This is a genomic window from Pseudomonas shahriarae, from assembly GCF_014268455.2.
GTDB lineage: Bacteria > Pseudomonadota > Gammaproteobacteria > Pseudomonadales > Pseudomonadaceae > Aquipseudomonas > Aquipseudomonas shahriarae.
In genome coordinates this window covers 515078-572748 of record NZ_CP077085.1, presented here as the reverse complement: position 1 = coordinate 572748, position 57671 = coordinate 515078, and the positions used below count along the sequence as shown (strand labels likewise).

Annotated in this window: 49 protein-coding genes and 1 tRNA gene (2 of these 50 running past the window's edge); 17 read left to right on the top strand and 33 right to left on the bottom strand. The window is 61.5% G+C overall.

Annotated features, from left to right (window positions below):
- The 13 genes from HU773_RS02555 to hutC form a co-directional block, all read right to left on the bottom strand.
- Window positions 1-130, bottom strand: the beginning of a protein-coding gene (locus tag HU773_RS02555) for a hypothetical protein (protein ID WP_186625123.1). Its footprint begins 347 nt before the window's first position; only the first 130 of its 477 coding nucleotides appear in the window; it begins with the start codon at window positions 128-130; its stop codon lies off the left edge, out of view.
- 98 nt (window positions 131-228) lie between these two features.
- Complete coding sequence (hutG, locus tag HU773_RS02550) at window positions 229-1044, bottom strand: N-formylglutamate deformylase (RefSeq protein WP_057958054.1); 816 nt, start codon at window positions 1042-1044, stop codon at window positions 229-231.
- A 29-nt stretch (window positions 1045-1073) separates the two neighbouring features.
- Window positions 1074-2279 (bottom strand): imidazolonepropionase, encoded by a 1206-nt coding sequence (gene hutI / locus HU773_RS02545; RefSeq protein WP_186625121.1) that lies wholly within the window; start codon window positions 2277-2279, stop codon window positions 1074-1076.
- A gap of 15 nt (window positions 2280-2294) precedes the next feature.
- The gene (locus tag HU773_RS02540) at window positions 2295-3704 is read right to left on the bottom strand and encodes an amino acid permease (protein ID WP_169989255.1); all 1410 of its coding nucleotides are present in this window, start codon (window positions 3702-3704) and stop codon (window positions 2295-2297) included.
- Between the two features lie 92 nt (window positions 3705-3796).
- Entirely contained in the window at window positions 3797-5335 is a 1539-nt protein-coding gene (gene hutH / locus HU773_RS02535; RefSeq protein ID WP_115127187.1) for a histidine ammonia-lyase, read from the bottom strand.
- Window positions 5336-5354: 19 nt separating this feature from the next.
- The gene (locus HU773_RS02530) at window positions 5355-6878 is read right to left on the bottom strand and encodes an HAL/PAL/TAL family ammonia-lyase (RefSeq protein WP_057958073.1); all 1524 of its coding nucleotides are present in this window, start codon (window positions 6876-6878) and stop codon (window positions 5355-5357) included.
- A gap of 136 nt (window positions 6879-7014) precedes the next feature.
- The gene (locus tag HU773_RS02525; protein ID WP_115127186.1) at window positions 7015-7839 is read right to left on the bottom strand and encodes a quaternary amine ABC transporter ATP-binding protein; all 825 of its coding nucleotides are present in this window, start codon (window positions 7837-7839) and stop codon (window positions 7015-7017) included.
- Window positions 7836-8687 carry an ABC transporter permease gene (locus tag HU773_RS02520; RefSeq protein WP_057437170.1) on the bottom strand — a complete coding sequence of 284 codons (852 nt, stop codon included), beginning with the start codon at window positions 8685-8687 and terminating at the stop codon, window positions 7836-7838. Before HU773_RS02520 ends, HU773_RS02525 begins: the two co-directional genes overlap by 4 nt.
- Before the next feature lie 72 nt (window positions 8688-8759).
- The gene (locus tag HU773_RS02515) at window positions 8760-9728 is read right to left on the bottom strand and encodes an ABC transporter substrate-binding protein (protein ID WP_186625119.1); all 969 of its coding nucleotides are present in this window, start codon (window positions 9726-9728) and stop codon (window positions 8760-8762) included.
- 68 nt (window positions 9729-9796) lie between these two features.
- Window positions 9797-11266 carry a purine-cytosine permease family protein gene (locus tag HU773_RS02510; protein WP_186625118.1) on the bottom strand — a complete coding sequence of 490 codons (1470 nt, stop codon included), beginning with the start codon at window positions 11264-11266 and terminating at the stop codon, window positions 9797-9799.
- A 175-nt stretch (window positions 11267-11441) separates the two neighbouring features.
- Window positions 11442-13127 carry a urocanate hydratase gene (gene hutU / locus HU773_RS02505; protein WP_057437164.1) on the bottom strand — a complete coding sequence of 562 codons (1686 nt, stop codon included), beginning with the start codon at window positions 13125-13127 and terminating at the stop codon, window positions 11442-11444.
- Between the two features lie 391 nt (window positions 13128-13518).
- Window positions 13519-14079, bottom strand: a complete 561-nt coding sequence (locus HU773_RS02500; protein ID WP_186625117.1) for a HutD/Ves family protein — start codon at window positions 14077-14079, stop codon at window positions 13519-13521.
- Complete coding sequence (gene hutC / locus HU773_RS02495; protein WP_169959940.1) at window positions 14076-14855, bottom strand: histidine utilization transcriptional repressor HutC; 780 nt, start codon at window positions 14853-14855, stop codon at window positions 14076-14078. Before hutC ends, HU773_RS02500 begins: the two co-directional genes overlap by 4 nt.
- A gap of 78 nt (window positions 14856-14933) precedes the next feature.
- Between hutC and HU773_RS02490 the strand changes: the two genes are divergently transcribed.
- Together HU773_RS02490 and HU773_RS02485 are read left to right on the top strand one after the other, a co-directional pair.
- Window positions 14934-16298 (top strand): formimidoylglutamate deiminase, encoded by a 1365-nt coding sequence (locus HU773_RS02490; RefSeq protein WP_057958047.1) that lies wholly within the window; start codon window positions 14934-14936, stop codon window positions 16296-16298.
- A gap of 338 nt (window positions 16299-16636) precedes the next feature.
- Window positions 16637-16945, top strand: a complete 309-nt coding sequence (locus tag HU773_RS02485) for a DUF6124 family protein (protein WP_057958046.1) — start codon at window positions 16637-16639, stop codon at window positions 16943-16945.
- A 48-nt stretch (window positions 16946-16993) separates the two neighbouring features.
- On the opposite strand, the gene HU773_RS02480 is transcribed toward HU773_RS02485, so the two are convergent.
- The 6 genes from HU773_RS02480 to HU773_RS02455 form a co-directional block, all read right to left on the bottom strand.
- Window positions 16994-17563 (bottom strand): lipocalin family protein, encoded by a 570-nt coding sequence (locus HU773_RS02480; protein WP_032862264.1) that lies wholly within the window; start codon window positions 17561-17563, stop codon window positions 16994-16996.
- A gap of 30 nt (window positions 17564-17593) precedes the next feature.
- The gene (locus HU773_RS02475) at window positions 17594-17848 is read right to left on the bottom strand and encodes a lipoprotein (RefSeq protein WP_038445326.1); all 255 of its coding nucleotides are present in this window, start codon (window positions 17846-17848) and stop codon (window positions 17594-17596) included.
- A gap of 237 nt (window positions 17849-18085) precedes the next feature.
- Window positions 18086-19096 (bottom strand): class 1 fructose-bisphosphatase, encoded by a 1011-nt coding sequence (locus HU773_RS02470; RefSeq protein WP_186625116.1) that lies wholly within the window; start codon window positions 19094-19096, stop codon window positions 18086-18088.
- Between the two features lie 111 nt (window positions 19097-19207).
- Window positions 19208-20545 (bottom strand): DUF3999 domain-containing protein, encoded by a 1338-nt coding sequence (locus tag HU773_RS02465; RefSeq protein WP_128593036.1) that lies wholly within the window; start codon window positions 20543-20545, stop codon window positions 19208-19210.
- Window positions 20545-23616 (bottom strand): DUF2339 domain-containing protein, encoded by a 3072-nt coding sequence (locus tag HU773_RS02460; protein ID WP_186625115.1) that lies wholly within the window; start codon window positions 23614-23616, stop codon window positions 20545-20547. The genes HU773_RS02465 and HU773_RS02460 overlap by 1 nt, the downstream gene beginning before the upstream one ends.
- 156 nt (window positions 23617-23772) lie before the next feature.
- Window positions 23773-26223 (bottom strand): glycogen/starch/alpha-glucan phosphorylase, encoded by a 2451-nt coding sequence (locus HU773_RS02455; protein WP_115127180.1) that lies wholly within the window; start codon window positions 26221-26223, stop codon window positions 23773-23775.
- 240 nt (window positions 26224-26463) lie between these two features.
- On the opposite strand from HU773_RS02455, the gene HU773_RS02450 reads away from it, so the two are divergent.
- Entirely contained in the window at window positions 26464-26898 is a 435-nt protein-coding gene (locus HU773_RS02450; protein WP_032862271.1) for a YkgJ family cysteine cluster protein, read from the top strand.
- A gap of 206 nt (window positions 26899-27104) precedes the next feature.
- On the opposite strand, the gene typA is transcribed toward HU773_RS02450, so the two are convergent.
- Window positions 27105-28925: a translational GTPase TypA gene (gene typA, locus HU773_RS02445; protein ID WP_024072901.1), complete on the bottom strand. Its 1821-nt coding sequence runs from the start codon at window positions 28923-28925 to the stop codon at window positions 27105-27107.
- Window positions 28926-29064: 139 nt separating this feature from the next.
- On the bottom strand, window positions 29065-30519 hold the full coding sequence (thiI, locus tag HU773_RS02440; protein ID WP_186625114.1) for a tRNA uracil 4-sulfurtransferase ThiI: 1455 nt from the start codon (window positions 30517-30519) through the stop codon (window positions 29065-29067).
- A gap of 333 nt (window positions 30520-30852) precedes the next feature.
- On the opposite strand from thiI, the gene glnA reads away from it, so the two are divergent.
- The 3 genes from glnA (at window position 30853) to ntrC (ending at window position 35241) form a co-directional block, all read left to right on the top strand.
- Window positions 30853-32259: a glutamate--ammonia ligase gene (gene glnA / locus HU773_RS02435; RefSeq protein ID WP_057958042.1), complete on the top strand. Its 1407-nt coding sequence runs from the start codon at window positions 30853-30855 to the stop codon at window positions 32257-32259.
- A 463-nt stretch (window positions 32260-32722) separates the two neighbouring features.
- Entirely contained in the window at window positions 32723-33808 is a 1086-nt protein-coding gene (glnL, locus tag HU773_RS02430; RefSeq protein WP_057437145.1) for a nitrogen regulation protein NR(II), read from the top strand.
- Entirely contained in the window at window positions 33805-35241 is a 1437-nt protein-coding gene (ntrC, locus tag HU773_RS02425) for a nitrogen regulation protein NR(I) (RefSeq protein WP_057444610.1), read from the top strand. Before glnL ends, ntrC begins: the two co-directional genes overlap by 4 nt.
- Before the next feature lie 427 nt (window positions 35242-35668).
- Here the strand turns inward: ntrC and HU773_RS02420 are convergent, their stop codons facing one another.
- Window positions 35669-36109 carry a hypothetical protein gene (locus tag HU773_RS02420; RefSeq protein ID WP_186625113.1) on the bottom strand — a complete coding sequence of 147 codons (441 nt, stop codon included), beginning with the start codon at window positions 36107-36109 and terminating at the stop codon, window positions 35669-35671.
- Here HU773_RS02420 and HU773_RS02415 point away from each other — a divergent pair.
- Window positions 36108-36563, top strand: coding sequence for a tRNA (cytidine(34)-2'-O)-methyltransferase (locus HU773_RS02415; RefSeq protein ID WP_057437141.1), 456 nt, complete (start codon window positions 36108-36110; stop codon window positions 36561-36563). The two genes, HU773_RS02420 and HU773_RS02415, sit on opposite strands and share 2 nt — an antisense overlap.
- Before the next feature lie 157 nt (window positions 36564-36720).
- Here HU773_RS02415 and secB read toward each other — a convergent pair whose 3' ends face one another.
- From secB to HU773_RS02400, 3 genes are read right to left on the bottom strand one after another with little or no spacing between them, the layout of a single operon-like run.
- Window positions 36721-37206 (bottom strand): protein-export chaperone SecB, encoded by a 486-nt coding sequence (secB, locus tag HU773_RS02410; RefSeq protein WP_057437139.1) that lies wholly within the window; start codon window positions 37204-37206, stop codon window positions 36721-36723.
- Window positions 37207-37250: 44 nt separating this feature from the next.
- Entirely contained in the window at window positions 37251-37505 is a 255-nt protein-coding gene (gene grxC, locus HU773_RS02405; RefSeq protein WP_115127178.1) for a glutaredoxin 3, read from the bottom strand.
- Window position 37506: 1 nt separating this feature from the next.
- Entirely contained in the window at window positions 37507-37920 is a 414-nt protein-coding gene (locus HU773_RS02400; protein WP_029295907.1) for a rhodanese-like domain-containing protein, read from the bottom strand.
- Between the two features lie 151 nt (window positions 37921-38071).
- Between HU773_RS02400 and gpmI the strand changes: the two genes are divergently transcribed.
- From gpmI to HU773_RS02380, 4 genes are all read left to right on the top strand, one after another.
- Window positions 38072-39598, top strand: coding sequence for a 2,3-bisphosphoglycerate-independent phosphoglycerate mutase (gene gpmI / locus HU773_RS02395; protein ID WP_169989250.1), 1527 nt, complete (start codon window positions 38072-38074; stop codon window positions 39596-39598).
- A 258-nt stretch (window positions 39599-39856) separates the two neighbouring features.
- Window positions 39857-41143, top strand: a complete 1287-nt coding sequence (locus tag HU773_RS02390) for a murein hydrolase activator EnvC family protein (RefSeq protein ID WP_186625112.1) — start codon at window positions 39857-39859, stop codon at window positions 41141-41143.
- 29 nt (window positions 41144-41172) lie between these two features.
- Entirely contained in the window at window positions 41173-42480 is a 1308-nt protein-coding gene (locus HU773_RS02385; RefSeq protein ID WP_057958036.1) for a S41 family peptidase, read from the top strand.
- A 1-nt stretch (window position 42481) separates the two neighbouring features.
- Window positions 42482-43255, top strand: coding sequence for a divergent polysaccharide deacetylase family protein (locus HU773_RS02380; RefSeq protein ID WP_170059447.1), 774 nt, complete (start codon window positions 42482-42484; stop codon window positions 43253-43255).
- Window positions 43256-43258: 3 nt separating this feature from the next.
- On the opposite strand, the gene HU773_RS02375 is transcribed toward HU773_RS02380, so the two are convergent.
- The 7 genes from HU773_RS02375 to HU773_RS02345 form a co-directional block, all read right to left on the bottom strand.
- The gene (locus tag HU773_RS02375; protein WP_057444609.1) at window positions 43259-44014 is read right to left on the bottom strand and encodes a substrate-binding periplasmic protein; all 756 of its coding nucleotides are present in this window, start codon (window positions 44012-44014) and stop codon (window positions 43259-43261) included.
- Between the two features lie 66 nt (window positions 44015-44080).
- Window positions 44081-44851: an imidazole glycerol phosphate synthase subunit HisF gene (gene hisF, locus HU773_RS02370; RefSeq protein WP_003171107.1), complete on the bottom strand. Its 771-nt coding sequence runs from the start codon at window positions 44849-44851 to the stop codon at window positions 44081-44083.
- Between the two features lie 9 nt (window positions 44852-44860).
- Entirely contained in the window at window positions 44861-45598 is a 738-nt protein-coding gene (hisA, locus tag HU773_RS02365) for a 1-(5-phosphoribosyl)-5-[(5-phosphoribosylamino)methylideneamino]imidazole-4-carboxamide isomerase (protein WP_186625110.1), read from the bottom strand.
- 39 nt (window positions 45599-45637) lie between these two features.
- Window positions 45638-45895 carry a DUF2164 domain-containing protein gene (locus HU773_RS02360; protein ID WP_029295898.1) on the bottom strand — a complete coding sequence of 86 codons (258 nt, stop codon included), beginning with the start codon at window positions 45893-45895 and terminating at the stop codon, window positions 45638-45640.
- Entirely contained in the window at window positions 45895-46533 is a 639-nt protein-coding gene (gene hisH / locus HU773_RS02355) for an imidazole glycerol phosphate synthase subunit HisH (RefSeq protein WP_057437127.1), read from the bottom strand. The genes HU773_RS02360 and hisH overlap by 1 nt, the downstream gene beginning before the upstream one ends.
- Window positions 46533-47126 (bottom strand): imidazoleglycerol-phosphate dehydratase HisB, encoded by a 594-nt coding sequence (hisB, locus tag HU773_RS02350; RefSeq protein WP_003218037.1) that lies wholly within the window; start codon window positions 47124-47126, stop codon window positions 46533-46535. The genes hisH and hisB overlap by 1 nt, the downstream gene beginning before the upstream one ends.
- 254 nt (window positions 47127-47380) lie before the next feature.
- Entirely contained in the window at window positions 47381-49042 is a 1662-nt protein-coding gene (locus HU773_RS02345) for an OFA family MFS transporter (protein ID WP_057958034.1), read from the bottom strand.
- Between the two features lie 296 nt (window positions 49043-49338).
- Here HU773_RS02345 and HU773_RS02340 point away from each other — a divergent pair, with 296 nt between their 5' ends.
- The 6 genes from HU773_RS02340 to HU773_RS02315 all read left to right on the top strand — a co-directional run bounded on the left by HU773_RS02340 (window position 49339) and on the right by HU773_RS02315 (window position 56325).
- Entirely contained in the window at window positions 49339-51558 is a 2220-nt protein-coding gene (locus HU773_RS02340) for an AsmA family protein (protein WP_057958033.1), read from the top strand.
- Window positions 51555-52622, top strand: a complete 1068-nt coding sequence (mutY, locus tag HU773_RS02335; RefSeq protein ID WP_186625109.1) for an A/G-specific adenine glycosylase — start codon at window positions 51555-51557, stop codon at window positions 52620-52622. The genes HU773_RS02340 and mutY overlap by 4 nt, the downstream gene beginning before the upstream one ends.
- Window positions 52619-52891 (top strand): oxidative damage protection protein, encoded by a 273-nt coding sequence (locus tag HU773_RS02330; protein ID WP_038445278.1) that lies wholly within the window; start codon window positions 52619-52621, stop codon window positions 52889-52891. The genes mutY and HU773_RS02330 overlap by 4 nt, the downstream gene beginning before the upstream one ends.
- 103 nt (window positions 52892-52994) lie before the next feature.
- Window positions 52995-53070, top strand: a tRNA-Phe gene (locus HU773_RS02325).
- Between the two features lie 207 nt (window positions 53071-53277).
- Window positions 53278-53946, top strand: a complete 669-nt coding sequence (locus tag HU773_RS02320) for a YajG family lipoprotein (protein ID WP_057437122.1) — start codon at window positions 53278-53280, stop codon at window positions 53944-53946.
- 303 nt (window positions 53947-54249) lie between these two features.
- A complete protein-coding gene (locus HU773_RS02315) occupies window positions 54250-56325 on the top strand; it encodes a TonB-dependent siderophore receptor (RefSeq protein ID WP_057437686.1) in 2076 nt (691 codons plus the stop codon).
- 29 nt (window positions 56326-56354) lie between these two features.
- Here the strand turns inward: HU773_RS02315 and HU773_RS02310 are convergent, their stop codons facing one another.
- Window positions 56355-57671, bottom strand: partial view of an ArnT family glycosyltransferase gene (locus HU773_RS02310; protein ID WP_186625108.1) — the 3' portion only. Its footprint extends 324 nt past the window's final position; 1317 of the gene's 1641 nt are visible here — the last part of the coding sequence; the start codon falls outside the window, past its right edge; it ends in the stop codon at window positions 56355-56357.

The following is a 57671-nucleotide window of genomic DNA, read 5'->3' as shown; positions in this document are numbered from 1 at the left end:
CACCAACGACACGCAAACCGCCAAAAATTCGATTTGAGGCGATTTCAGCAGCGCTCAGGGATTGCTGTTCCAAAATCGCTGCCATCTGCGCATAACTTAAAACAACTCGAAATTCCTCTTCCTGAGACACCACCGTTGGCCCTTCCTGATCGCAGAGGCCCGCAGACTAACCAAACAACATAGATGTACTAAGGGTGGTAACCACATTAAGGAAATAACCTACTCAAGTTACGGAATAGGCCTTGAAGACAACTGCTTCTGGCCCCACGCCAAGAACCCTTCCAGCAACTGCCTCAACACCACCCGCGTCGGCTCGGCCAGATCCTGTCGATACCTGAACGGCTCAAACTCCTCCATATACGTGCACTGCCCCAACTCCAACTGCACCGCATGAATATCCTGCGCCGGGTTGCCGTAGTGCCGGGTGATATGCCCGCCCTTGAAACGCCCGTTCAGCACATGGCTGTAGTGCGGATGCGCCGCGCAGATGGCTTCCAACTGGCTGGCCAACTCGGGGTCGCAGGCGGCGCCATTGAAGGTGCCGAGGTTGAAGTCCGGCAGCTTGCCGTCGAACAGGTGTGGGATCACCGAGCGGATCGAGTGGGCGTCGAACAGCAGCGCGTAGCCGAATTCGGCCTTGAGCCGCGCCAGTTCCTGTTGCAGGGTCTGGTGATAAGGCGTCCAGATCTGCTCCAGATAGGTCGCCCGCTCCGCCTTCGACGGCTCCTTGCCTTCAATAAACAACGGCACGCCATCAAACAGCGTCGCGGGAAACAGGCCGGTGGTCGCCCCGGCATACAGCGGCTTGTCGTCCGACGGCCGGTTCAAGTCGATGACAAACCGCGAATACTCGGCCGCCAGGGTGCTGGCCCCCAGCTCTGCAGCAAAATCGTACAGCGTAGGGATATGCCAGTCGGTATCCGGCAGGCTTTGCGCCTCGGGGATCAGGCCCGCTGCAACCGCAGGCGTCAGGCGCAGGCCGGCGTGGGGCATGCTGATCAGCAGCGGTGTGCGGCCTTGTTTGAAGTTCAGAACCTTATCCACAGCAGTACTCCTTACTCACAAAGGCAACCTTACACATCGACGTCGACGCCATGGCGCACGACGCGTTTATCCAACTCGCCACCCAGCCAGTAGGCCAGGTCGGCGGGGCGGTCGATCTGCCAGGCGACAAAATCCGCGACCTTGCCCACTTCCAGCGAGCCATGGGTGTCGCCCATGCCCAACGCCGTGGCGGCATGCCGGGTAACACCGGCCAGGGTTTCTTCCGGGGTCATGCGGAACAAGGTGCAGGCCATGTTCAGCATCAGCCGCACGGACAAGGCCGGCGAGGTGCCGGGGTTGAGGTCGCTGGCAATGGCGATCTTCACCCCGTGCTTGCGCAAGGCGTCCATCGGCGGCAACTGGGTTTCGCGCAAAAAGTAAAACGCGCCCGGTAGCAACACGGCGACGGTGCCGGCGGCGGCCATGGCGATGGCGTCTTCTTCGGTCATGAACTCCAGGTGATCCGCCGACAGCGCCTGATACCGCGCCGCCAGGCTGGAGCCGTGCAGCGACGACAGTTGCTCGGCGTGCAACTTTACCGGCAACCCCAAGCGCTGCGCGACCTTGAACACGCGCTCTACCTGCTCGGTGGAAAACGCCAGGTATTCGCAGAACGCATCCACCGCATCCACCAACCCTTCTGCTGCCAGGGTCGGCAGCATCTCGTTGCAGATGTGCTCGATGTAGTCGTCGGCGCGATCCTTGTACTCCGGCGGCAACGCATGGGCCGCCAGGCACGTGGCGCGCACGCTGACGGGCAACTCCTGGCCCAGGCGCCGGGCCACCCGCAGCATCTTGCGCTCGTTGGCCAGATCCAGGCCGTAGCCGGACTTGATCTCCACCGTGGTCACGCCATCGCGCAGCAAACTGCGCAGGCGCTTGCGGCTGCTGTCGAACAGCTCGTCCTCGGTCGCCGCACGCGTGGCGCGTACGGTGCTGGCAATGCCGCCGCCGGCCGCCGCGATCTCGGCGTAGCTCACGCCTTGCAGGCGCTGCTCGAATTCGCCGCTGCGGTTGCCGCCAAATACCGTGTGGGTATGGCAGTCGATCAGCCCCGGCGTGACCCACGCCCCTTGCAAGTCATGGGTCTGCGCGTAGTCGCCAGGCGGCAGCTCGGCACGTGGGCCGATCCACTCGATCAGCGAACCGGCGGTGACCATGGCGCCATCCTCGATGATCGAGTACTCGCCCCGGGCCATGGTTGCGATGTGACAGTGTTGCCAAAGCGTTTTCATCAACGCCTCCCTAAGTTATCGGTGAGACAAAGCCGGGTCGTAATTGACCTTGGCCGCTTGCCCGGCTGCGGGCTTGACCCACAGCAGGTAGGCGAGGACCAGCAACACGATCCATACGGCGCCCACCAGCAGCGCGGCCTGGGTGTCCGGGAAGTAGCCCAGCACACCAAAAATAAACAGCATGAACACAATGGCCGCCGCCGGCGCATAGGGCCAGAACGGTACCGGGAATTTCAGTTCGGCGATCTGCGCCTTGGTCATCGAGCGGCGCATCGCCACCTGCGTGACCAGGATCATCAGCCACACCCACACGGTAGCGAAAGTGGCAATCGAGGCAATCACCAGGAACACGTTTTCCGGGATCAGGTAGTTCAACACCACGCCGCCCAGCAGCGCTGCGCCCATCACCACCACGGTCATCCACGGCACACCGTGGCGCGACAGTTGCGCAAAGCCCTTGGGCGCCTGCCCTTGCTGGGCCAGGCCGTACATCATGCGGCCGGCGCCGAAGATGTCACTGTTGATGGCCGAGACGGCCGCCGAAATCACCACGATATTGAGGATGGTCGCCGCCGAGCCAATCCCCAGGTTGCTGAAGATCTGCACGAATGGGCTGCCCTGGCTGCCGATCTGCGGCCACGGGTAGATGGCCATCAACACGAACAGGGTCAGCACGTAGAACAGCAGGATGCGCAGCGGTACCGCGTTGATCGCCTTGGGGATCACCCGTTGCGGGTCCTTGGCTTCACCGGCAGTGATGCCGATGATCTCGATGCCGCCAAAGGCAAACATCACCACCGCAAACGAGGCGATCAGGCCGCCCAGGCCATTGGGCATGAAGCCACCGTGGGCCCACAGGTTGCTCAACCCGCTGGCCGGTGCGTCAGCCGACGAATGCACGCCAAACAGCATGATGCCGAACCCGCCAAGGATCATCGCGACAATCGCGCCGACCTTGAGCAACGACAGCCAGAACTCCATTTCGCCGAACACCTTGACGTTGCACAGGTTCAGCCCGCCGATCAGTAGGACGATGCCGAGCACCCAGACCCAGCGTGCGACCTCGGGAAACCAGAAGCCCATGTAGATGCCGAAGGCGGTGACGTCCGCCAGGCAGACGATGATCATTTCAAAAGCGTAGGTCCAACCGAGGATAAAACCGGCCATCGGGCCCAGGTAAGTGCTGGCGTATTGGCCGAACGAGCCGGACACTGGATTGTGCACGGCCATTTCGCCGAGGGCGCGCATCACCATAAACACGGCGGCGCCGCCGATCAGGTAGGCCAGCAACACCGCCGGGCCGGCCATTTGGATCGCCGAGGCAGAACCGTAGAACAGCCCGGTGCCGATCGCCGACCCCAGTGCCATGAAGCGAATATGGCGGGCGGTCAGTCCGCGTTTGAGACCTTGTGCTTGCTGGTGCATTTCTCGTCCCTAATTATTGTTATCCAGAGAGAATCCGAACCTATGGGCGACCCCATGCGGGAGTCAGCTCCCACACAGGATCGGTGTGCGGCTTACAGGCTCGGCAGCAGCTTGGCTGGCACCAACTCGTTCAGGCAGCGGCTGGCCAACAGTTCGCTGGCGGCGTTGATATCCGGGGCGAAGAAGCGGTCCTTGTCATAGAAGCCCACTTTGGCGCGCAGGATCCCACGGGCCTTTTCCAGCTTGGGCGAGGTTTTCAGGCCATCGCGCAGGTCGAGGCCCTGGCAGGCGGCCAGCCATTCCACTGCGAGCACCCCACGGGTATTTTCAGCCATTTCCCACAGGCGCTTGCCGGCAGCCGGCGCCATCGACACGTGGTCTTCCTGGTTGGCCGACGTCGGCAGGCTGTCGACGCTATGGGGATGGGACAACGCCTTGTTCTCGCTGGCCAACGCCGCTGCCGTCACCTGGGCAATCATGAAACCGGAGTTGACCCCGCCATTGCCCACCAGGAACGGCGGCAATTGCGACATGTGCTTGTCCATCATCAACGAGATACGGCGCTCGCTCAGGGAGCCGATTTCAGCGATGGCCAGGGCCATGTTGTCGGCGGCCATCGCCACCGGTTCGGCGTGAAAGTTACCGCCGGAGATCACATCGCCTTCGGCGGCGAATACCAGCGGGTTATCCGATACCGCGTTGGCTTCGACCACCAACACTTCGGCCGCCTGGCGGAACTGGGTCAGGCAGGCGCCCATGACTTGCGGCTGGCAGCGCAGGGAGTACGGGTCTTGCACTTTGTCGCAGTTCTGGTGGGACTGGGACACCTGGCTGCTTTCACCGAGCAGGTCGCGATAGGCGGCGGCCGAGTCGATCTGCCCACGCTGGCCACGGGCCGCATGGATGCGCGCGTCGAACGGCGAGCGCGAGCCCAGCACCGCTTCCACGGTCAGGCCGCCACAGGCGATGGCGGCGGCGAACAGGTCTTCGCCTTCGAACAAGCCGCGCAGGGCGTAGGCCGTGGAGACCTGGGTGCCGTTGAGCAGCGCCAGGCCTTCCTTGGCAGCCAGGGTCAGCGGCGTGAGACCGGCGACTTTCAGCGCTTCGGTCGCCTCCAGCCACTCACCTTTGTAACGGGCCTTGCCTTCGCCCAGCAGTACCAGGGACATATGGGCCAGCGGCGCCAAGTCACCGGACGCGCCCACCGAGCCCTTGAGTGGGATATGCGGGTAGACCTCGGCGTTGATCAGGGCGATCAGCGCGTCGATCACCTGGCGGCGAATCCCGGAGAAACCGCGGCTCAGGCTGTTGACCTTGAGCACCATCACCAAACGCACCAGCGCATCGCTGATCGGCTCGCCGACGCCGGCCGCGTGGGACAACACCAGGGAACGCTGGAGGTTTTCCAGGTCTTCGCTGGCGATACGGGTCGAGGCCAGCAGGCCGAAACCGGTGTTGATGCCATAGGCGGTGCGGTTCTCGGCGAGAATCTGCTCGACACAGGCCACGCTGGCTTCGATCTGCGCCGAGGCGCTGTCATCCAGGCTGAGGGTTACCGGCTGCTGGTAGATGGCCCGCAGTTGGGCAAGGGTCAGTTGGCCTGGAATCAGATTTAGCGCAGTCACATTCATGCTCCTTTTGAAATAGGGTTCAGTGCAAATTCGGTAAAGCGTGGTTCAACAAATCGGTGTTCTTGAGCAGCGCCGCCGTGGTCGCGATGTCCGGCGCCAACCAACGGTCCTGTTCATAGGCCGGGACGTGCTCGCGCAGCAGGCGCCAGGCGGTGTGGGTGCCGGCGCCGAAGCCTTGTGCCTTGAGGAACTCAAAGGCCTGGGCCGCCAGCAGGTATTCGATGGCGAGGATCTGGGTGAGGTTTGCCAACACTGAGTGCAGCTTGAGCGCGGCGTTGGTGCCCATGCTCAGGTGATCTTCCTGCAGGCCCGAGGTGACGAAGTTATCGAGCACTGCCGGCTGCGCCAGTTGGCGATTCTGCCCACAGAGGGAAGCGGCGACGTACTGCACGATCATCATCCCCGAGTTGACCCCCGGGTTGCTCACCAGGAATGCCGGCAAGCCGCTAACGTGGGGGTTGATCAGGCGGTCCAGACGGCGCTCGGCGATGGAGCCGATTTCCGCCATGGCGATGGCCAGCATATCCGCCGCCAGCGCCACGGACTGGCCGTGGGGGTTGGCCTGGGACACCACGCGGTAGTTGTCCGGCGTGCCCAGCAGCAGTGGGTTGTCGGTGGCACCGTTGAGTTCGGTTTCGATCTGCCGGGTCGCGTGCTCCAGCTGATCGCGGGCGGCGCCGTGGACCTGGGGGATCGAACGGATGCTCAGCGCGTCCTGGGTACGAATGCCACGGCTGGCGGCAATCACCTCGCTGCCCTCGAGCAAGGCCCGCAGGTTACTGCCGACCTGCTGCATGCCGGGGTGTGGCTTGAGGGCGATGATCTGCTCATCGAAGGCATCGATCTGCCCGCGTTGTGCTTCAAAACTCATGGCGCCGATCACATCGGCCCATTGCAGCAAGTGGTGGGCATCGGCCAGGGCCAGGCAGCTCAGGCCACTCATGCATGGTGTGCCATTGACCAGGCACAGGCCGTCCTTGGCGCCGAGCACCACCGGCTGCAAGCCTTCGGCGGCCAGCGCCGCCTCGGCCGTCACAATCTGGCCGCGATAGCTGACATTTCCCACTCCCAGCAGGGCAATGCCGATATGGGCCATGTGGGTCAGGTAGCCCACCGAGCCCTGGGACGGCACGTGCGGGGTGATGCCATGGTTGAGCAGCGCCAGCAGCGAATGCACCACCTGCGGATGCAGGCCGGACTTGCCCTGGCTGAAGTTGATGATGGCCGCGCAGATGATCGCGCGGGTCTGTTCATCACTCAGCGGCGCTCCCACACCACAGGCGTGGCTGAGCAAGGTGTTGCGCGACAGTTGACTCAGTTGCTCGCCCTTGAGCGACACATTGCACAAGGCGCCCAGGCCGGTGTTGACGCCATAGGCCCGCTCGCCGCTGGTGACGATGCGTTGCACGATGGCCTGGGCATTGTCGATCCGCGCCCAGGCCGGGCCCGACAGCTCCAGCTCGGCGCCGAAGCGCGCGACGGCAACCACGTCCTGCCAGTGCAGGGGGGTGTCGGCGATGACGATTTTTTTAGCCTGGGACATCTTCATACCTTCTTCAATTCTTTTGCAGCCTTGCCGGCCTCTTCGCGAGCAAGCCCGCTCCCACACTTGGAATGCGTTCCCCTGTGGGAGCGGGCTTGCTCGCGAAGAGGCCAGCCGACTCACCACAAACCCCGGCTCAGACCACCGCCGCCCGCCGCTGAACAAACCGGTCCACATACTCATCCGCCGGCGAATGCAAGATCTCCCGCGGCGTGCCGACCTGGATCAGCTTGCCGTCCTTGAGGATCGCGATGCGGTTACCGATGCGCACGGCCTCATCCAGGTCGTGGGTGATAAACACGATGGTCTTGTGCAGGGTCTTTTGCAGCTCCAGCAACTGGTCCTGCATCTCGGCGCGGATCAGTGGGTCAAGGGCGCTGAACGCCTCGTCCATCAGGATGATGTCGGTGTCGGCCGCCAGGGCCCGGGCCAGGCCCACGCGCTGGCGCATGCCGCCCGACAACTGGTGCGGGTATTTGCTTTCGTAGCCCTTCAGGCCCACGGTTTCGATCCAGTGCAATGCACGCTCGGTGCACACTTGCTTGGTTTCACCGCGCACTTTCAGGCCATAGGCGACGTTGTCCAGCACGCTCTTGTGGGGCAGCAGGCCGAAGCTCTGGAACACCATGCTGATCTTGTGCCGGCGGAACTGGCGCAGGGCTTCCATATCCAGTTGCAGGATGTCTTCGCCGTCCACCAGGATCGCGCCGCTGGTGGGGTCGATCAGGCGGTTGAAATGGCGCACCAGGGTGGACTTGCCGGAGCCCGACAGGCCCATGATCACAAAGATCTCGCCGGTGCCGATGCTCAGGGACAGGTCATTCACGCCCACCACACAACCGGTCTGTGCCAGCACCTGGTCCTTGGTCTGGCCTTGGCCAATAAGCGCCAGGGCTTCCTGCTCACGCGCACCGAAAATCTTGAATACGTTTTTCACTTCGATCTTGCTGACAGTAGTCATTTGCTCGCCTCATGCCGTGGACGACCATAGGCCTGGGTAATGCGGTCGATGACCACTGCGAGAATCACAATCGCCAGGCCAGCCTCCAGGCCGCGCCCGACGTTAAGGGTCTGGATGCCCACCAATACATCTTCACCCAAGCCACGGGCGCCGATCATCGAGGCGATCACCACCATTGACAGGGCCATCATGGTGGTCTGGTTGATCCCGGCCATGATGCTCGGCAGGGCCAGCGGCAGTTGCACGCCAAACAGTTGCTGCCAGCGGTTGGCGCCGAAGGCATTGATGGCTTCCATCACTTCCCGGTCCACCTGGCGAATGCCCAGGTCGGTCAGGCGAATCAGTGGCGGCGCGGCGTAGATCACCGTGGCGAAAATCGCCGGCACCTTGCCCAGGCCAAACAGCATCAATACCGGGATCAGGTACACGAAGCTGGGCATGGTCTGCATGATGTCCAGCAGCGGCATCAACACCGAGCGCAGGCGATTGCTGCGCGCCGAGAGAATGCCCAGGGGAATGCCGATCAGCACCGAGATCACCGTGGCCACCATCATCAGCGCCAGGGTCTGCATCAGCTTGTCCCACAGGCCGACCGCACCCACCAGGAACAACAGGCCGACGATCACCGCCGTGGTCAGCACCTTGCGGGTGGCGTGCCAGGCAACGCCGCCGACTATCGCCAGCATCAGCCACCAGGGTGCCGCGCGTAGCAGGCCCTCCAGGTTGACGATGGCCCACAGCAAGGTGTCGGAGATCTGCCGGAACACATCGCCGTAATTGGTCACCAGTGCATCGACCCAACCGTTGACCCAGTCGGCGATGGAAAACGTAAAACTCTCAGGAAACATAACGTGCTCTCGATCCAGTGGAGTGTGGCCGGGTGCCCGGCTGCCTGTTCAGGGTAGCCGGGGGCACTGGGCCTACAAGGCCGCGTCGATTTTCTTGGCTGCGTCTTCACTGACCCAGGCGTGCCATACCTGCGGGTGCTCCTTGAGGAAGAGCTTCGCCAGCTTCGCCGAGTCAATGCGCTCTTTGCTCATGCGCGCCAGGTTCTGGTTGAGCAGGTCTATGGGCAGGTTGACCTTCTCCAGCACCGCCACCAGTTCCGGGGCCTGCTCGTAGAAAGTCTTGGACAGGCCGACCTTGATGGTCACGCGTTTATCCACACCGGGTTTTTCGTCGAGTTTGACCAGGTCCACCTGGCCCATCAGCGGCGTCGGCGACCAGTAGTAGAACAGGATCGGCTCGCCACGCTTGTAGCTCGACAGCACCGCCGCATCCAGCGCCGGGCCGGTGCCAGGGCGGAAGTTGGTGTAGGAACTTTCCAGGCCATAGCTCTTGAGCATTTCGCTGTTGTCCAGCTCGCAGGTCCAGCCGGCCGGGCAGTTGTAGAAGCGGCCTTTGGCGGGCTCTTCCTGGTCCTTGAACACCGCAGAATACTTGGCCAGGTCGGCGATGTTTTTCAGGTCCGGGGCCTTGGCTTCGAGCTTGCGCTTGGCATCGCCTTCGATCACATAGCGCGGCACGTACCAGCCTTCAACCGCACCGACCACAGGGGCACCGACACCCACGACCTTGCCGGCCTTCTCGGCCTTGTTCCACACTTCGCTACGGCCAACCCACTCTTCGGCGAAGATCTGGATATCGTTGCTGCCCAGGGCGTTTTCCATGGTGATGGAATTGCCCGGCAGGCTATCGGTTTTGCAGTCGTAGCCTTTTTCCAGGACCACTTGCAGGACGTCGGTCAGCAACATGCCGCTTTCCCAGTTCAGGCCGGCGAACTTCACCGGTTTGCCCGACTCGCACCAACCGGCCGCCTGGGTGGCGCCAGCACTGGCCAACAGGCCGGCGGCGAGCAATGGGGTCAGCAGGATCTTATGCATTCTCATTATGTGACGCTCCCAATCATGAAATGGATTACGGCAGTCAAAAGGCATCCTGCCTTGTCCACGTCCCATCAGGCTTGTGTAATCAGCCCGTTGTTTTTAGGGGTAGCTATAGCTGTAGCGCCCTGCTCTATCGGCAAAATCAGTCGTTCAGGCATTGCGCCGTGCCATTTTTTTGCACACACGTAATACAGGGCGGCGGGCAGTACCAGGCCGATGATCCAGGAAATATCCACCCCGCCCAGGCTGGCCACCAGGGGGCCGGTGTAGAACTTGGTGGCGATGAACGGCAACTGCACCAGCACCCCGAACACGTAGACGCTGATACCCAGCAGGTTCCAGCGGCCGTAGCGACCGTTCGGATCGGCCAGTGCCGGCACGTCATAGCGGTCGCGGGTGATGCAGTAGTAGTCCACCAGGTTGATCGCGCTCCAGGGTGTAAAGAACGCCAGCAAAAACAGGATGAAGGACTTGAACGCACTGAGGAACGAGTGCTGGCCGAGCAACGCGATCAGGGTCGCCGCACCGACGATCAGCAGCACGAAAACCAGGCGCTGCAGGCGCGTGACCTCCATGCGCCCACGAAAGCCGCTGACGATGGTCGCAATGCACATAAAGCTGCCGTAGGAGTTCAGCGTGGAGATGGTGACCTTGCCGAATGCGATGCTGAAGTACAGCAATGCCGCCGTGGCCCCCGTGCCGCCCAGACCTACGATGTAGGCCACTTCGTTACCGGCAAATTTCCCATTGGACATCGCAGCGGCAAACACGCCGAGGATCATCGCCACCTGGGCGCCAATGACCGAACCTGCGCCTGCGGCCAGAAAGGTTTTCACCGAGGATGTGTTGCGCGGCAGGTAGCGGGAATAGTCAGCCACATAAGGCCCAAAGGCGATTTGCCAGGAGGCCGCGAGCGACACCGCGAGCAGGAAGCTGCTCCAGCTGAAGTGACGGATTTTCAGGAGCGCGCCAACGTCGGTCTGGCTCATCAGACGGCTGAACAGGTAGACAAAGGCAATCACCCCAATGACGCTGGCGACACGGCCGATGAAATGGATCACCCGGTAACCGAGCACCGTGACCAGCACGATGACACTGGCGAAAATCAGAATGCCAACGCTGTCGCTGACCCCAAACAACTGGCCCAGCGCCTGGCCGGACAGCACGGTCCCGGTGGCGGTGAAACCGAGGTACATCAAACACACCAGCACAATCGGGATGGCTGCGCCATACACACCGAACTGCACCCGGCTGGAAATCATCTGCGGCAGGCCAAGCCTGGGCCCTTGCGCCGCATGCAACGCCATCACGCCGCCGCCCAGCAGTTGACCGATCAACAGACCGATCAACGACCAGAACACATCACCGCCCAGCACCACGGCCAGGGCCCCGGTGACAATCGCGGTGATTTGCAGGTTGGCGCCCATCCACAGGGTGAACTGGCTCAATAGACGACCGTGTCTTTCCGCTTCCGGGATGTAGTCGATCGAACGCCTTTCGATCAACGGGGTGGAGCTTGCACGCGCGTCTTTTGCAGCCATGGGTGTTCAACCTCTAATGGATTGTTTTCGGTGGTGCGGCTCAAACATGTTTCAAATACACAGCAGGTCAAATGTGGGAGCTGGCTTGCCTGCGATTGCATCACTGTGGTCTGCCTGACAGACCCAGTCGCCCGCATCGCAGGCAAGCCAGCTCCCACAGGAACCGAGCCAGGCGTTACTTGATCATTGGCAGGTTCAGGCCCTGCTCCTTGGCGCAATCAATCGCGATCTGATAACCCGCATCAGCATGACGCATCACCCCGGTGGCCGGGTCGTTGTGCAGCACGCGGGCAATACGCTCGGCGGCTTCGTCGGTGCCGTCGCAGACGATGACCATGCCGGAGTGCTGGGAGAAGCCCATGCCCACGCCACCACCGTGGTGCAGCGAAACCCAGGTCGCGCCGCTGGCGGTGTTGAGCAGGGCGTTGAGCAGCGGCCAGTCGGACACGGCATCAGAACCGTCCTGCATGGATTCGGTTTCGCGGTTGGGGCTGGCCACCGAGCCGGAGTCCAGGTGGTCGCGGCCGATCACCACCGGCGCCGACAGTTCGCCGCTGCGTACCATTTCGTTGAATGCCAGGCCGAGCTTGGCGCGTTGGCCCAGGCCAACCCAGCAGATGCGCGCCGGCAGGCCCTGGAAGCTGATGCGCTCGCGGGCCATGTCCAGCCAGTTGTGCAGGTGGGCGTCGTCGGGGATCAGCTCTTTGACCTTGGCGTCGGTCTTGTAGATGTCCTGCGGGTCGCCCGACAGTGCCGCCCAACGGAACGGGCCTATGCCACGGCAGAACAGCGGGCGGATGTAGGCCGGTACAAAGCCTGGGAAGTCGAAGGCATTTTCCACGCCTTCTTCCTGCGCCATCTGACGGATGTTGTTGCCGTAGTCGAAGGTCGGTACGCCCATCTTCTGGAAGTCCAGCATCGCCTTGACGTGTACGGCCATCGACTGTTTGGCGGCCTTGATCACGGCAGCCGGCTCGGTCTTGGCACGGGCGCGGTACTGCTCCCAGGTCCAGCCGGCAGGCAGGTAACCATTGAGTGGGTCGTGGGCGCTGGTCTGGTCGGTGACCATGTCCGGGCGCACGCCGCGCTTGACCAGTTCCGGGAGGATTTCGGCAGCGTTGCCCAGCAGGGCGATGGAGATGGCCTTGCCTTCCTTGGTGTACTTGGCGATGCGCGCCAGGGCGTCGTCGAGGTCGCTGGCTTGTTCGTCGACATAACGGCTGTTCAAGCGGAAGTCGATACTGACCTGCTGGCATTCAATGTTCAGCGAGCACGCGCCGGCCAGGGTCGCGGCCAGCGGTTGGGCGCCGCCCATGCCGCCGAGGCCGGCAGTGAGCACCCAACGGCCTTTGAGGTTGCTGTCGTAATGTTGGCGACCGGCCTCAACGAAGGTTTCGTAGGTGCCCTGGACGATGCCCTGGCTGCCGATGTAGATCCAGCTGCCGGCAGTCATCTGGCCGTACATGGCCAGGCCCTTGGCATCCAGTTCGTTGAAATGCTCCCAACTGGCCCAGTGCGGCACCAGGTTGGAGTTGGCGATCAGCACACGCGGGGCATTGCTGTGGGTCTTGAACACGCCGACCGGCTTGCCGGATTGCACCAGCAGGGTTTCGTCGTCGTTCAGGTTGGTCAGGCTTTCGACGATCTGGTCGTAGCATTCCCAGTTACGCGCCGCACGGCCGATACCGCCGTACACCACCAACTCTTTCGGGTTCTCGGCCACTTGCGGGTCGAGGTTGTTCATCAGCATGCGCAGCGGCGCTTCAGTCAGCCAGCTTTTGGCGGTGAGCGTGTTGCCACGGGCGGCGCGGATTTCAACGTCGCGGTACTTGGTAGGCTTGTTCTGGGAAAAGTCAGTCACAAAAAACTCCTCAGCAATCGATGCGCGAACACGATGGTGCGAAGAGGATGTTTAGCGACTCTTATGCACACACCTTTACTTGTACATACAAGCATATGCAATCTGACTGCCAACTTGGGAAGTCCGTGATGAAGATTTATTGCCGAGGCGCATGCAAGCCTTGGAAATAAAGGCTTAAAGGCTTTATGAAATTTCTGAAAGGGGTGACTTGAACCGCTGGAGGATTGCTACAAAGGCAGGGCATTGCGCCATGCTGGGGCATTCGGTAACAACTTGGTGCGGGCCTGGAAACAGATTGTGCAGCCTCTACATATCCATGTGGGAGCTGGCTTGCCTGCGATAGCCACTTGTCTGACACACCGCAATCGCAGGCAAGCCAGCTCCCACAGGTTTAATCGCATGCGGTCAGTTCGATCAGGCAGCAGCGGCCTGTCACGTTGATATCCAGCAAGCCACTGTTACCGTCCACCTGCAAACAATCATGATGGCCCAGCACTTCGCCCAGCACCTTCACCTCATCAGCCACACTGAACACCAGCACAGTGTTCGCGGAACTGAAAAACTGCTGCACCCCATCCACCCACTGCAAACGTGCGTGGTAACGCTGGGGCGCGTAGATCAGGTTGAAGTCGCGAATCGGCCCGGTGATCAGGCGGCACACCACCTGGCTTTCACCTTTGAAGGCAAACGGTTGCAGCGGTAACAACCCGCGCTGCTCTTCACCGTCCACGGTCAGCACCATGCCCGCACCCTGGATCACGGTGATGACCCGTTGATACCCGGCAAACGTGGAAAAGCCGCCCGACTCACCGATATCGGCAATCGACAGGCGCCAGCCAAAACCTTCCAGGCCGTGGCCGGCATCACGGGTGATTTCTTCGGTGCTGCCGCCGCCGTTTTTCCACGGCATGCGTACGTAATCGGCAGCACGCCAGACCTTGACTGCACTCATTTGCTGAAACGTCCTTCGAGGCTATGGCGGGAACCGGGGTGGATCAGGCGTGCGGCAGTCACCGGCTGGCGCCCGGACCAGGTACGCCGGCGAATCAGCAAGCACGGCTCGCCGGTCTCGATCTGCAGCAGCTTGCATTCCTGCGGGTCGGCCAGGATCGCTTCCACCACATGCTCGCCCTCGGTCAGCGGCGCCACCTGGTTGAGATAGGCGTAAGGGGTTTGCTGGGTGAAATCCTGTTGCAGGTATTCCGGTGCCACCAACGCGTTGACGAAACGGTCTTCGATTTGCACCGGGATATCGTTTTCGTAGTGCACGATCAGCGAGTGGAACACCCGCCCGCCTTCACGCATTTCCAGGGCCACGGCGCGCTCGGAACCGGCGGCTTCTTCGCCCAGGGTAATCACCTTGCAGGTGTGGCGATGGCCACGGGAGGCGATCTCATCGGCGATGTTATGCACCTCGAACAGCGCCGACTGGCTCTTGGGCTCGGCGACAAAAGTGCCGACGCCTTGCATGCGCACCAGCAGACCTTCGGCGGTCAGCTCCCGCAGGGCCCGGTTGATGGTCATGCGGCTAAAGCCCAGTTGGTTGACCAACTCGCTTTCCGACGGCACGCGATAGTGCGGCGGCCAGTTGCCGTTGAGAATCTGCTGGCTGATCATCTGCTTGACGCGGGCATACAAGGGCGCCGGACTTTCGTCCATGTGGGCAGCCAGCGGGGACTTGGCGGGCGGAGTCGGCACGGGGAATCCTTGCAGGGGGAAAAGATGCATAGATTGCCGGAGTTTACCGAGCAGGCAAACGTCTGTATATGTATATACAAATAAACACACGACCGGGGTGCCTTGATCATGTCCGCTTTCTTTGCCGAACGCGCGCTGCTGCCTAATGGATGGGCCACTGATGTACGGCTTGAAGTCAGCGCCGATGGCCTGCTGACCAACGTGACGGCCAATGCCAGTGCAGACGGCGCCGAGCGGCTGAGAGGCCCGTTGTTACCGGGCATGCCGAACCTGCATTCCCACGCGTTTCAACGGGCCATGGCGGGGCTGGCGGAGGTCGCCGGCAACCCCAATGACAGTTTCTGGACCTGGCGCGACCTGATGTACCGCATGGTCGGCCAGATCAGCCCCGAGCAATTGCAGGTCATCGCCCGCCAGCTGTATATCGAGATGCTCAAGGCCGGCTACACCTCGGTCGCCGAGTTCCACTATGTGCATCACGACATCAGCGGCCAGCCTTACGCCGACCCCACCGAACTGTCGCGCCAGATCAGCCAGGCGGCAGCCAGCAGCGGGATCGGCCTGACCTTGCTGCCAGTGCTCTACAGCCACTCGGGCTTTGGCGGCCAGGCGCCGAACGACGGCCAGCGCCGCTTTATCAACAGCACCGATAACTACCTGAACCTGCAAGCGCGCCTGCAACCGATCCTGGCCGCGCAACCGGCGCAGCAACTGGGCCTGTGTTTCCACTCATTGCGCGCAGTCACTCCGCAACAGATCAGCGCGGTATTGGCCGCCAGCGATAAGAGCTGCCCGGTGCATATCCACATCGCCGAACAGCAAAAGGAAGTCGATGACTGCCTGGCCTGGAGCGGCAAACGCCCGCTGCAATGGCTGTATGACCATGTGAACGTCGACCAGCGCTGGTGCCTGGTGCACGCCACCCACGCCAACTCCGACGAAGTGACATTGATGGCCAACAGCCGGGCGATTGCCGGGCTGTGCCTGACCACTGAGGCCAACCTGGGCGACGGGATTTTCCCAGCGGTGGATTTCCTGGCCCAGGGCGGGCGCATGGGGATTGGTTCGGACAGCCATGTGTCATTGAGCGTGGTTGAAGAACTGCGCTGGCTGGAATACGGCCAGCGCCTGCGCGACCAGCGGCGCAACCGCCTGTATCGCAGCGATCAACCGATGGTCGGCCGCACCCTGTATGACGCAGCCCTCGACGGCGGCGCCCAGGCGCTGGGGCAACCGATTGGCCGCCTGGAAGTCGGCAAGCGTGCGGACTGGCTGGTGCTGGACGGCAATGATCCGTACCTGGCGACGGCCAGTGCAGACGGGATTCTCAACCGCTGGCTGTTTGCCGGGGGTGATCGGCAGGTGCGTGATGTGCTGGTCAACGGCCAGTGGGTGGTGCGCGATGGGCATCATGCGGGCGAGGAAGAGAGCAGCCGGGCCTTCGCGCAAGTCCTGAGAGACTTGTTGTCTTAAGAACAACCCATAACCCCTGTGGGAGTGTTGGTCATGGTTTGTAAAGGGCCAGCAAGGCGTGTCCCTTTAAATTGCAGGACGTTTCCGAGACAATCCCTGCCGCCTTGTGCCTGTTGGATTCGATGGCTAGCCTGCGGTCCGTCACTGCTCATCAGTGATCGGGTTTAGTCGCCCGGCACATCACAAGGCGCATGGTCACATGAAGTTTTATGGCGGCTGTGCGCAGGGCACCCTCGGGTGCGCCGGATTCCTTGTGGCCGGTCGACTAACCTGCGTACAGCCGCCACCCTTCGTTTAGTCGCGACGGACCGGCTCCGATTCTCACAAGGAGCTTCACCATGCATAAAATTGTCCCCGACCCACCCAGCGACCCCGCCAAAGACCGCGCCGCCTTCAACCGCGCCATCGACCACTACCTGCCGACCCAAGATGCTCACAGTGCCCGCGACGATTTGAGCTTCGAAGACGCCCTGCTCTACACCGCCAGCCTGCTGGACAGTGCGTCAGCGACGGCGCTCGATTGTGGAGAGATGCTGCAAAGCCCCGAACGGGCAAAGGTGTTGGCGGTGTGGCATTTACTGGAGATCGCCAAGACCACGGTTGATCGATCCATTGCACACCTGCACCCCGCCACGGCCAGAACCTGAGGGCAAAAAAAGGGCGGGTTTATTAAAAAACCCGCCCTTTGTTTCGCATTACTGCGAGGTCTTGGCCATCTGCTTGTCCGACGTACGCCAGATCAAACGTGTGGTGTCGTAACCCTGCTGGCGCGCCCTGCTCAGCAAGTCTTCGCGGGTGTCGGCACTGACGGTCGGCGTGCGTGACAACAGCCACATATAGCGCCGGCTCGGGCTGCCGACGATGGCGGTCTTGTAGTCATCGCTGACGTACAACACCCAGTAATCGCCCTTGGCCACGCCCGGTAGCAACGCGGTGAACCAGTTATTGAATTCGACCCACAACTTGTCGGTCTTGCCCGGGACCTGCGGCGTGGCCGTGCCCTTGGCTTCTTCCCACTTCCACTCGGTGGTCAGGCAGCGATTGAACACTGACATGTCGCCATCGGGCAGCAGGGAGTAACGGGCCTCGGATTGCGCGCAGTTGCGCTGGAAGTACATGGGCAGGCGGGCCAGTTCGTACCAGGTGCCCTGGTAACGCTTGAGGTTGACGCTGCCGACAGTCTTGGGTTGCAGATCATCGCCAGAATGGCTGGCGCAGCCTGCCAAAAACAGGCTGGCGCAAAGGTATAAAACAAAACGCATCATTCTTCTTCTCCCGCAGGCTTGCGCCCCGGTTTACTTCAGGCCTTGCCCGGAAAACATCAGAACTTTGTCACCGGCGTACTGCACGCTGATAAAGCTGTTTTTGTCGCCCCAGGTGCAACTGGACATGCCCAGTGCGCCAGAACAATCGGTGGGCTTACCCAACAGCGACTCCACCTCGGCCTTGGCCATGCCAGCCGAGAGCTTCTGGTAATTTTCCTGGGTGACCTTGCTGCAAGCGGCCAACAGCACGCAAAAGCACAAGAGGGCGAGACGGCGTAACGACATGGTAGAGCTCCTGGAGGGACACGCAGCAGTGGGGGTCTGCCAGAAGCTTAGAAGGGAAAAGGGGGGTCTGGTTCCCGCAAGGCAAAAACAAAAAAAGCCCCGAATCGCTGAAACGTTTCGGGGCCTTGGTCTGGCGCATGATTCATTGTAAAGGCGAACTGGCTCGCGAAAAACATCCAGCCAACGCAGCGCTGCGCCGGGAATACTTCGCGAGCAAGCCTGCTCCTACAGAAGGCCTTAGGCCTTGTGGTAACCCGTCACACGCGCCACTTCTTCCTTGGACCCCAGGAACACCGCCACACGCTGGTGCAGGCCTTCAGGCTGGATGTCGAGGATGCGCTGGTGGCCGTCAGTCGACGCACCGCCCGCCTGCTCAACCAGGAACGACATCGGGTTGGCTTCGTACATCAGGCGCAGTTTGCCCGGCTTGGACGGCTCGCGGCTGTCGCGTGGGTACATGAACAGACCGCCACGGGTCAGGATGCGGTGTACGTCGGCAACCATCGCGGCCACCCAGCGCATGTTGAAGTTTTTCTTCAGCGGGCCTTCTTCGCCTTCCATCAACTCGTTGACGTAGCGCTTGACCGGTTCTTCCCAGTGGCGCTGGTTGGACATGTTGATCGCGAATTCCTGGGTCGAGGCAGGAATGGAGATGTCTTCGTGAGTCAGCACAAAGCTGCCCATTTCACGGTCCAGGGTAAAGCCCTTGACGCCATCACCCAGGGTCAGCACCAGCATGGTCTGTGGGCCGTAGATCGCATAGCCGGCAGCAACCTGCTCGGTGCCTGGCTGCAGGAAGGCGTTTTCGTTCAGCGCTTCGTTCTGGCTCAGGTATTCGTTAGGGCAACGCAGTACCGAGAAGATGGTGCCGACTGGCGCGTTGATGTCGATGTTCGACGAGCCGTCCAGCGGGTCGAATACCAACAGGTACGCGCCTTTAGGGTATTTGCCCGGGATCTGGTAGGCATTGTCCATTTCTTCGGACGCCATGCCGGCCAGGTGACCGCCCCATTCGTTGGCTTCGAGCAGGATTTCGTTGGAAATCACGTCGAGTTTCTTCTGCACTTCGCCTTGCACGTTTTCAGTGCCCATGCTGCCCAGGACGCCGCCCAGCGCGCCTTTGGACACGGCGTGGCTGATTTCCTTGCAAGCACGCGCCACCACTTCGATCAGGAAGCGCAGATCGGCAGGGGTGTTGTTGCTGCGGGTCTGCTCAATCAAATAGCGACTCAGGGTAACGCGGGACATGGACGGCTCCGGAGAATGGGGGGCTAAAAACCCGCGCAGTTTAGCGCGAGTCGGGGCGCATTTCCTCCTATCAGACGAGATAACCCTGACAGAGTTCATGTAGGCCCCGGCTCAGGGCCTGGTAGGCGGCTTGCGCAACAGGTTGTAGGCCATCGCCCCAAGTGCCGCTACGCCCAGCAGCAATACGGCCCACAGGCCGATTGTCTGCCAGTTGATACCTGCGACATTTGGCGCGGCTGGCGGGTTGGCGTGCCATTCGCCATCGACCCGAGCCTGGCCCAGAGCCGCAAGGCGCTGGGGTTGGTAGTCGGGAATCAGGGTCGTCAACGGCAGGTTCGCAGCCTTGGCCGACGGGTTGCCCAGCGCCAGGGTAAACGGCTGTTCGCCCCGCGCCAGGAACACCACTTGCGTGGCCCGCACAGCAAAACTCAACGCCGGCGCCTGCGCGCCCAGGCCACCGCCCCGCTCGTCTACGTCCAGCTTGAGTTGCCGCACCGGGTAACCCGGCAACTGCAATTGATCCTGGGTGACTTCTTGCCCGCCCTGCGTCAACCGATAGAGCAAACCACGGCTCAATGGCTGCCATGCCTGCTTGCTGTCCTGCCGCCCTTGCAGACCCACCGGCGCCAGGCTGTTGGGCTGGCGCAACTCAACGCGCACCCGCTCGACACTTAACACGCCAGGCAACTGCCAGCTGTACTGCCCAGGCTCCAGGGTGCTGCCGGCCAATGGCTCGGACCACACCAGCGACAACGGCAGGCTGCTGGTGCTCTGCACTTCAATGGAGGTCAACTCGGGCGCGGCCTGGCCTTGCCATAGCAGGCGCAGGTAGCGCGCCGGCTGCCCTGGCAAGGCGACTTCACGCTGCTCCACCCGTTCATCGGCAAATGCCAGGCGCGCCACCTGCCCGCCGCCCCAGGAGCGCCAGTGCTGCAAATCGTCACTGGCTTCGATACTGAAACGCTGGAAGCCATCATGCTCGGCAGCCCAATCGAGGATCAGCTTTTGCAACGGCGCCTTGATTGCACTGGCATCCAGCAGCCAGCCGCGTCGCACCTGCGCGCCGGCCGGCGCCTCGCTGGACGGCTGCACCTGCACCAGGGTTCCCGTGGCGCTGGATTGCACGCGCACGCTGGGCACACTGTCGCTGGCGTTGTCGGCGGCATACAGCGGGAAGCCCTTCAGCCGGGCCAGGTTGTTTGCGCTTGCGGGCGACTGCCGCACTAATGCATATGCCTGGGGCTCGCCCGCCGCGTTGAACACCCGCAGGTCACTGAGATCGGCCTGACGGGCGCTCAATTGCACCGCCAGCGGCAACTCCAGGCGATACCAGGGGCCTTCGCCGCTGACCGTCAGCGGCACTTTGGCGGTGAAGTCTGCGGGGCCTTCTGCGGCCGACGCCGATAACGCGGCGCACAGGCCCACCAGTGCAATGCTCAGTTTGCCGATCAAGAGGACGCTCCTTGGGTTTGAATCTCAGGTTCGCTGCGTTTGGGCGGCAGCGGAGCGAAATAACCCACCACCAGCAACAGCCCGCCCACGCCGATAAACGACACGATCCGCTCCAGCCCGCCACGGTTGCTCAGCTCGACGAGGAACAACTTGGCGACCACCACGCCGATCAGCACCGCGCCGACCAGCCACACTTCCCGGCGATTGCGCAGGTGCCCGCCGATCATCAGGCCCAGGGCAATCAGGGTCCAGACAATCGACAGCCCGGCCTGCACCAGCATCGAGTCAAGCAACGCATCCAGATCAAACGGCACGCCGCCCCAATGGTGCGCCGCGCGCATCACCAGTGCGGTGAAGAAGGCAAACAGCGAGACCCCGGCAACGCCCTGGGCAATCCACGGGGTGCGGCCGCCCAGTTGCGGCGCCGCGCTGCGCGCCCACAGGTACACGCCCAGCAGCGCAAACAGCAGGCCAAGATCCAAGGGGTTGAGCAACGGCACATACGGCAATGGCCTGGCCGTGCCGTCGCTGAACATATTCGCCAACCAGAACCACACCAGCATCAGCGCGGCCAACGGCAGCGCGGCCAGCAGGCGATATTCGCGTGGATAAGCCGATAGCGGCCACGGCCACTGGCGCGGCGCAGCAATGGCTATCAGGTACAGGCTTGGGAAAATCGCCCAGCCCAGCCAGCGCCAGGCGTTGTATTGCACCGAAAGCACCAACAGGCCGTAGCGCAATTCCAGGGCCAGCATGCCGATCAGCATCCAGCAGCCCAGCACGTGGGCGACGCTCAAGGCTTTTGCCGCCGCCAGGTCGGCCAAATAACGCAGCGCGATGAAATGCACGGCGAACACCGCAAGCCAGGCCAGCCAGCCCCATTCGGCCGCCGGGTGGTAATAGCGATGCAGCGACACCAATACCACCAGCGCCACCGCCGGCATCAGCAACAGGCAGAGGGTGCCCAGCGCAGCCCAGCGCAAGCGCAACGCCAACAACATCCACAGCGCTGCACTGGCCGCTGCCGCCGCCAACAGGAAGGTGGCTTGCAGCTCTGGCGGGGTGAAGCGCAGCACTTCGTGGTTCAGCGCCAATACCCACCACGCCGCGCCCCAGGCCAGCAGGCCGTTGGAAAGATGGGGCAACTTGAGTCGTCGATCACTGCCCCGCAAGCGCCAGGCGCCGACAAATGCGGCCAACCCGACCAGCATCGGCGCCCAGAAACCGATATGCCGGAACGCCGGCAGTTCTTCGCCACCCCAGGATGTCAGCGTAACCAAAGCCCCCGCCAGCACCTGCACGCCGAGCGCGCAGAACAGGAAGGTGCGCGAAGCGATAGACACGCCGACAAACACCGTCACCAGTCCCGCCAGCGCCCAACTGATCGCGGTGCCCTGCTCGGCCACCAGCAACGGCGCCAGCAGGTACACAAAACCCAGGCCAAGGCCGGCCAGGACCGGCAAGCCCTGGCGCTCCCACTTCGAGGTCTGCTCCAGCGCGGCCGTGCGCAGTTGCTGGAAGCTGAACAGCAACGCCACGCCGAGCAACAAGGCGCCCAGCGCCGCGCCGTCCAGCAGCGTGTGTTCGCCCACGTCCAGTTCGCTGAGAAACGCCAGCGCCGAGCCCAACTGCAACAGCAGGCCAAACGCCCGCGCCAACGAGCGTTGCTGACGCAGACCGAGCCAAAGGATGCCGGCGCCTTCCACCGCCCAGGCCGCCGCGGTCCAGCGCGCGTCCAGGCCCAGCGGGATCGCCAGGCTGGCGAAGATCACACCCAGGGCCAGGCAGGTTTCTGCCAGCAACACGGTGCGCCCACCGCTAAGCACCCGCGCCAGGACCATATAGATGATGCCCAATGCCAACGCACTGAAGGCCGGGGCGAAGGCCAGGTGCTGCACCAGGGTGAACTGCAAGCCAAATGCCACAAGCGGCGGGCCGAACAGCAGGCCGCCATCCACATAATCGCCCTTGGCCGCCGACCAGCGCAGCAGCGCGGCACGGCTGTCATCGGCCGGGGCGTCGGCCGTTTCCAGGAGTTTGCGTCGCGCAAACAGCAAGCCGATGGCCAGGTACATCAGGAAAAACAGAATCAGGAACGGCTCGGTACTCCACAGCAGTTCCGGTGTGTAAGAGCGAATACCCCAGGCAAACCCGATACCGAAGGTGCCGGCAAAGCCAATCACATTGAGCAAGCGCCAGGCCTTGAACCAGGCGATGGCGAGGATCCCGGCGTTGAGCAGGGCGAAGTAGCTGAACAACGCCACATGGTTGCCCTCGCCGGTGGACGCGAGGATTGGCGCGGCAAACCCGCCGAGCGCGGCGGCGCAGGCCAGGCCGATGGCGTCCTGGGTAATCGCCAGGATCGCCGAAAACACCGTCACCGCCACCAACAGGCCCAGTGCCGCGCTCGGATCGAGCAATGGGTGCAGGCGCATGGCGGCGAACACCGTCAGGTACAACACGGCGATGCCCGCGCCTTGCAGGATCAGCGCATAACTGCCCCGGCGCAGGCGCAGCCACCACCCCAGGCCCAGCAAGCCCAGGGCACAGGCAGCGACACCGGCGTAGCGCAGTTCGATGGGCACCACCATGCCTTCGGTGGCATAACGCAGCAAAAATGCCAGGCCGAGGAACAACAGCACCACGCCGACCCGCAGCACGGTATTGCCGCCCAGCAGCCAGTTGCGAGCGGCGCCGATGGCACGTTCGATCAGGGTGGGGCTACGGGGGATTTCGGGTTCAGCTTCGCGGGCAACGGCGGCCGGTTTCCACAGATCGTCCGGCAGCGGCGGGCTCGGTTCGGGAGCCGGGGTGGATTGCAGTTCGGCGGGCAACTCCCAGACCAGCTCCGGGGCGGGCGCGGGTTCGGCCATGGACGGTTCGACCTGAGGCGGCTTTTCCAGCAGCGCGAGGCGTTGCTCCAGCGCCTTCAGGGCACTGCCGAGGTGCGACAGGCGAATGGCCTGGCCAATCCCCAAACCCAGCAGTGCACCGAAGCCTGCATCACTGAACGATTCATCCAGCGCCCAGCCGAGCACCAGGCCAATCAGCATGAACATCCATTGCATGGTCCAAATCCCTAAGCAAACCGAGACCCAGTATATAGACGCATAACCCATGTGGGAGCGGGCTTGCTCGCGATAGCGGTGCATCAGTCACCTATTTGCTAACTGACGTACCGCTATCGCGGGCAAGCCCGCTCCCCCATTTTGCTCCTGTGGCGTTTAGTCCAGGGCTTTCCAGATCTCGGTCGCATATTCCCGGATGGTGCGGTCCGACGAGAACCACCCCGTACGCGCGGTGTTGAGCACCGCCGAACGCCACCATTCCTTGGAGTCATGCCAATGGGCTTCGACCCGCGCCTGGGCGTCCCAGTAGGAATCAAAATCGGCGCACACCAGGAAGCGGTCGTAGTCGATCAACGAATCAATCAGCCCCACATAGCGCCCTGGATCATCCGGCGAGAACACCCCGCCACGAATCGCCTGCAGCACATCGTTCAGGCGATGGGAGGCGGCGATTTCGGGAGCGGCGCTGAACTCACCGGCCTGTTTACGCGCTTCCACCTGTTCGGCACTCAGGCCGAAGATAAACATATGCTCGCCGCCGATGCGCTCGTGCATCTCCACATTGGCGCCGTCCATGGTGCCGATGGTCAATGCGCCATTGAGGCCGAACTTCATATTGCTGGTGCCCGAGGCCTCGAAGCCGGCGGTGGAGATCTGCTCCGACAGGTCAGCGGCCGGGATGATGTTTTCCGCGAGGCTGACGTTGTAGTTAGGCAGGAACACGACCTTGAGCAAACCACGCACGGTCGGGTCGTTGTTCACCGTACGGGCGATGTCGTTGGTCAACTTGATGATCAGCTTGGCCTGGTGATAGCTGGCCGCCGCCTTGCCGGCGAAGATCTTCACCCGCGGCACCCAATCCACCTCGGGCTCGGCACGAATCGCCTGGTACAGGGCGACGGTGTGCAACAGGTTCAGCAACTGGCGCTTGTACTCGTGGATGCGTTTGACCTGCACGTCGAACATCGCCGCCGGGTTGACCGCGATCCCCAGGCGTTCATGGATGATATCGGCCAGCACGCGCTTGCTGTGCAGGCGTTGCTCGGCAAAGGCTTTGCGAAATGCCTGTTTCTCGGCAAAGGTTTCCAGCTCCACCAGGCGCTGTTCCATATTGTCGAGAATATCCGGGCCCAGGGCTTCCACCAGCATCGCGGTGAGCTTGGGGTTGGCCTGGAACAGCCAGCGGCGGAAGGTAATGCCGTTGGTCTTGTTGTTGATACGCTCGGGGTAGAGCTTGTGCAGTTCGGAGAACACCGTGCTGCGCATCAACTGCGTGTGCAACCCGGACACGCCGTTGACGCTATGGGAGCCGAGGAACGCCAGGTTGCCCATGCGCACACGCCGGCCGTTGTCCTCTTCGATCAGCGAAACGGCGCGCAGCACATCGAAATCGTGGATGCCCTTGGCCCGCAGCGAATCAATGTGCTGGGCGTTGATCAGGTAGATGATCTGCATGTGCCGGGGCAGCATGCGTTCCATCAGGCCCACCGGCCAGGTCTCCAGGGCTTCGGGGAGCAGGGTGTGGTTGGTGTAGGACAGCGTCTCCACCGTGACCTGCCAGGCCGCCTCCCAGGCAATATCGTGCAAGTCGACCAACTGGCGCATCAACTCGGCCACGGCGATGGACGGGTGGGTGTCGTTGAGCTGGATGGCCGCGTGCTCGCCCAGGCTCAGGACCGACCCGTGCATGTTTTTGTGGCGCCGCAGCAGGTCTTGCAGGGAGGCCGAGACGAAGAAGTATTCCTGGCGCAGGCGCAGTTCCTGCCCCGCTTCGGTGCTGTCGGCTGGGTAAAGCACCCTGGAGATGCTTTCGGCACGGGCCACTTCGGCGACGGCGCCCAAATGGTCGCCGGCATTGAAACGCTCCAGGTGCAGGTCTTCCACGGCCCGCGCGCGCCACAGGCGCAAGGTGTTCACACTGGCACCGCGCCAGCCGACCACCGGGGTGTCGTAGGCCACCGCGCGCACGGTTTCATTGGGCGACCAGACCTGGATCGACTTGCCGGACGCATCCAGCACGGTCTCGACACTGCCGCCAAAACCGATCGGGTAGATCACCTCGGCGCGCTCGAACTCCCAGGGGTTGCCGAAATCCAGCCAGCGCTCGGTCTGTTCCTGCTGCCAGCCATCGACAATCGCCTGGCGAAACAGCCCGTGCTCGTAGCGAATGCCATAACCATGGCCGGCAATGCCCAGGGTCGACATGCTTTCCATAAAGCACGCGGCCAGGCGCCCCAGGCCACCGTTGCCCAGGGCCGCATCGGGCTCCAGCAGGCGAATGCGCTCCAGGTCCACACCCAACTCGCCGACAGCTTCGCGCGCCACCTCCCACAGGCCGAGGTTGCTCAGGCTGTCAAACAGCAGACGGCCGATCAGGAACTCCAGGGACAGGTAATACACCCGCTTCTGCCCGCTGCGGTAGATACGCCGGGTGTGGTCCATCCAGTGCTCGACCATATGGTCGCGCGCCGCCAGGGCAATGGCTTCGAACCAGTCGTGGTCGAAGGCGTGATCGGGGTCCTTGCCCACCGCATAAGTGAGTTTGGTCAAGACAGCATCGCGAAACGCGGCTACCTCTGCTTCTCGTGCAAGCGGTTCCTGAGACATCGGTGCGACCTCGGGCGAGATAGAAGAAGGGAAATCCTAGAGCCTAGACGGTCTGACCCATGGCATGGCTGACGGTTCGGCAGTTTTTTCACTCATTCACGCATACCGGTTTTAGATGCAGGGGCCGTGCCCGTTTGTGCGTCGGACCGGCCTTTGAGCCGAAACCCGCAAAATATTGTTCAAAAAATCACCAATCCCGGTATCATCGCGCGCCCGGACAAAGCCCCTCTTGGAAACCTGATGAAGCCTCAACTGATCGCCGCCGCGGAACTCGACCGTCTCGAAACGTGGCAGAAATACTCCAGCCACATGTGCGGCGGCTGCACATCCAACTGCTGCACCCTGCCGGTTGAGGTGAAGATCAAGGATTTGATCCGCATTGGTATCGTCGACGAGTTCGAGCGTGGCGACCCGCCGAAGAACATCGCCAAGCGCTTGCAGAAGGAAGGCATCGTCGAGCGGTTCAACTCCAAGTCCGAGATCTTTACTCTGCAGCGCATGAGCAACAACGATTGCCTGTACCTGGATCGTAAGACGCGCTTCTGCACTATTTATGACAAACGCCCGGATACCTGCCGCAATCACCCGAAAATCGGGCCACGGCCGGGGTATTGCGCGTACAAGCCCAAGGAAGTGGTGCGCGAGACCAAGTTGCGTACGCTCGACAAGTTCTAACCGATGATCGTTCCCACGCTCCGCGTGGGAATGCCTCCTGGGGCGCTCTGCGCCCCGCTGCCAAGGGCAAACGCAGAGCGTTCAGGGCTGCATTCCCACGCGGAGCGTGGGAACGATCACAGGCCAGACACCACACAATCTGCAGGCATAAAAAAACGCCCCCGGCCTTTCGACCGGGGGCGTTTTTTTTCAGCTGGAACTAAGTATCAGTTCTTGGCCTTTTTGGCAGCGCGGGTACGCTCGCCTTCGTCCAGGATCTTCTTACGAAGACGGATGGACTTCGGCGTTACTTCGCACAGCTCGTCGTCCTGGATGAATTCCAGAGCCTGTTCCAGGGTGAAGCGAACAGGTGGAACCAGGGCGATGGTTTCGTCTTTACCCGAAGCACGCATGTTGTCGAGCTTCTTGCCTTTGGTTGGGTTGACGCCCATGTCGTTGTCACGGCTGTTCAGACCAACGATCTGGCCGTTGTAGATCTCTTGACCGTGTTCAACGAACAGCTTGCCACGCGCCTGGAGGGTTTCCAGGGAGTAGGTCAGCGCCTTGCCGGTTTCTACCGATACCAGAACACCGTTCTGACGGCCGGACATGTCGCCGGACTTCATGGTGTCGTAGCGATCGAAGATCGAGGTCAGGATGCCAGCACCGTTGGTCAGGGTCAGGAACTGGTTACGGAAACCGATCAGACCACGAGCAGGGATGTTGTATTCCAGACGCACACGGCCTTTGCCATCCGGCACCATGTTGGTCAGGTCGCCCTTACGCAGGCCCATCTCTTCCATGACCTTGCCCTGGGATTCTTCAGGGGTGTCGATGGTGACGTTTTCGAACGGTTCCTGCTTCACGCCGTCAACGGTACGGATGATCACTTCAGGACGACCAACGCCCATTTCGAAGCCTTCGCGACGCATGGTTTCGATCAGTACCGAGAGGTGCAGCTCACCACGGCCGGAAACCTTGAACTTGTCAGCCGAGTCGCCTTCTTCAACGCGCAGTGCAACGTTGTACAGCAGCTCTTTGTCCAGACGTTCCTTGATGTTACGGGAAGTCACGAACTTGCCTTCTTTACCGCAGAAAGGCGAGTCGTTTACCTGGAAGGTCATGGAAACGGTTGGCTCGTCAACGGTCAGAGGCTTCATCGCCTCGACAGTGTCCGGCTGGCACAGGGTGTCGGAGATGAACAGCGAGTCCATACCGCTTACGCACACGATGTCGCCGGCGAAAGCTTCTTCAACGTCGATACGGTGCAGACCGTGGTGACCCATCAGCTTCAGGATACGACCGTTACGCTTCTTGCCGTCGGCGCCGATAGCCACAACCGGGGTGTTCGGCTTGACGCTACCACGAGCGATACGGCCAACGCCGATAACACCCAGGAAGCTGTTGTAGTCCAGTGCCGAGATTTGCATCTGGAACGGACCGTCACGGTCAACCTTCGGAGGTGGCACGTGGTCAACGATCGCCTGGTACAGCGGGGTCATGTCTTCCGCCATGGCGGTGTGTTCCAGACCGGCAATACCGTTCAGGGCAGAGGCGTAGATCACTTGGAAATCAAGTTGCTCTTCGGTAGCACCCAGGTTGTCGAACAGGTCGAAGATCTGGTCCAGAACCCAGTCCGGACGCGCGCCTGGACGGTCAACCTTGTTGATGCACACGATCGGACGCAGGCCGGCTTCGAAAGCCTTCTTGGTCACGAAACGGGTTTGCGGCATAGGGCCGTCTTGGGCATCAACCAGCAGCAGAACGGAGTCAACCATCGACATTACGCGTTCTACTTCGCCGCCGAAGTCGGCGTGGCCCGGGGTGTCCACGATGTTGATGTGGTAGCCGTTCCAGTTGATAGCGGTGTTTTTTGCCAGGATGGTAATACCGCGCTCTTTTTCCTGGTCGTTGGAGTCCATCACGCGCTCGTCGTTGAGCTCGTTGCGCTCCAGGGTGCCGGATTGACGCAGGAGTTTGTCTACCAGGGTGGTTTTACCATGGTCAACGTGGGCAATGATGGCGATGTTACGTAGATTTTCGATCACTTGTGTATCTCGATCAGAGGATTCGGTGTGCTGACAGGTCGTGGCAGCGATTAACAGTAGAGTCAGGCCTTGCCGTTACAGCTTGACGGCAGAGTCGGGGGGCCGGTGACGCAGGCCACAGGCAAACAGCCCCGGGCTCTTAGCTCGGTCGATAAACGCGCACATTGGCATATCCCTCACTGAGCAAATGGTGGGCATGCAGGCGACTCATCACGCCTTTGTCGCAATACAGCAGGTACTGACGGCTGTTATCCAGTTCCTTGAAACGCGCGTTCAGTGCATAGAACGGCAGCGTTTGCACGTCGATGCCAGCGATTTCCAGTGGCTCATCTTCAGCGGCATCCGGGTGACGGATGTCGATGACGATCTGGCCGGCCAGGGCTTCGCTGACTTCTTCGATCTGCACATCCTGGCCCAATTCATCGATTACCCGATCAATCGGCACCAGTTTGGCGTTCTCGAGCGCTCGCTCCAGAATCGCCATGTCGAATTCTTTCTCTTCATGCTCCACGCGGTAGCGCTTGGCATGGGTCTTGGGGTTCACCGAGATGACCCCGCAGTACTCTGGCATGTGCTTGGCGAAATCAGCGGTGCCGATTTCGTTGGCCAGGTCGATGATGTCTTGCTTGTGGCTGGCGATCAGCGGGCGCAAAACCAGCTTGTCGGTCACACAGTCGATCACGGACAGGTTCGGCAGGGTCTGGCTGGAGACCTGGGAAATCGCCTCGCCGGTAACCAGCGCTTCGATTTGCAGGCGGTCGGCGATTTTCGACGCTGCGCGCAACATCATACGCTTCAATACGACGCCCATATGACCGTTATCGACTTTTCCGAGAATTTCTCCCAGGACTTCCTCGAACGGTACGCTGACAAACAGCACGCGCTGGGAGCTGCCGTACTTCTTCCAGATATAGTGCGCGACTTCCATCACGCCCAATTCATGTGCACGCCCGCCCAGGTTAAAGAAGCAGAAGTGGCTCATCAGGCCGCGGCGCATGATCTGGTAGGCCGCCACGGTGGAGTCGAAACCGCCGGACATCAGTACCAGGGTCTGCTCCAGCGCGCCCAGCGGATAGCCGCCGATGCTGTTGTGCTGGTTGTGGATCACAAACAACCGTTGGTCGCGAATTTCGATGCGCACTTCGATTTGCGGCTCTTTAAGCGAAATTCCAGCGGCGCCGCACTCGCGACGCAGCTTGCTGCCGACGTATTTCTCGACATCCATGGAGCTGAACGGGTGCTTGCCGGCACGCTTGCAACGCACTGAAAAAATCTTGCCTTCAAGGCTGTTGCCGAAGTGCAGTTTGCATTTTTCAGTGATGTCGTCGAAATCGCCCAGCGGGTACTCGTCGACCTGCAGGAAGTGCGCGATGCCCGGCATGCAGCTCAGGCGCTCGGTCATGTCTTTCAAGGCTTTGGCGTCAGTAATGCGGGTTTCCAGCTCGAGATTGTCCCACACACCGTTCACCACCACAGCCGGGTCCAGGTCACGGAGCACGGCGCGGATATTCTTGGCCAATTGACGGATGAAACGCATCCGTACCGGTCGGCTCTTGATGGTGATTTCGGGGAAGACTTTAACGATTAATTTCATGGAAACAGCGCGCGCAGGGCCAGCCGAAAAAGGGGGGCGCGGATTATAGCGGAAATCGCTCAAGGTTTGACCAGTTAATATACAAACGGCACACCATGCACCAAACAGGTGCATTTACAGGCAGTTGCGCTACATTGCAGTGCGCAATTTTTGCCGTTTTTTCGATTTGCACCTTTATAGGGGCGATTTTGAGGCAAAAAACCCATGTCGGGGCACTGGCATGCAATTTGCTCTCTTGTGAGGCAGGTTGCCATGGCGGACTATCCGCGCCGGCATCACCCACATTCTAAGGGCTACTCCACTACCCAAGCCCGAAGCCACCCGGAGGACACTATGTCGAAGTCGGTTCAACTCATCAAAGATCATGACGTTAAATGGATTGATCTGCGCTTCACGGACACCAAAGGCACTCAGCACCACGTGACCATGCCGGCTCGCGATGCGCTGGATGACGCCTTCTTCGAAGAAGGCAAAATGTTCGACGGCTCCTCCATTGCTGGCTGGAAAGGCATCGAAGCCTCCGACATGATCCTGATGCCGGACGACTCCACCGCCGTACTCGATCCGTTCACCGAAGAGCCGACCCTGATCATCGTCTGCGACGTGATCGAGCCTTCGACCATGCAAGGCTACGACCGCGACCCACGTGCGATCGCCAAGCGTGCCGAGGAATACCTGAAGTCCACCGGTATCGGTGACACCGTATTCGTGGGCCCGGAACCAGAATTCTTCATCTTCGACCAAGTAAAGTTCAAGTCCGACATCTCCGGCTCGATGTTCAAGATCTACTCCGAACAAGGTTCGTGGATGTCCGACCAGGACGTGGAAGGCGGCAACCATGGCCACCGTCCAGGTATCAAAGGTGGTTACTTCCCGGTTCCGCCGTTCGACCACGACCACGAAATCCGTACCTCCATGTGCAACGCCATGGAAGACATGGGCCTGGTCATCGAAGTGCACCACCACGAAGTGGCCACTGCCGGCCAGAACGAAATCGGTGTGAAGTTCAACACCCTGGTGGCCAAGGCTGACGAAGTCCAGACCCTGAAGTACTGCGTACACAACACTGCCGTTGCCTATGGCCGTACCGCTACCTTCATGCCTAAGCCACTGTACGGCGATAACGGTTCGGGTATGCACGTTCACCTGTCCATCGCCAAAGATGGCAAGAACACCTTCGCTGGCGAAGGTTATGCCGGCCTGTCCGACACTGCCCTGTACTTCATCGGCGGTATCATCAAGCACGGTAAGGCCCTGAACGGCTTCACCAACCCGTCGACCAACTCCTACAAGCGTCTGGTCCCAGGTTTCGAAGCACCGGTAATGCTGGCCTACTCGGCTCGCAACCGTTCCGCGTCGATCCGTATTCCTTACGTGTCCAGCCCTCGCGCTCGCCGTATCGAAGCACGCTTCCCGGATCCAGCAGCCAACCCGTACCTGGGCTTTGCTGCACTGCTGATGGCTGGCCTGGACGGCATCCAGAACAAGATCCACCCAGGCGACGCCGCCGACAAGAACTTGTACGACCTGCCGCCTGAAGAGGCCAAAGAGATCCCACAAGTGTGCGGCAGCCTGAAAGAAGCCCTGGAAGAGCTGGATAAGGGCCGTGCGTTCCTGACCAAAGGCGGCGTGTTCAGCGACGACTTTATCGACGCCTACATCGCCCTGAAAAGCGAAGAAGAAATCAAGGTCCGCACCTTCGTACACCCACTGGAATACGAGCTGTACTACAGCTGCTGATCCGGTAGCGCTGCTTAACGTGGCGTGACAAAAAAGACCTCCTTCGGGAGGTCTTTTTTTTGCCTGAAACAATGACTATCCACCTTTGCAAACCCCATCAGAACTGTAGGAGCTGGCTTGCCTGCGATAGCGGTGTATCTGTCACATCACGACTGACTGAACCACCGCTATCGCAGGCAAGCCAGCTCCTACAGTTTGACTGGGGTTTTTCAGGAAATATTTGATCGCTGAACAGAATGTGGGAATTCGCACTATATTGGTGCGATAGGTTGCACCCTTGCCCACCCATCAACCCATTTTGGGTCGAAATCTCCCGAGAGAGCTGGCCGAACGCCATAGTTTCGCGCCTAAAGCCCCCATTTCAGGGCTTTTACGCTTCTTTTCGGAGCCTTGGTTTGGTTTTTGCATTTTCCTGGTATCAGCGTGTGCCTCAAGCCCACGCCTTGCTCCAAAAGAGGTCCTAATGACCATCAGCGACGCACTGCACCGCTTGCTACTCGACAACCTGACCACCGCGACCATTCTGCTCAATGACGAACTGCGCCTTGAGTACATGAACCCCGCGGCGGAGATGCTCCTGGCCATCAGCGGTCAGCGCAGCCATGGGCAATTTATCAGCGAGCTGTTCACCGAGTCCGCCGAGGCCTTGAGTTCCTTGCGCCAGGCCGTGGAGCAGGCCCACCCGTTTACCAAGCGTGAAGCGATGCTCACGGCCCTCACCGGCCAGACCCTGACCGTCGACTACGCGGTAACGCCGATCCTGAGCCACGGCGCCACCTTGCTGCTGCTGGAAGTGCATCCCCGGGATCGCCTGCTGCGCATCACCAAGGAAGAAGCCCAGCTGTCCAAGCAGGAAACCAGCAAGATGCTGGTGCGCGGCCTGGCCCATGAGATCAAGAACCCGTTGGGCGGGATTCGCGGCGCCGCACAGTTGCTGGCCCGCGAGCTGCCGGATGAGAACCTCAAGGACTACACCAACGTCATCATCGAAGAAGCCGACCGCCTGCGTAACCTGGTGGACCGCATGCTCGGCTCCAACAAGCTGCCGTCGCTGGCGATGACCAATATCCATGAGGTACTGGAGCGCGTCTGCCAGTTGGTGGAGGCCGAAAGCCAGGGCTGCATCACCCTGGTGCGCGACTATGACCCGAGCATTCCCGATGTCCTGATCGACCGCGAGCAGATGATCCAGGCGGTGCTCAATATCGTGCGCAACGCCATGCAAGCCATCAGCAGCCAGAACGAGTTGCGCCTGGGGCGCATCAGCCTGCGCACCCGCGCCTTGCGCCAGTTCACCATCGGCCATGTGCGCCATCGCCTGGTAACCAAGGTCGAGATCATCGACAACGGCCCGGGTATCCCGGCCGAACTGCAGGAAACCATTTTCTTCCCAATGGTCAGCGGCCGCCCGGACGGTACCGGGCTGGGCCTGGCCATTACCCAGAACATCATCAGCCAGCACCAGGGCCTGATCGAATGTGAAAGCCATCCCGGCCACACGACCTTTTCGATCTTTCTGCCACTGGAACAAGGAGCCCCATCGACATGAGCCGTAGTGAAACTGTCTGGATCGTCGATGACGACCGTTCCATCCGCTGGGTCCTGGAGAAAGCCTTGCAACAGGAAGGCATGACCACCCAGAGCTTCGACAGCGCTGATGGGGTGATGAGCCGCCTGGCGCGCCAGCAGCCCGACGTGATCATCTCCGATATCCGCATGCCCGGCGCCAGTGGCCTGGACTTGCTGGCGCGGATTCGCGAGCAGCACCCGCGCTTGCCGGTGATCATCATGACCGCGCACTCGGATCTGGACAGCGCTGTCGCGTCCTATCAGGGCGGCGCCTTCGAGTACCTGCCCAAGCCATTCGACGTCGATGAGGCGGTGGCGCTGGTCAAGCGCGCCAACCAGCACGCCCAGGAACAGCAAGGCCAGGCCGTGGTACCGACCCTGACCCGCACCCCCGAGATCATCGGTGAAGCACCGGCGATGCAGGAAGTGTTTCGCGCCATCGGGCGCCTGAGCCACTCCAACATCACCGTGTTGATCAACGGTGAGTCCGGGACCGGTAAAGAGCTGGTGGCCCATGCCCTGCACCGTCACAGCCCGCGGGCGGCCTCGCCGTTTATCGCGCTGAACATGGCAGCAATCCCCAAGGACTTGATGGAGTCCGAGCTGTTCGGCCACGAAAAAGGCGCGTTTACCGGCGCGGCCAACCTGCGTCGCGGGCGTTTTGAACAGGCGGACGGCGGCACGCTGTTCCTCGATGAAATCGGCGACATGCCGGCCGACACCCAGACCCGGCTGCTGCGGGTACTGGCCGACGGTGAGTTCTATCGTGTCGGCGGCCATACGCCGGTCAAGGTCGACGTGCGCATCATCGCCGCGACCCACCAGAACCTGGAAACCCTGGTGCACGCCGGCAAGTTTCGCGAGGACTTGTTCCACCGCCTGAACGTGATCCGCATCCATATCCCACGCATGTCGGACCGTCGCGAAGATATCCCGACCCTGGCCCGTCACTTCCTCAGCCGCGCCGCCCAGGAGCTGGCGGTGGAGCCCAAGCTGCTGAAGACGGAGACCGAGGAATACCTGAAGAACCTGCCATGGCCGGGCAACGTGCGCCAACTGGAGAACACTTGCCGCTGGATCACGGTGATGGCGTCCGGGCGCGAAGTGCATATCAGCGACCTGCCACCAGAGCTGTTGAGCCTGCCCCAGGATTCAGCGCCGGTGACCAACTGGGAACAGGCCCTGCGCCAATGGGCCGACCAGGCCCTGGCCCGTGGCCAGTCAAGCCTGCTGGACAGCGCCGTACCGACCTTTGAGCGGATCATGATCGAAACCGCCCTCAAGCACACCGCAGGCCGGCGTCGTGATGCCGCAGTGCTGCTGGGCTGGGGCCGCAACACCTTGACCCGCAAGATCAAGGAATTGGGGATGAAGGTCGATGGCGGGGATGATGATGAGGGCGAAGAGGCCTGAGTACAGCCCTCCAGCACATGAATGACCTAATGTGGATGAGGGCTTATGTGGGAGCTGGCTTGCCTGCGATTGCATCACCTCGGTATCTCTGAAAGGCCGAAGTGCCCGCATCGCAGGCAAGCCTGCTCCCACATTTGTGTGGTGTGCACCGCTTCAACGCACCATGAACCGCTATCGCGCACAAAACCCAGGCCACTTTCAAATAAATCCTGAGCCCTGAAAACACCAAAGCCCCGTAATCCGGGGCTTTGCGCTTTATAAAAGAAAACTCTCAGACAATCTCGCCACTCTGGCACGCCCCCTGCAATAACCCTGGTACTACCCAGTTTCGGGGACCTTGGTACAGGCAGGCCGAGAATCCCCTCTTTAATTCGAGCGTCAAACCGTTTTGGGAGCCCTGGTACAGGCAGGCCGGGAACTCCCTCTTTTATTGCTCCAGGAGATGGATCTCCAGTCGCCAGCGGTCATCGACCGCCTTGCCCGACCATTCCCCCCGCAGCGGCCGCGCCGCCACCAGGTTCAGCAGCAGGCCAGCATCGGTCTTGCGCACGCGCCAGTTCACATCCTTGTCATTGACCTTCAATTGCCCCGCCTGGGCATGGCCCTGGGCGTCGAACAGCAGCGCTACGGTGCCGTCGATATGCTCGCCATGCAGCTTCGGCTCGCTGTTGAACCACACCACCAGGCCATCTGCGGCGGGCTCGAGCTGCAGCAAGGCAGTCGGGTCCGGGGTGGTCAGGCGACCGATCATCAAACCCACCATCAGGCCGACAATCGCCAGCGAGCCCAGGACGCGAGGCAATAGCTTCGGCCTGGGGTCGTCTTCAGGGGTAGAATGCGCTGCATCTTTATCTTCGGAGCCGTGCATGTTTCACGTCATCCTTTTCCAACCAGAAATTCCGCCGAATACCGGCAACGTTATCAGGCTGTGCGCCAACAGTGGCTGCCACCTGCATTTGATCGAGCCGCTAGGCTTCGAGATGGACGACAAGCGCCTGCGCCGCGCGGGCCTGGACTATCACGAGTACGCCACCCTGCAGCGCCACGCCGACCTCGCCAGTTGCCTGGAGAGCCTGGGCCAGCCGCGCCTGTTTGCGTTCACCACCAAGGGCTCGCGGCCGTTTCATGATGCCAGCTTTGCCGAAGGGGACGCCTTCCTGTTCGGTCCAGAGAGCCGTGGCCTGCCGGCAGACGTACTCGACGCCCTGCCCGACGGCCAGCGCCTGCGCCTGCCGATGCGCGAAGGCTGCCGCAGCCTGAACCTGTCCAACACCGTGGCCGTCGCCGTCTACGAAGGCTGGCGCCAGCTCGGGTTCAAATAACCCCCAAAACCAAATGTGGGAGCGGGCGTGTGTGGGAGCCGGGCTTGCCCGCGATGCAGGCACCTCGGTGTGTCAGTGACACAGAGGTGATGCTATCGCTGGCAAGCCAGCTCCCACACACGCCCGCTCCCACATTTAGAGCAGCGTCGGGTTCAGCTTACTGAACCGTCGGTGCGCCTTCCTGTTGCATGCGCTGCAGCTCTTGCGCATACAGGGCATCGAAGTTCACCGGGGCCAGCATCAGGGCCGGGAACGAGCCACGGGTGACCAGGCTGTCCAGGGTCTCGCGGGCATACGGGAACAGGATGTTCGGGCAGAACGCGCCCAGGGTGTGGCTCATGGACGCATCGTCCAGGCCCTGGATCAGGAAGATACCGGCCTGCTGGACTTCAGCGATGAATGCCACTTCTTCACCGTTCTTCACGGTGACCGACAGGGTCAGTACCACTTCGTGGAAGTCGCCTTCGAGCTGCTTCTGACGAGTGTTCAGGTCCAGGCCGACGCTTGGGGTCCATTCCTGACGGAAGATCGCCGGGCTTTTCGGCGCTTCGAACGACAGGTCACGCACGTAGATACGCTGCAGGGAAAATTGTGGGCCTTGAGCCTCTTCTGCTGCCGCTTCGATGTTCGGTTGGTCAGTCATCTCGCAGATCCTTCTTGATCTTGGGGTCTTTTAGGTTTTTGGAGTCAGACGTGAAGCAGCGCGTCGAGTTTACCGGCGCGCTCCAGGGCGAACAGGTCGTCGCATCCACCGATATGCTGGGTACCGATCCAGATTTGCGGCACAGAGGTGCGCCCCGCCTTCTGGGCCATCTCGGCACGCACCGCAGGCTTGCCATCGACCTTGATCTCTTCGAAGGCAACCTTTTTGCTCTGGAGCAACTGCTTGGCTCGCATGCAATAGGGGCAATAATCGCTGGAATAAACGACAACCTGGCTCATATCACTTCACCAACGGCAGGTTATCGGCGCGCCAGCTGGAGATACCACCCGACAGCTTGGCGGCGGTGAAGCCGCTTTTCATCATTTCGCGGGCATGGCCACCGGAGTGCTGGCCTTGGGCGTCGACCAGGATAATGGTCTTGGCCTTGTGCTTTTCCAGCTCGGCGATGCGGGCGATCAGCTTGTCCTGGGGAATATTCAGCGCGCCGACGATATGACCGGCGGCAAAGTCCTTGGCCGGGCGGATGTCGACGACAACGGCCTGGTCCTTGTTGACCAGCGCGGTCAGCTCGGCGGTGCTGAGGCTACGGCCGCCACGGCTCACTTCATGAGCAATCAGCAGCGCCAGCAGTACGACGAAGGCACCGACCAGCAGATAGTGAGAGGTAGCAAATGCAATCAGGTGATCAACCATCAAGGAGGTTCCAGGGCGTTAAAATGGCGGTAAGTATACACAGCCGCCATGGGGGGCCAACCCCCGTAAAGCGGTGACGGCATCGGAACTTCGCTTTAAACTGCCACTCCCTTTTCAATCGCCTTCCTTTAATAACGCCGCGAGAGGATCTATGACTACCACGCCTAAACCTTTGGTCCTGATGATTCTCGATGGCTTCGGTCACAGTGAAAACCCCCACGACAACGCCGTATTCGCGGCGAACAAGCCGGTACTGGACCGCCTGTGCGCCAGCGTACCCAATGGCCTGATCTCCGGATCGGGCATGGACGTCGGCCTGCCGGACGGCCAGATGGGCAACTCCGAAGTCGGCCATATGAACCTGGGCGCCGGACGAGTGGTATATCAGGACTTCACCCGTGTGACCAAAGCCATCCGCGATGGCGAGTTCTTCGAGAACCCGACCATCTGCGCCGCGGTGGATAAAGCCGTTGCCGCCGGCAAGGCCGTGCACTTCATGGGCCTGCTGTCCGACGGTGGCGTACACAGCCACCAGGATCATCTGGTGGCCATGGCCGAACTGGCCTTTAAGCGCGGTGCCGAGAAGATCTACCTGCACGCCTTCCTCGATGGCCGCGATACCCCGCCCAAAAGCGCGCAATCGTCCATCGAACTGCTGGACGCGACCTTCGCCGCCCTCGGCAAGGGCCGTATCGCCAGCCTGGTCGGCCGCTACTTCGCCATGGACCGCGACAACCGCTGGGACCGCGTGTCCCAGGCCTACAACCTGATCGTCGACGGCAACGCCGAATTCAACGCTGCCACCGCCCAGCAAGGCCTGGAAGCCGCCTACGCCCGTGGCGAGAGCGATGAGTTCGTCAAGGCCACCACCATCGGCGAGCCGGTGAAGGTCGAAGATGGCGACGCCGTGGTGTTCATGAACTTCCGCGCCGACCGTGCCCGCGAGTTGAGCCATGTGTTCGTCGATGAGGGTTTCAAAGACTTCGAGCGCGCGCGCCGCCCGCAGGTCGAATTCGTGATGCTCACCCAATACGCCGCCAACATCCCGGCCCCGTCGGCCTTCGCCCCGGGCAGTCTGGAAAACGTGCTGGGTGATTACCTGGCGAAGAACGACAAGACCCAGCTGCGCATCGCTGAGACCGAGAAATACGCCCACGTCACGTTCTTTTTCTCCGGTGGCCGCGAAGAACCGTTCCCCGGCGAAGAGCGCATCCTGATCCCGTCGCCGAAAGTCGCCACCTACGACCTGCAGCCGGAAATGAGCGCGCCGCAAGTTACCGATAAAATTGTCGACGCCATCGAACACCAGCGTTATGACGTGATCGTGGTCAACTACGCCAACGGCGACATGGTCGGCCACAGCGGCAACCTGCAAGCGGCAATCAAGGCTGTGGAATGCCTGGACCTGTGCGTAGGCCGGATCGTCGAGGCCCTGGAGAAGGTCGGCGGCGAAGCGCTGATCACCGCTGACCACGGCAACTGCGAGCAGATGTCCGACGAATCCACCGGCCAGGCCCACACAGCCCACACCACCGAGCCAGTGCCATTCATTTATGTCGGCAAACGCGACTTCAAGGTGCGCGAAGGCGGCGTGCTGGCGGACGTGGCACCGACCATGCTCATGCTGATGGGCCTGGAGAAACCTGCCGAGATGACCGGCACCTCGATTCTGGTCTGATTTTAAAACCCACCACCAAACAATGTGGGAGCGGGCTTGCCCGCGATAGCGACGGATCGGTCGACATTGCTATGGCCGACACAGCGCAATCGCGGGCAAGCCCGCTCCCACATGGGTAAGTGGCGTTTTTGAAGGTGGCTTTTAGCCACACCCCCGCCACTCGGCACCTAACTTGCCCGCCAGCCTGAATTGGGCGTTTTTTTTGCAGCGTGGGGCGGGCATACTAGGCCGTCCCTTTCCCTGGTGTCGCCCGCCTCTATGCTTCGCGCCTTGATTACCCTTGCTCTTGTCTGCGTGCTCCAACCGGCCTTGGCCGACGAACGTGCGCAAACCCAACAACAGTTGGACGCTACGCGTCAGGACATTACCGAGCTGAAAAAGCTGCTCGGCAAGCTCCAGGAAGAAAAATCCGGGGTGCAGAAAGACCTGCGCGGCACGGAAACCGAAATGGGCAAGCTGGAGAAGCAGGTCCAGGAGCTGCAAAAAGAATTAAAGAAGAGCGAGTCGGAACTGGAGCGACTCGACGGTGAGAAAAAAAAACTCCAGAGCGCGCGCGTTGAACAGCAACGCCTGATCGCGATCCAGGCCCGTGCCGCCTACCAGAACGGCCGCCAGGAATACCTCAAGCTGCTGCTCAACCAGCAGAACCCGGAAAAATTCGCCCGCACCCTGACCTACTACGATTACCTGAGCACCGCGCGCCTGGAGCAACTCAAGAGTTTCAACGAGACCCTGCGCCAGTTGGCCAACGTCGAGCAGGAAATCGCTGACCAGCAAAGCCAACTGCTGGCCCAGAAGAGCAGCCTGGACACCCAGCGCGACGAGCTGGACAAAGTGCGCAAGGAGCGCCAGCAGGCCCTGGCCAAGCTCAACAGCGACGTAAAAGCCCGTGATGCCAAGTTGCAGGCGCGTCAGCAGGACCAGGCCGACCTGGCCAAAGTACTCAAAACCATCGAGGAAACCCTGGCACGCCAGGCCCGCGAGGCGGAAGAAGCGCGGCAGAAAGCGCTGATGGCCCAGCAGGAAGCAGAAAAAAAGCGCCAGCGTGAAGCCGAGGCGCTCGCCAGCGACGCCCCGCGTAAACCGGCGCGTGCAGCACCCGGCCCGCTGGTTTCCAGTGCCGGCGAATCGTTTGGCGGGCCTTTTGCTACTGCCCGAGGCAAACTTCCATGGCCAGTTGATGGTCGACTACTGGCACGCTTTGGTGAAACCCGTGGCGATGACACCCGTACCAAGTGGGACGGCGTGATGATCAGCGCCTCTGCGGGCAGCCAGGTGCACGCCGTCCACGGCGGGCGCGTGGTGTTCGCCGATTGGCTGCGCGGCGCCGGGTTGCTGGTGATTCTTGACCACGGCAATGGCTATTTGAGCCTGTACGGCCACAATCAGACGTTACTCAAGGCCGCAGGTGATGTTGTAAAAGCCGGTGAATCCATCTCCACTGTCGGTAACAGTGGTGGCCAGGACACCCCGGCGCTGTACTTTGCTATTCGTCAGCAGGGCCGCCCGAGCGACCCTGCACAATGGTGTCGCGCCCAAGGATAGGCCGCACCTACATTAGGAGTTCGTTCGACATGCTGCATTTGTCCCGCCTCACTTCGCTGGCCCTGACGATCGCCCTGGTGATCGGCGCGCCTATGGCATTCGCCGACCAGACCGCACCGTCTGCCATGGCCGCGACCACCAAGGCACCGCTGCCGCTGGACGAATTGCGCACCTTTGCCGAGGTCATGGACCGGATCAAGGCCGCCTATGTCGAACCCGTGGACGACAAGACCCTGCTGGAAAACGCCATCAAAGGCATGCTCAGCAACCTCGACCCGCACTCTGCCTACCTGGGCCCGGAAGATTTCGCCGAGCTGCAGGAAAGCACCAGCGGCGAATTCGGCGGCCTGGGCATCGAAGTCGGCGCCGAGGACGGCATCATCAAGGTGGTGTCGCCAATCGACGACACCCCGGCGTCCAAGGCCGGCATCCAGGCCGGCGACCTGATCGTCAAGATCAACGGCCAGCCGACCCGTGGCCAGACCATGACCGAAGCCGTCGACAAGATGCGCGGCAAGGTCGGCCAGAAAATCACCCTGACCCTGGTGCGCGACGGCGGCAGCCCGTTTGACGTGACCCTGACCCGCGCCACCATCGTGGTCAAGAGCGTGAAGAGCCAGTTGCTGGAGTCGGGCTACGGCTATATCCGCATCACCCAGTTCCAGGTCAAGACCGGCGACGAAGTGGCCAAGGCCCTGGCCAAGCTGCGCAAGGACAACGGCAAGAAGCTCAACGGCATTGTCCTGGACCTGCGCAACAACCCCGGCGGCGTGCTGCAATCGGCGGTGGAAGTGGTCGACCACTTCATCACCAAAGGCTTGATCGTGTACACCAAGGGCCGCATTGCCAACTCCGAGCTGCGCTTCTCGGCCACCGGCAAGGACCTCAGCGAAAACGTACCGCTGGCGGTGCTGATCAACGGCGGCAGCGCCTCGGCCTCGGAAATCGTCGCCGGCGCCCTGCAAGACCAGAAACGCGGGGTACTGATGGGCACCACCAGCTTCGGCAAGGGCTCGGTGCAAACCGTGCTGCCGCTGAACAACGAGCGGGCGCTGAAGATCACCACAGCGCTGTACTACACGCCTAATGGTCGCTCGATCCAGGCCCAGGGCATCGTGCCGGATATCGAGGTGCGTCGGGCCAAGATCACCAACGAAAGCGACAACGAGTACTTCAAGGAAGCCGACCTGCAAGGTCACCTGGGCAATGGCAACGGCGGCGCCGACCAGCCAACCGGCAGCGGCCCGAAAGCCAAGCCGATGCCACAGGACGACGATTACCAACTGGCCCAGGCGTTGAGCCTGCTCAAGGGCTTGAGCATTACGCGCAGCCGTTGATATGCGTTTTGCGCTAATCCTTGCAATGTTGTGCAGCCTGGCCGGAGTCGCCCAAGCGACGCCGGCCGACAAGCCCCACAAAGCCTACCTCACGCTTATCATCGACGACCTTGGGCAAAACCTGCCCAGGGATCGTCGTGTGCTGGCCCTGCCCGGCCCGGTGACGGCGGCAATCATGCCCGACACGCCCCACGCCGCTGAAGTCGCCCGCGAGGCCCACCGCGCCGGCAAGATCGTGATTCTGCACATGCCCATGGACCCGGCCACCGGCCCCTTCGCCTGGCACCCCGAGCTGCCCATCGAAGAACTGGGCAAGCGCCTGGATGCGGCGCTCAAGGCCGTGCCCTACACCGCCGGCATCAACAACCACATGGGCAGCCGCATGACCGCCGAGCCTGGTGCCATGGCGTGGTTGATGGGCGAGTTGCAGCGTCGGCACAAGTTTTTCGTCGACAGCCGGACCAGCGCCAAGACCGTGGCGGCCGCCGAGGCTCAGAAAATCAACCTGGCCCACGTCTCACGGGATGTATTTCTGGATGACGAACGGACCGAAGCGGCCATCGCCACGCAGTTGCAGACGGCTATCAAGCTGGCCCACAAACAGGGCTCGGCGGTGATGATCGGCCATCCTTATCCACAGACCCTGGCGGTGCTGGAACGCGAGCTGCCCAAGCTCAAGGCCCAGGGTATCGAGTGGATTGATATCAAGCTGATGATCAGTGTGCGCAGCAATCGGGCGATGGCTGGGCACGGCAAGGATGGGGTTTACCGCTGAAACCTACAGATAGCGCGCCATGATCTGATCCACCACACCCTCCTTGCGTAGCTGGTCCAGCGCCGCCTGCAGCTTGGCCACCACCTCATCCGGCACCTCCTTGTTCAGCGCCAGGTACAACTGGGCGCTATTGAAGCGCAGCACCGTCTTGAGCCCGGAAACCCCCACCTGACGCGCCAGATAGCGCCCGGCCGGGTCGCCGGTGGCCCAGAGGTCAATCTGCCCCTCCATCAGCTTTTGCGCATTGTCCTGGTCGCGCAGCACGATGATCGGCTTGAGCCCGCGCTTTTCCAGGGTCTGGGCAATGGCATCGCCTTTGTAGGCACCGATCTTGTAGCTACGGGCGTGCTCAAGGTCGGTCAGCTGGATCTTGCTGTCAGCCTTGGCCAGCAGCACCCAGTCATCCGGGCCGATGGGGCCGACCCACTTGAACAGCGCTTCGCGGTCCGGCAGGCGCGCCATGACAAACACGCCGTAGCCTGGCTTTTCCAGGGCGAGTTTATAGATCCGCTCCCAAGGGAAGCGCAGCGTGAGGTTGTAGGAAATGCCAGCCTGCTTGAAAGTCTCGCGGACAATGTCCACCGCGATGCCTTCAATGTTCTCGTCCTTGGCGAAGTTCTTGCCGTTTTTCGCCATGTTGTAGGGCGGAAAGTTTTCCGTCAGCAGCACCAGAGAAGTGCCAGACGGCTCAGCGGCATTGGCCGAGCCCGCCAACAGAATGGAAGAACTGGCGAGGGCAAGCAGCAGGTCTTTGAGCATGTAGGGGTACCGGAATCCATGGCAGGCCCCAGAGTGCCGCGAGCCTGCCATGGTGTCCAGTGACGTTTAGCGGACGACGATTCCGCGTGCTGCCATGTAGGCCTTTGCCTCAGGCACGGTGTATTCGCCAAAGTGGAAAATACTCGCCGCCAGCACCGCGCTGGCGTGGCCTTCGATAACGCCGTCGGCCAGGTGTTGCAGGTTGCCCACACCACCGGACGCAATCACTGGAATGCCCAGTGCGTCACTGATGGCGCGGGTCACGCCCAGGTCAAAGCCGTTTTTCATGCCGTCCTGATCCATGCTGGTCAGCAGGATTTCACCGGCGCCGAGGCCTTCCATCTTCATCGCCCACTCCACCGCATCCAGGCCGGTCGGCTTGCGCCCGCCGTGGGTGAAGATCTCCCAGCGCGGGGTTTCACCCGGGCCGGAGACTTTCTTGGCGTCGATGGCGACGACGATGCATTGCGAACCGAAGTGCTGTGCGGCTTCGCCGACAAACTCCGGGTTGAACACCGCGGCCGTGTTGATCGAGACCTTGTCCGCACCCGCGTTAAGCAGGTTACGAATATCCTGCACGGTGCGTACGCCACCGCCCACGGTCAGCGGGATAAACACCTGGCTGGCCATGCGCTCGACGGTATGCAGCGTGGTATCGCGGCCGTCGACGCTGGCGGTGATGTCGAGAAAGGTAATCTCGTCGGCACCCTGCTCATCGTAGCGACGGGCGATTTCCACCGGGTCGCCGGCGTCACGGATGTTCTCAAACTTGACGCCCTTGACCACCCGACCGTTGTCGACGTCCAGGCAAGGGATGATGCGTTTGGCCAGCGCCATGGTCAGTCCTCAGCCTTTGTAGGCATCGCAGTAAGCCTGGGCTTCGGCGACGTCCAGGGTGCCTTCGTAGATCGCCCGGCCGGTGATGGCGCCGATGATCCCCGGCGCCTGGGCGTCCAGCAGCGACTTGATATCGCCCAGGTTGTGGATACCGCCGGAAGCAATCACCGGGATCTTGGTGGCGGCCGCCAGCGCAGCGGTAAACGGTACGTTGCAGCCCTGCATCATGCCGTCTTTGGCGATGTCGGTATAAACGATAGCGGACACGCCGTCGGCCTCGAACTGCTTGGCCAGGTCGATCACCTGCACGGTGCTGATTTGCGCCCAGCCGTCTGTAGCGACGAAACCATCCTTGGCGTCCAGGCCCACGATGACCTTGCCCGGAAACGCGCGGCAGGCTTCGGCGACGAAGGCCGGGTCTTTCACCGCCTTGGTGCCGATGATCACGTAGCTCACGCCTGCCTTGACGTAGTGCTCGATGGTTTCCAGGGAGCGGATACCGCCACCGATCTGGATCGGCAGGTTCGGGTAGCGCTTGGCGATGGCCGTCACTACTTCGCCATTGACCGGTTGGCCTTCAAAGGCGCCGTTCAAGTCCACCAGATGCAGGCGACGGCAGCCACCCTCCACCCACTTGGCAGCCATGCTCACCGGGTCATCGGAAAACACCGTGGAATCTTCCATGCGGCCCTGGCGCAGACGTACACAAGCGCCGTCCTTGAGATCGATAGCGGGAATAATCAGCATCTGGCAAACCTTATTCGATATTCAGCATTGCTCGGAAAATCAGGGTTTTTCGAGCGCCCACAAGTCGCTTTCGATGCTTTCGAACCTTTCTTTAAGGTGCGTCTGCACATCGAAAATCGCCCTGTTGTAATAGTGCGGAGCAATTTCAGTGGTGAACAGCTCGAGGATCTCAGCCACCTCGAACGACCCGAGACGGAGCTCGAAGCGATCTTCCATGAAACGCTTGATCTTGTCGGTCGCCTCACTCTCCTGCTGGGGAGTGAGATTGAGGATCGGTGGCTTGATCTTCTTGGCCATTACCAGCGCCCGTCCCAACTGGCGAAGTTCTGCAACAGCTGCAGGCCATGGGTATGGCTTTTCTCCGGGTGGAACTGCACGGCAAAGCGCGAACCTTCGGCCAGCGCTGCGGCAAAATCGACGCCGTAGTGCCCGCCACCCACCACCTGGCGCGGGTTACCGGCGGCGATGTAGTAGCTGTGGACGAAGTAGAAACGCGCCATGTCCGGGATGTCATGCCACAGCGGGTGGTCGACGGTGCGGCGCACTTCGTTCCAGCCCATGTGCGGGACTTTCAGATGCTCGCCGTCTTCGTGCAGATCCTTGCCGAAAAACTTCACCGCGCCTGGGAACAGGCCGATGCAGTCGACGCCGCCGTTCTCTTCACTGCGGTCGAGCAAGGCTTGCATGCCCACGCAGATCCCGAGGAACGGCCGGTCCTGGCTGACTTCGCGCACCAGGCTGTCAAAGCCCAGGCGGCGGATTTCGGCCATGCAGTCGCGAATCGCGCCCACACCGGGGAACACCACACGGTCGGCTTCGCGGATCACCTGCGCATCGCTGGTGATCAGCACCTTGCCGGCACCGACGTGCTCGAGGGCCTTGGCCACCGAATGCAGGTTACCCATGCCGTAGTCGATAACCGCGACCGTCTGCATTACAGAACGCCCTTGGTCGACGGCATTTGCCCGGCCATGCGGTCATCGAGCTCCACGGCCATGCGCAGGGCGCGGCCGAAAGCCTTGAACACGGTTTCGATCTGGTGGTGGGTGTTGGTGCCACGCAGGTTGTCGATGTGCAGACTGACCAGAGCGTGGTTGACGAAGCCCTGGAAGAATTCCTGGAACAGGTCCACGTCAAAGCCACCCACCGTGGCGCGGGTGTAAGGCACGTGCATCTGCAGGCCTGGGCGGCCCGAGAAGTCGATGACCACACGCGACAGCGCCTCGTCCAGCGGGACATAGGCATGGCCGTAACGGCGGATGCCCTTTTTGTCGCCGATGGCCTTGGCAAACGCCTGGCCGAGGGTGATACCGACATCCTCCACGGTGTGGTGGTCGTCGATATGCAGGTCACCCTTGCTGACGATATCCAGGTCGATCAGCCCATGACGGGCGATTTGATCCAGCATGTGCTCAAGAAAAGGAACACCGATATCAAATCGGGCCTTTCCGGTGCCATCCAGGTTGATCGAGGCTTTGATCTGGGTTTCCAGAGTGTCGCGCTCGACGGACGCCTTACGTTCGGCCATCACCAGCTCCGCAAAATCATTGGGCGAAAAAGGTGGCCATTATAGGGGCTGCGGGCGCTAAACAGAAACATCGAAGGGGATAAGACTGACGGCCTGTCGGGCATAGACATGTCAGTACAAGTGCGGGAGCTGGCGTGTGTGGGAGCTGGCTTGCCTGCGATGCAGACGCCTGCGTACTACAGATACACCGAGCGGGTTCTATCCCGGACAAGCCCGGCTCCCACAGGAACCGGGCCCACACGGGTTATGCGGTGTTAGTGGAACAGCACTGCAGTCTTCTGCAAGGTCACCCACACGCCCCACGCCAGCGGAATACCCACCACCAGCCACGCAGCAATCGCCAATGGCACGGTGCCGGAAGCGGCTTTCCACTCCAGGGAAGTGCTGGCATCGGCGCCCTTGTCATGGCCCAGCGCCTGTTCGGCGGCCAGTTCGGCGTCGGTCATGAAGTACTTGTCGGCCACCGGACGCACCAGCAGGTTGCAGATAAAGCCCAGCACCAACAGGCCGGCGAGGATGTACAAGGTGATGTCATAAGCCGCAGCACGCTCCACGCCAATGCTCAGCTGATACTCACGCAGGTAGTTGACCAGCACCGGGCCCAGCACGCCGGCCGCCGCCCAGGCAGTCAGCAGGCGACCGTGGATCGCACCGACCATTTGCGTACCGAACAGGTCCGCCAGGTAGGCCGGCACGGTCGCGAAGCCGCCGCCGTACATCGACAGGATGATGCAGAACGCCGCCACGAACAGCGAGACGTTGCCCAAGTGGCCGAGGTTCGGGATCAGCGCATACAGGGCAAAGCCCAGGGCGAAGAACACGAAGTAGGTGTTTTTACGGCCCAGGTAGTCAGAGAACGACGCCCAGAAGAACCGCCCACCAATGTTGAACAGGCTCAACAACCCGGTGAAACCGGCAGCGATGGCTGCGATGGAGGCCAGTTGCCCGGCATCCAGTTGGCCAAATGGCACATCCACACCCAGCAACTTGCCACCAAACACTTCCTGCAACAGCGGCGACGCCATGCCGAGAATGCCGATACCGGCCGATACGTTCAGGCACAGCACCAGCCATACCAGGCGAAATTGCGGGGTTTTCCAGGCCACGTTCACGTGCACATGGCGATGGGTAATCATCGCGTTGCTGGCTTTTTTCGCCGGCGCGGTCCAGCCCTCAGGCTTCCAGCCGGTCGGCGGGACGCGGTAGGACAAGGCGCCGCCGATCATGAACACGAAGTAGATCGCGGCCATCACCAAGAAGCTCTGCCATACGCCCACGCCAGTCGGCGAAGCGAAGTGGCCCATCAGTGCCGCTGCCAGGGGGGCGCCGACCATCGCACCACCACCAAAGCCCATGATCGCCATGCCGGTGGCCATGCCGCGCTTGTCCGGGAACCACTTGATCAGGGTCGAGACCGGCGAGATATAGCCCAGGCCCAGGCCGATACCGCCGATGACCCCGGAGCCGAGCCACATCAGCCAGATCTGGTGGGTATAGATCCCCAGCGCCGAGATCAGCAGGCCACCACACCAGCACAGTGCCGAGACCACACCGGCTTTGCGCGGCCCGGCGTGTTCCAGCCAGCCGCCCCAGATAGCGGCCGAGCAGCCCAGGAAGATGAAGAACAGGGTGTAGATCCAGCCCAGCATGGAGATCGGCCAGTCGCAGGACGACGAGAAGATCTGCGCGATAAAGCTCATGTCCGGCGCGCACGCGACCGGTGCGGTGACGCCCAGCGCCTTGGACAGTGGCAGCCAGAACACCGAAAAGCCGTAGGCCATGCCGATGCACAAGTGGATAGCCAGGGCGGCCGGCGGAACCAGCCAGCGGTTAAACCCTGGCTTGGCGATGATGCGTTCCTTGGACAGGAACGCAGGCTGCGCAGCAGGAATGCCGGCCGCAGTGCTAGTGTTCATTGGTGTTTCCCCCAGTTGTTGGTCTGTGTTCGCCAGGCGCTCTCCTCCTCGGCCTTTGCACGCAATGCGTGGCCGTTTTGTCGAGTGAAGCTCCCTGTAAGCGCGACGTTTCGTCGCAGAAGGCGGGCGAACGCGCAAAGATTAGCATTTGGCGCCGCGAGAAAAACCAAACTGACACTACCTTTTTCGGCTCATCTGTTTTGTTTGACACTATGTAACGATGCGTAAACAGCCGCAGGTCCAGCGGCGTTATACTCTGCGGCTAAATTTTGAAATCGACATACAAGGACTCGCCCATGAAAGCGTTCGGCAAAATCCTGGGTCTGGTACTTCTCGGGCTGTTGCTGATCATTGTGGCTCTGGGCTTTGCCCTGACCCACCTCTTCGATCCCAACGACTACAAAGACGAGATTCGCCAGATTGCCCGCGACAAGGCCCACATCGAGCTGACGCTCAATGGCGATATCGGCTGGAGCCTGTTCCCGTGGCTGGGCCTGGAGTTGCATGAAGCCAGCGTGGCCACCCTGAGCAATCCTGCCCAGCCGTTTGCCGATCTGCAGATGCTCGGCCTGTCGGTACGGGTACTGCCGCTGCTGCGTCGTGAAGTGCAGATGAGCGATGTGCGCGTCGAGGGCCTGAACCTGCGCCTCAACCGCGACAAGCAAGGCCACGGCAACTGGGAAGATATCGGCAAGGCACCACCCGTTGCAGCCACCGGCACCGCCGAGGCACCCGTGACGACTGCGCCAACCACGGCGCCAGCGCCGGACAAACCGGCTCAGCCGATCCGCCTGGATATCGACAGCCTGACGGTCAACAACGCCCGCATCGAGTACAACGACGAGCAGACCGGCAAGCAATTCAGCGCCGAGAGCATTCAGTTGAGCACCGGTGCCGTGCATGAAGGCGCGAGCATCCCGGTCAAACTCACTGCCTTCTTCGGCAGCAACCAGCCAGTGATGCGGGTCAAGAGCGAACTCAGCGGCGAACTGCGTTTTGATCGCGCCCTCAAGCGCTATCAGTTCGAAGACATGAAAGTCGCAGGCGAAGCCACCGGCGAGCCGCTGCAAGGCAAGACCGTGACCTTTGCCACCCAGGGCCAGTTGCTGGTGGACCTGTCGGCGAACATTGCCGAGTGGACCGGCCTCAAGCTGTCGCTCAACCAACTGCGGGCACTGGGCGAAGTAAAGGTCAACGACCTGGATAAAACCCCACAGATCAGCGGCGCCCTGTCGATTGCCCAGTTTGACCTGGCCAAGTTCCTCGACAGCGTCGGCCAGCCCCTGCCGGCCATGGCCCCAGGGAGCCTGAGCAAGGTCGAACTGGTCAGCCGCCTGCAAGGCACGCCGTCGAGCATGGCCCTGGAAGACCTCAACCTGAAAGTCGACGGCAGCACCTTTACCGGGCGCCTGGCGGTGGAGGACTTTGCCAAGCAATCCTTGCGCGTGCAGCTCAAGGGCGACACGTTCAATGCCGACCATTACCTGCCCGCCAAGTCCGAAGCCGCCAACAGCGCCGCCGTCGCACGCCAGGCCGAAGTGCAAAGCAGCGAAGCCGGGGCCATGGCCGCCGGTGGCACCACGCCGTTGCCGGACGCGCCGACCAAAGGCGCCTGGAGCACCGACAAACTGCTGCCCCTGGCGCGCCTGCGCAGCCTGGACGTGATTGCCGACCTGTCCTTCGGCCAACTGACCCTGAGCCAGTTGCCCATCGAGAATGCAGCCCTCAAGGCCTCCGGCCAGGGTGGCCAGTTCAAGCTCGACACCTTGAGCGGTGGCCTCTATAACGGCACGTTCCAGGCCAACGGCAGCCTCGATGCACGGGAAGATGTGCCGGTGCTGGCGTTGCAGACCAAAATCAAGCAAGTACCGGTCGAGCGCATCCTGCAAGCCCAGGGGCAAACCCCGCCGGTCAAGGGCCAGATCACCCTCGACAGCAACCTGAACGGGCGTGGCAACAGCCAGAAAGCGCTGATCGACAGCCTCAACGGCACCGCCAGCTTTGTGATCAACAATGGCGTGCTGCTCAATGCCAACCTTGAGCAACAGCTGTGCACGGGTATCGCCCTGCTCAACCGCAAGACCTTGGCCACGACACCGCGCAGCAAGGACACACCGTTCCAGGAACTCAAGGGCAACCTGACCTTCCGTAACGGCGTGGCGAGCAACCCGGACCTGAAAGTGCGCATCCCCGGCCTGACCGTCAACGGCAATGGCGACGTGGACCTGCGTGTACTGGGCATGGACTACCGCGTGGGCATCATCGTCGAGGGCGACAAGCGCGACATGCCGGACCCGGCCTGCCAGGTCGGCTCGAACTTCCAGGGTATCGAAGTGCCGCTGCGCTGCCGTGGCCCGCTGGAACTGGGCGCCAAAGCCTGCCGCCTGGACAAGGACGGCCTGGGCCAGGTGGCCGCCAAGATGGCGGGCAACAAGCTCAGCGAGAAACTTGAAGAGAAGCTCGACAAGGTCAACCCCAAGCTCAAAGACGCCCTCAAAGGTTTGTTCAACCGATGAGAAACGAGCAATTTTCAGCGGCCGTGCTCGACTGGTACGACCGTCACGGTCGCCATGACTTGCCCTGGCAACAGGGCATCACCCCGTATCGGGTGTGGGTCTCGGAAATCATGCTGCAACAGACCCAGGTCAGCACCGTGCTCAATTACTTCGACCGTTTCATGGCTTCGCTGCCAACGGTCGAGGCCCTGGCGGCCGCGCCGGAAGATGAAGTGCTGCACCTGTGGACCGGGCTGGGCTACTACACCCGGGCGCGCAACCTGCAGAAGACTGCCAAGATCGTGGTGGCCGAATACGGCGGCGAGTTTCCCCGCGATGTAGAGAAACTCACCGAACTGCCGGGCATCGGCCTGTCCACCGCCGGTGCCATCGCCAGCCTGAGCATGGGCCTGCGCGCACCGATCCTCGACGGCAACGTCAAGCGCGTGCTGGCACGTTTTACTGCCCAGGAGGACTATCCGGGCGAGCCCAAAGTGGCCAAGCAGCTGTGGGCCACTGCCGAGCGCTTTACCCCCCACGACCGCGTCAATGCCTACACCCAGGCCATGATGGACATGGGCGCCACCCTCTGCACCCGCAGCAAGCCCAGTTGCCTGCTGTGCCCCCTGGAAAAGGGCTGCGAGGCGCACATGCTGGGCCTGGAAACCCGCTACCCGATCCCCAAGCCGCGCAAGACCATCCCGCAAAAGCGCACGCTGATGCCGATGCTGGCCAACCAGGAGGGCGCGATCCTGCTTTATCGTCGCCCCTCTACAGGCCTGTGGGGCGGGCTGTGGAGCTTGCCGGAGCTGGACGACCTGAACGACCTGGAACACCTGGCCAACCAGCACTCACTGGCGCTGGGCAAGCATCAGGCGCTACCTGGGCTGGTCCACACCTTCAGCCACTTCCAGCTGGCTATCGAACCCTGGCTGGTGCAGGTCGAGGAATCGGCCCATCACGTGGCCGAGGCCGACTGGCTCTGGTATAACCTCGCCACCCCGCCGCGCCTGGGCCTTGCCGCCCCGGTGAAAAAACTGCTGAAGCGCGCGGCCGACGTATTGAACGCAGGAGTTTCGTCATGACCCGCACCATCATCTGCCGCAAGTATCACGAAGAACTGCCAGCCCTGGAGCGTGCCCCATTCCCGGGCGCCAAGGGCCAGGACATTTTCGACCACGTCTCCGCCAAGGCCTGGGCCGACTGGCAGAAGCACCAGACCCTGCTGATCAACGAAAAGCGCCTGAACATGATGAACGCCGAAGACCGCAAATATCTGCAGGGCGAGATGGACAAGTACTTTTCCGGCGAGGATTACGCCAAGGCCGACGGCTACGTGCCGCCTGCTCAATAATTGAGCAAAAACCGGGGTTGGCACGTAAGCGACGGTAATAATTAAATATTTTTTGAAAACTTGCTTGACGACCCCCTGAAAAACCCGTTTAATGCGCCCCGTTGCCCAGATAGCTCAGTCGGTAGAGCAGGGGATTGAAAATCCCCGTGTCGGCGGTTCGATTCCGTCTCTGGGCACCACTTATTAGTTTCAGGTGGTGCAAAAATCATCTGGAACACCCAAGAAACCCGCCTAGTGCGGGTTTTTTGTTGCCTGCGATTTAGTATCGCCAGCGCCCCTCTGGTTACTTTCAGGTTAACGCCAAGCCTCGCCGGCACCTGATGTGTTATTTATTTCCCTGCTCAACCGTCTAGCCTTAATCCAATCTTCAACAAGGTAGTTACGTCATGACCCGGTACTTGTTATGCACGCTGTTAATGCTGACAGCGCTGCTCAGCGGATGCGCTACTACGATGGACGTCGCGATCAACGCAACCCCTGACCCGGACTATCACTTTGACCGACAGGCGACGGTGCTGGTGACGTCGGTCGGCGGCAATGCCGAGAACGCGCTCAATGCCCGCTACTACCTGCGCGATATGGTCAGCGCCATGAAGGACCAGGGGTTTCGCGAGGTGTATACCGATGTGTCCCTGCCCAAGAACCGCACGCCGAAAATCACGATCACCCTCGACATCGACAGTCACCAGGTGACCTACCGCTATACCGCCACCGAGTATGGGCAGGTGCCAACCAGCACCTCCACCGTGTGCAAGAACAGCAAGAAAAAAAGCGACCAGATGATCTGCACCAGCACGCCGAACACCACCTATGGCCCGGTAGGCAGCTCGGAGCGCACCGGCTACACCACCCTCACCACCTTCACCGCCACGGCCCGGGATGAAGCGAGCAAACGCGCGGTGTACCTGCTGCGGGTAACGTCCTACAACGAGGACTGCCAGGCCGCCAAGGTCGAAGCCTTCCTGGTGCAGCAGGGCCTGCAGAACCTGAACTTCCAGGATCGCGTGCAGCGCAACTACACCGTCACGATGCCCGAGGGGTATCGCTGCAAATAGTTCGTCGCCCCCTTCCAGATAGTTCAGGACGAATGTCACTTCGCACTCCTGCCTGACTGCCAGCCTTGATTGCCCCTCACCGCTCAGGGCGACCCCACCCGGTCGCCCGCATCAAACACCCCCGCCAAAAAGCCAGGCTCGACTGAAGCTCATGGTTGCTAATAGCAATTATTATCATTTAAGCTGGCGCGCAAAATCCCCCCCTGCCCCACTAACAATAATCAAGGAGCTGCGATGCCCTCTGCACGCGAGTCAGGTTCATGGTTGAAGGCGTTTGGCCTTGCCCCCTTCGGATTCGCTTCGATGCTTGTCCCGGTCGCAGACGCGGCCGAGAAAACAGGCCAGCTCGAACTGCCCAGCCAAAGTATTACGGCAACTGCCTCAGAAGAAACGGCCGACGGCCCGGTCAAAGGCTACGTCGCCAAGCGCAGTACAACGGGGGCCAAGACCGACACCCCCATCACTGAGATCCCCCAGTCGATTTCCGTCATCAGCGCCGACCGCATGCGCGATCAGGGCGCGCTGACCGTGCAAGACGCATTGCGATATGTTTCCGGGGTGCGGGCCGAAACCTTCGGGCTCGATAGCCGCGGAGACTGGTCGAAAGTGCGAGGCAGCTCGCCGGCCCTGTTCCTTGATGGTTTACAGCAGAGCTTCGGCACTTACACCAACGTGCGCACCGACCCCTTCACCCTGGAACGCCTTGAAGTGCTCAAGGGCCCCGCGTCGATGCTGTATGGGCAAAGCCCGGTGGGCGGCCTGATCAACCAGGTCAGCAAACGCCCCAAAGCCGAACAGCACACCGAACTGCAACTGCAATACGGCAATTACAACCGCAAGCAGGTCGCCGTCGACACCACCGGCGCCCTGAACCCGCAAGGCACGCTGCTGTACCGGCTGGTGGCGATCCAGCGCGACAGCGACACCCAGGTTGATCATGTCAAAGACAACCGCCAGGTGCTGATGCCATCGCTGACCTGGCGCCCCAACGAAGATATCGACTGGACCGTCATGGCCAACATCCAGCGCGATGACAGCGGCTCCACCACGCAGTTCTTCCCACACAAAGGTACCGTCTGGAATGCGCCATATGGCCGGATCCACAGCAACCGGTTCGCCAGCGAGCCAGGGTTCGACGAATACGACAGTGACCAGACAGCCCTGACGTCGCAATTCTCGTGGCACCTGAACGACACATGGACGCTGCGCCAGAACCTGCGCTGGCAGAAAAGCAAAGTCAGCTACCAGTCGATTTATGCGAAATTCGCAAGAAACCCACCGTTTAACGCCGATAACCAGACCCTCGACCGTGTCTATTACGTTTCCAAGCCAGAGGTCAAAGTCTGGGTTGCCGACCAAAACGCCGAGGCCCGATTTGACACCGGCCCGCTACAGCACACGCTGCTGCTGGGGGGCGACTACCAGCATGCGGTCTCCAACCGGGAAGGTGCCAGCGGTAACGCAACACCACTGAACGTGTACGAACCGGTGTATGGCACCTTTGATCCCTCGGTCATTCGCCTCACCGCAGACCCGGAACAACGGGTCATGCAACAAGGGCTGTATGCCCAGGACCAGATCAAATACGAACAGTGGCTGCTGACCCTCGGCCTGCGCAAGGATTGGGCCGCCAGCCAAACCCAAGGCAGCGCCCGGCAAAAGGACGACAAGGTGACCGGCCGCGCAGGCCTGACCTACCTGTTCGACAACGGCATAGCGCCCTACTTGAGCTACAGCGAATCATTCCAGCCCCAAATCGGCCTCAACCGGCGAACGCTGGAGCCCTACGTACCGCTCAAGGGCAAACAGTGGGAGCTGGGGGTGAAATATCAGCCGGTTGGCAGCAACAGTCTCTACACCGCAGCGGTGTATGACATTCGCGAGCAGAACCGCCGCATGCCCGACCCCCTGGATGCGATGAATACCCTGCAAAGTGGTGAAACCCGCGCCCGTGGCCTGGAGCTCGAAGCGCTGGTGACGGTCACGCCCGACTGGGACCTGATTGGCACCTACAGCTACACCGACACCACCGTCATCAAGGGCGCGCCCGCCGAGCAAGGCAAACGCCTGTCCAGCGTTCCCGAGAACATGGCCTCGGTATGGAGCCAACATCGGTTCAGCATCGGCGACATTTCCGGGTTCAGTGTCGGTGCCGGCATTCGCTATGTGGGAACCAGCTGGGATGGCGCCGACCGCCTGAAAACGCCGTCTTCTACCCTGGTGGATGCGATGCTCGGGTACCGCTACCAGAACTGGAACCTGACGCTCAACGCGACCAACCTTGAAGACAAGACCTACTACACCACATGCCTGGCGCGAGGCGACTGCTTTATCGGCAACCGTCGTACGCTCGTCGGTACGCTGGCCTACAACTTTTGATTGAGTTGTAAATCCACGGCGGCGGCTGATCATGGCACCCGGAACACCAGCAACGGGTTGTCATTAAGCCGCCCATTGAAAGCCGGTACCAGATGCTGCAGCGGCGTGCCCTGCAGCAGTTCGGTTTCCTTGCGCGCGACAATCACCCAGGACGAGCGCGGCAGTGCGTTCAGGCGCGCAAGGTCATCGCGCCCGATAAACAGCGGCTGCTCGTCATGATCCAGGTTCATGATGTAGCGAATGGCCCAGGTGTCCTTGCCAAGGTTGAGAAACACCAGCGGCCCGGGGTGCTCGGCCCGCAGGGTTTCCACCGCACCCACAAAGTTTTTGGTGTCGAACTGCAGATCCTTGGCCGGCTCCACGACCGTCACCAGCACCAGCCATTGGGTGGCCAGCGCGATCAGGCTGAGCACCACCAGTCGCGCCCCCACACGGCTGCGCCAGCGACGCCAGGCCACCACCGCCGCCAACTGCAGGGCGATCAGCAGCGCAATCAACCCCGGCACTGAAACATCAGGCCAGTAACCGTGTTTGCTCCACAACTGGCGGCAGACCAAGACCACGACAACCCCCAGCAGCGGCAGGATCGCCACCAGCCACGCATAACCCCGACGCACCCCAAGCAACCAACCCCGGGCCTGAAGCAGCCCATAAGCCGCCACCGCGGCAAACATCGGGACCATCGGCAGGATGTAGTAGGCACGCTTGAAGTTCGGCACCGACAACCCCAGCAGGATCATCAGGCCACAGCCGCCCAGGCGCAGCATCAGCCGCACATCGGCATCATCATTGCGCGCCGACCAGGTGTGGCGCAGGGCAATCAACGTCGCCAGCGCCAGCGGGATCACCGGGAAATAGCGATACAGGCTCAGCTTGAAGTAGAAGTAGAACGGCTCGCCGCTTTCATCCAGGCGACCGGCCACCTGCATCTTCATCACCTCGTCGGCAAAAGCATCCCCCCCGCTGATCCGCGCCAGCTTCAGCAACCCCCACCAACAGGCAAGGAGCAGGACCAGGCCGATCACGCTGTGGGCAAGCACCTTTTTCAGCAAGCCAATCTTCTCTTCCCGCGTGCGGGCAGGCCCCAGCGCCCAGTACACACAAGCAACCCCACAGACCTCGATCAAGCCCAAAGGGCCACGCATGGCAAACGCCGCCACGAACAAGGGAAAGATTGCGTATTGGCGCAGCCGCGAGCCCAGGCGCTCGCCGGTGTGCAGCAAGTAAAAACAGCCCAGGCACAGCAGGGAGACCATCTGATCCAGGCAGACTGAGCGCGACTTCTCCAGCCATTGCGCGGTCAATGCCGTCAGCACTACCGTCAGCAACGCCCAGGTCCGACCGCA

Excerpts from the sequence above, each read along its gene's own strand:
- hutI (WP_186625121.1), bottom strand. The coding sequence starts at position 2,279 with ATGAAAACGCTTTGGCAACACTGTCACATCGCAACCATGGCCCGGGGC.
- HU773_RS02540 (WP_169989255.1), bottom strand. The coding sequence starts at position 3,704 with ATGCACCAGCAAGCACAAGGTCTCAAACGCGGACTGACCGCCCGCCAT.
- hutH (WP_115127187.1), bottom strand. The coding sequence starts at position 5,335 with ATGAATGTGACTGCGCTAAATCTGATTCCAGGCCAACTGACCCTTGCC.
- HU773_RS02530 (WP_057958073.1), bottom strand. The coding sequence starts at position 6,878 with ATGTCCCAGGCTAAAAAAATCGTCATCGCCGACACCCCCCTGCACTGG.
- HU773_RS02525 (WP_115127186.1), bottom strand. The coding sequence starts at position 7,839 with ATGACTACTGTCAGCAAGATCGAAGTGAAAAACGTATTCAAGATTTTC.
- HU773_RS02520 (WP_057437170.1), bottom strand. The coding sequence starts at position 8,687 with ATGTTTCCTGAGAGTTTTACGTTTTCCATCGCCGACTGGGTCAACGGT.
- HU773_RS02515 (WP_186625119.1), bottom strand. The coding sequence starts at position 9,728 with ATGAGAATGCATAAGATCCTGCTGACCCCATTGCTCGCCGCCGGCCTG.
- HU773_RS02510 (WP_186625118.1), bottom strand. The coding sequence starts at position 11,266 with ATGGCTGCAAAAGACGCGCGTGCAAGCTCCACCCCGTTGATCGAAAGG.
- HU773_RS02500 (WP_186625117.1), bottom strand. The coding sequence starts at position 14,079 with ATGAGTGCAGTCAAGGTCTGGCGTGCTGCCGATTACGTACGCATGCCG.
- hutC (WP_169959940.1), bottom strand. The coding sequence starts at position 14,855 with ATGCATCTTTTCCCCCTGCAAGGATTCCCCGTGCCGACTCCGCCCGCC.
- HU773_RS02490 (WP_057958047.1), top strand. The coding sequence starts at position 14,934 with ATGTCCGCTTTCTTTGCCGAACGCGCGCTGCTGCCTAATGGATGGGCC.
- HU773_RS02485 (WP_057958046.1), top strand. The coding sequence starts at position 16,637 with ATGCATAAAATTGTCCCCGACCCACCCAGCGACCCCGCCAAAGACCGC.
- HU773_RS02480 (WP_032862264.1), bottom strand. The coding sequence starts at position 17,563 with ATGATGCGTTTTGTTTTATACCTTTGCGCCAGCCTGTTTTTGGCAGGC.
- HU773_RS02475 (WP_038445326.1), bottom strand. The coding sequence starts at position 17,848 with ATGTCGTTACGCCGTCTCGCCCTCTTGTGCTTTTGCGTGCTGTTGGCC.
- HU773_RS02470 (WP_186625116.1), bottom strand. The coding sequence starts at position 19,096 with ATGTCCCGCGTTACCCTGAGTCGCTATTTGATTGAGCAGACCCGCAGC.
- HU773_RS02460 (WP_186625115.1), bottom strand. The coding sequence starts at position 23,616 with ATGCAATGGATGTTCATGCTGATTGGCCTGGTGCTCGGCTGGGCGCTG.
- HU773_RS02455 (WP_115127180.1), bottom strand. The coding sequence starts at position 26,223 with ATGTCTCAGGAACCGCTTGCACGAGAAGCAGAGGTAGCCGCGTTTCGC.
- HU773_RS02450 (WP_032862271.1), top strand. The coding sequence starts at position 26,464 with ATGAAGCCTCAACTGATCGCCGCCGCGGAACTCGACCGTCTCGAAACG.
- thiI (WP_186625114.1), bottom strand. The coding sequence starts at position 30,519 with ATGAAATTAATCGTTAAAGTCTTCCCCGAAATCACCATCAAGAGCCGA.
- glnA (WP_057958042.1), top strand. The coding sequence starts at position 30,853 with ATGTCGAAGTCGGTTCAACTCATCAAAGATCATGACGTTAAATGGATT.
- glnL (WP_057437145.1), top strand. The coding sequence starts at position 32,723 with ATGACCATCAGCGACGCACTGCACCGCTTGCTACTCGACAACCTGACC.
- ntrC (WP_057444610.1), top strand. The coding sequence starts at position 33,805 with ATGAGCCGTAGTGAAACTGTCTGGATCGTCGATGACGACCGTTCCATC.
- HU773_RS02415 (WP_057437141.1), top strand. The coding sequence starts at position 36,108 with ATGTTTCACGTCATCCTTTTCCAACCAGAAATTCCGCCGAATACCGGC.
- HU773_RS02420 (WP_186625113.1), bottom strand. The coding sequence starts at position 36,109 with ATGCACGGCTCCGAAGATAAAGATGCAGCGCATTCTACCCCTGAAGAC.
- secB (WP_057437139.1), bottom strand. The coding sequence starts at position 37,206 with ATGACTGACCAACCGAACATCGAAGCGGCAGCAGAAGAGGCTCAAGGC.
- grxC (WP_115127178.1), bottom strand. The coding sequence starts at position 37,505 with ATGAGCCAGGTTGTCGTTTATTCCAGCGATTATTGCCCCTATTGCATG.
- HU773_RS02400 (WP_029295907.1), bottom strand. The coding sequence starts at position 37,920 with ATGGTTGATCACCTGATTGCATTTGCTACCTCTCACTATCTGCTGGTC.
- gpmI (WP_169989250.1), top strand. The coding sequence starts at position 38,072 with ATGACTACCACGCCTAAACCTTTGGTCCTGATGATTCTCGATGGCTTC.
- HU773_RS02390 (WP_186625112.1), top strand. The coding sequence starts at position 39,857 with ATGCTTCGCGCCTTGATTACCCTTGCTCTTGTCTGCGTGCTCCAACCG.
- HU773_RS02385 (WP_057958036.1), top strand. The coding sequence starts at position 41,173 with ATGCTGCATTTGTCCCGCCTCACTTCGCTGGCCCTGACGATCGCCCTG.
- HU773_RS02380 (WP_170059447.1), top strand. The coding sequence starts at position 42,482 with ATGCGTTTTGCGCTAATCCTTGCAATGTTGTGCAGCCTGGCCGGAGTC.
- HU773_RS02375 (WP_057444609.1), bottom strand. The coding sequence starts at position 44,014 with ATGCTCAAAGACCTGCTGCTTGCCCTCGCCAGTTCTTCCATTCTGTTG.
- hisF (WP_003171107.1), bottom strand. The coding sequence starts at position 44,851 with ATGGCGCTGGCCAAACGCATCATCCCTTGCCTGGACGTCGACAACGGT.
- hisA (WP_186625110.1), bottom strand. The coding sequence starts at position 45,598 with ATGCTGATTATTCCCGCTATCGATCTCAAGGACGGCGCTTGTGTACGT.
- HU773_RS02360 (WP_029295898.1), bottom strand. The coding sequence starts at position 45,895 with ATGGCCAAGAAGATCAAGCCACCGATCCTCAATCTCACTCCCCAGCAG.
- hisH (WP_057437127.1), bottom strand. The coding sequence starts at position 46,533 with ATGCAGACGGTCGCGGTTATCGACTACGGCATGGGTAACCTGCATTCG.
- hisB (WP_003218037.1), bottom strand. The coding sequence starts at position 47,126 with ATGGCCGAACGTAAGGCGTCCGTCGAGCGCGACACTCTGGAAACCCAG.
- HU773_RS02345 (WP_057958034.1), bottom strand. The coding sequence starts at position 49,042 with ATGAACACTAGCACTGCGGCCGGCATTCCTGCTGCGCAGCCTGCGTTC.
- HU773_RS02340 (WP_057958033.1), top strand. The coding sequence starts at position 49,339 with ATGAAAGCGTTCGGCAAAATCCTGGGTCTGGTACTTCTCGGGCTGTTG.
- mutY (WP_186625109.1), top strand. The coding sequence starts at position 51,555 with ATGAGAAACGAGCAATTTTCAGCGGCCGTGCTCGACTGGTACGACCGT.
- HU773_RS02330 (WP_038445278.1), top strand. The coding sequence starts at position 52,619 with ATGACCCGCACCATCATCTGCCGCAAGTATCACGAAGAACTGCCAGCC.
- HU773_RS02320 (WP_057437122.1), top strand. The coding sequence starts at position 53,278 with ATGACCCGGTACTTGTTATGCACGCTGTTAATGCTGACAGCGCTGCTC.
- HU773_RS02315 (WP_057437686.1), top strand. The coding sequence starts at position 54,250 with ATGCTTGTCCCGGTCGCAGACGCGGCCGAGAAAACAGGCCAGCTCGAA.